This is a genomic window from Methylobacterium sp. yr668 (assembly GCF_900116245.1).
Lineage (GTDB): Bacteria > Pseudomonadota > Alphaproteobacteria > Rhizobiales > Beijerinckiaceae > Methylobacterium.
The window spans coordinates 1-57,671 of sequence record NZ_FOZY01000021.1; the positions used below are offsets into that span (position 1 = coordinate 1).

49 protein-coding genes, 2 tRNA genes and 1 pseudogene (1 of these 52 running past the window's edge) are annotated in these 57,671 nt (G+C 70.9%); 25 read left to right on the plus strand and 27 right to left on the minus strand.

Features of this window, described 5'->3' with window-relative positions:
- The 14 genes from BM419_RS22110 to BM419_RS22175 all read left to right on the plus strand — a co-directional run.
- Window positions 1-805, plus strand: an 805-nt coding sequence (locus BM419_RS22110; protein WP_091927033.1) for an elongation factor Tu, incomplete at its 5' end; no start/stop codon positions are given.
- Window positions 806-982: 177 nt separating this feature from the next.
- Window positions 983-1,059 (plus strand) — tRNA-Trp (locus BM419_RS22115).
- A 182-nt stretch (window positions 1,060-1,241) separates the two neighbouring features.
- Window positions 1,242-1,538, plus strand: coding sequence for a preprotein translocase subunit SecE (gene secE, locus BM419_RS22120; RefSeq protein WP_020096222.1), 297 nt, complete (start codon window positions 1,242-1,244; stop codon window positions 1,536-1,538).
- 76 nt (window positions 1,539-1,614) lie between these two features.
- Window positions 1,615-2,148, plus strand: a complete 534-nt coding sequence (gene nusG, locus BM419_RS22125) for a transcription termination/antitermination protein NusG (RefSeq protein ID WP_012320778.1) — start codon at window positions 1,615-1,617, stop codon at window positions 2,146-2,148.
- Window positions 2,149-2,374: 226 nt separating this feature from the next.
- Window positions 2,375-2,824: a 50S ribosomal protein L11 gene (gene rplK, locus BM419_RS22130; protein ID WP_010686899.1), complete on the plus strand. Its 450-nt coding sequence runs from the start codon at window positions 2,375-2,377 to the stop codon at window positions 2,822-2,824.
- Window positions 2,825-2,835: 11 nt separating this feature from the next.
- On the plus strand, window positions 2,836-3,534 hold the full coding sequence (rplA, locus tag BM419_RS22135; protein WP_020096224.1) for a 50S ribosomal protein L1: 699 nt from the start codon (window positions 2,836-2,838) through the stop codon (window positions 3,532-3,534).
- A 264-nt stretch (window positions 3,535-3,798) separates the two neighbouring features.
- Window positions 3,799-5,442, plus strand: a complete 1,644-nt coding sequence (locus BM419_RS22140; protein WP_091927686.1) for a B12-binding domain-containing radical SAM protein — start codon at window positions 3,799-3,801, stop codon at window positions 5,440-5,442.
- A gap of 539 nt (window positions 5,443-5,981) precedes the next feature.
- On the plus strand, window positions 5,982-6,500 hold the full coding sequence (gene rplJ / locus BM419_RS22145; protein ID WP_026605422.1) for a 50S ribosomal protein L10: 519 nt from the start codon (window positions 5,982-5,984) through the stop codon (window positions 6,498-6,500).
- A gap of 49 nt (window positions 6,501-6,549) precedes the next feature.
- Window positions 6,550-6,927, plus strand: a complete 378-nt coding sequence (gene rplL, locus BM419_RS22150) for a 50S ribosomal protein L7/L12 (protein WP_020096227.1) — start codon at window positions 6,550-6,552, stop codon at window positions 6,925-6,927.
- Window positions 6,928-7,172: 245 nt separating this feature from the next.
- Window positions 7,173-11,297, plus strand: a complete 4,125-nt coding sequence (gene rpoB / locus BM419_RS22155) for a DNA-directed RNA polymerase subunit beta (protein ID WP_091927687.1) — start codon at window positions 7,173-7,175, stop codon at window positions 11,295-11,297.
- A gap of 176 nt (window positions 11,298-11,473) precedes the next feature.
- Window positions 11,474-15,685 (plus strand): DNA-directed RNA polymerase subunit beta', encoded by a 4,212-nt coding sequence (gene rpoC, locus BM419_RS22160; RefSeq protein WP_026605423.1) that lies wholly within the window; start codon window positions 11,474-11,476, stop codon window positions 15,683-15,685.
- Window positions 15,686-16,110: 425 nt separating this feature from the next.
- Window positions 16,111-17,208, plus strand: coding sequence for a cell wall hydrolase (locus BM419_RS22165; RefSeq protein WP_056526330.1), 1,098 nt, complete (start codon window positions 16,111-16,113; stop codon window positions 17,206-17,208).
- A gap of 212 nt (window positions 17,209-17,420) precedes the next feature.
- Window positions 17,421-18,005: a hypothetical protein gene (locus BM419_RS22170; RefSeq protein ID WP_091927688.1), complete on the plus strand. Its 585-nt coding sequence runs from the start codon at window positions 17,421-17,423 to the stop codon at window positions 18,003-18,005.
- Window positions 18,006-18,078: 73 nt separating this feature from the next.
- The gene (locus BM419_RS22175; protein ID WP_091927689.1) at window positions 18,079-19,065 is read left to right on the plus strand and encodes an acrylyl-CoA reductase (NADPH); all 987 of its coding nucleotides are present in this window, start codon (window positions 18,079-18,081) and stop codon (window positions 19,063-19,065) included.
- Window positions 19,066-19,077: 12 nt separating this feature from the next.
- Here the strand turns inward: BM419_RS22175 and BM419_RS22180 are convergent, their stop codons facing one another.
- Window positions 19,078-19,887, minus strand: coding sequence for a class I SAM-dependent methyltransferase (locus BM419_RS22180; RefSeq protein ID WP_091927690.1), 810 nt, complete (start codon window positions 19,885-19,887; stop codon window positions 19,078-19,080).
- Between the two features lie 129 nt (window positions 19,888-20,016).
- On the opposite strand from BM419_RS22180, the gene greA reads away from it, so the two are divergent.
- Window positions 20,017-20,490 carry a transcription elongation factor GreA gene (gene greA, locus BM419_RS22185; protein ID WP_091927691.1) on the plus strand — a complete coding sequence of 158 codons (474 nt, stop codon included), beginning with the start codon at window positions 20,017-20,019 and terminating at the stop codon, window positions 20,488-20,490.
- A 6-nt stretch (window positions 20,491-20,496) separates the two neighbouring features.
- Here greA and BM419_RS22190 read toward each other — a convergent pair whose 3' ends face one another.
- A complete protein-coding gene (locus BM419_RS22190) occupies window positions 20,497-21,369 on the minus strand; it encodes a LysR family transcriptional regulator (protein ID WP_091927692.1) in 873 nt (290 codons plus the stop codon).
- A gap of 135 nt (window positions 21,370-21,504) precedes the next feature.
- Between BM419_RS22190 and wrbA the strand changes: the two genes are divergently transcribed.
- A complete protein-coding gene (gene wrbA / locus BM419_RS22195) occupies window positions 21,505-22,107 on the plus strand; it encodes an NAD(P)H:quinone oxidoreductase (RefSeq protein ID WP_091683025.1) in 603 nt (200 codons plus the stop codon).
- A gap of 133 nt (window positions 22,108-22,240) precedes the next feature.
- Here the strand turns inward: wrbA and BM419_RS22200 are convergent, their stop codons facing one another.
- Entirely contained in the window at window positions 22,241-23,239 is a 999-nt protein-coding gene (locus BM419_RS22200) for an L-threonylcarbamoyladenylate synthase (RefSeq protein WP_091927724.1), read from the minus strand.
- Between the two features lie 137 nt (window positions 23,240-23,376).
- Between BM419_RS22200 and BM419_RS22205 the strand changes: the two genes are divergently transcribed.
- From BM419_RS22205 to BM419_RS22225, 5 genes are all read left to right on the plus strand, one after another.
- The gene (locus tag BM419_RS22205; protein ID WP_091927693.1) at window positions 23,377-25,116 is read left to right on the plus strand and encodes an acyl-CoA dehydrogenase family protein; all 1,740 of its coding nucleotides are present in this window, start codon (window positions 23,377-23,379) and stop codon (window positions 25,114-25,116) included.
- Window positions 25,117-25,126: 10 nt separating this feature from the next.
- Window positions 25,127-25,894, plus strand: coding sequence for an enoyl-CoA hydratase-related protein (locus tag BM419_RS22210; protein WP_091927694.1), 768 nt, complete (start codon window positions 25,127-25,129; stop codon window positions 25,892-25,894).
- Window positions 25,891-26,733: an SDR family NAD(P)-dependent oxidoreductase gene (locus BM419_RS22215; protein ID WP_091927695.1), complete on the plus strand. Its 843-nt coding sequence runs from the start codon at window positions 25,891-25,893 to the stop codon at window positions 26,731-26,733. Before BM419_RS22210 ends, BM419_RS22215 begins: the two co-directional genes overlap by 4 nt.
- A gap of 244 nt (window positions 26,734-26,977) precedes the next feature.
- A complete protein-coding gene (locus BM419_RS22220) occupies window positions 26,978-28,663 on the plus strand; it encodes a B12-binding domain-containing radical SAM protein (protein ID WP_091927696.1) in 1,686 nt (561 codons plus the stop codon).
- Between the two features lie 128 nt (window positions 28,664-28,791).
- Window positions 28,792-29,112, plus strand: a complete 321-nt coding sequence (locus BM419_RS22225) for a DMT family transporter (protein ID WP_091683019.1) — start codon at window positions 28,792-28,794, stop codon at window positions 29,110-29,112.
- 15 nt (window positions 29,113-29,127) lie between these two features.
- Here the strand turns inward: BM419_RS22225 and BM419_RS22230 are convergent, their stop codons facing one another.
- From BM419_RS22230 to BM419_RS22305, 16 genes are all read right to left on the minus strand, one after another.
- Entirely contained in the window at window positions 29,128-30,813 is a 1,686-nt protein-coding gene (locus BM419_RS22230) for a methyl-accepting chemotaxis protein (RefSeq protein ID WP_091927697.1), read from the minus strand.
- A gap of 97 nt (window positions 30,814-30,910) precedes the next feature.
- On the minus strand, window positions 30,911-31,915 hold the full coding sequence (locus BM419_RS22235) for a magnesium transporter CorA family protein (RefSeq protein WP_012320756.1): 1,005 nt from the start codon (window positions 31,913-31,915) through the stop codon (window positions 30,911-30,913).
- A gap of 138 nt (window positions 31,916-32,053) precedes the next feature.
- Window positions 32,054-33,301, minus strand: a complete 1,248-nt coding sequence (locus BM419_RS22240; protein WP_107684795.1) for a methyl-accepting chemotaxis protein — start codon at window positions 33,299-33,301, stop codon at window positions 32,054-32,056.
- 87 nt (window positions 33,302-33,388) lie between these two features.
- Window positions 33,389-33,757 carry a response regulator gene (locus BM419_RS22245; RefSeq protein ID WP_085986780.1) on the minus strand — a complete coding sequence of 123 codons (369 nt, stop codon included), beginning with the start codon at window positions 33,755-33,757 and terminating at the stop codon, window positions 33,389-33,391.
- Window positions 33,758-33,808: 51 nt separating this feature from the next.
- A complete protein-coding gene (locus tag BM419_RS22250; RefSeq protein ID WP_091927699.1) occupies window positions 33,809-34,594 on the minus strand; it encodes a ParA family protein in 786 nt (261 codons plus the stop codon).
- The gene (locus BM419_RS22255; protein WP_042672513.1) at window positions 34,591-34,860 is read right to left on the minus strand and encodes a hypothetical protein; all 270 of its coding nucleotides are present in this window, start codon (window positions 34,858-34,860) and stop codon (window positions 34,591-34,593) included. The genes BM419_RS22250 and BM419_RS22255 overlap by 4 nt, the downstream gene beginning before the upstream one ends.
- A complete protein-coding gene (locus BM419_RS22260) occupies window positions 34,860-37,442 on the minus strand; it encodes a chemotaxis protein CheA (RefSeq protein WP_210188181.1) in 2,583 nt (860 codons plus the stop codon). The genes BM419_RS22255 and BM419_RS22260 overlap by 1 nt, the downstream gene beginning before the upstream one ends.
- Window positions 37,439-37,810, minus strand: a complete 372-nt coding sequence (locus tag BM419_RS22265) for a response regulator transcription factor (protein WP_020095615.1) — start codon at window positions 37,808-37,810, stop codon at window positions 37,439-37,441. Before BM419_RS22265 ends, BM419_RS22260 begins: the two co-directional genes overlap by 4 nt.
- Before the next feature lies 1 nt (window position 37,811).
- The gene (locus BM419_RS22270; RefSeq protein WP_091927700.1) at window positions 37,812-38,675 is read right to left on the minus strand and encodes a CheR family methyltransferase; all 864 of its coding nucleotides are present in this window, start codon (window positions 38,673-38,675) and stop codon (window positions 37,812-37,814) included.
- A gap of 12 nt (window positions 38,676-38,687) precedes the next feature.
- Window positions 38,688-39,287 (minus strand): HEAT repeat domain-containing protein, encoded by a 600-nt coding sequence (locus BM419_RS22275; RefSeq protein ID WP_091927701.1) that lies wholly within the window; start codon window positions 39,285-39,287, stop codon window positions 38,688-38,690.
- A 19-nt stretch (window positions 39,288-39,306) separates the two neighbouring features.
- Window positions 39,307-40,362, minus strand: a complete 1,056-nt coding sequence (cheB, locus tag BM419_RS22280; RefSeq protein ID WP_091927702.1) for a chemotaxis-specific protein-glutamate methyltransferase CheB — start codon at window positions 40,360-40,362, stop codon at window positions 39,307-39,309.
- A gap of 50 nt (window positions 40,363-40,412) precedes the next feature.
- Entirely contained in the window at window positions 40,413-41,996 is a 1,584-nt protein-coding gene (locus tag BM419_RS22285) for a chemotaxis protein CheW (RefSeq protein ID WP_091927703.1), read from the minus strand.
- Between the two features lie 54 nt (window positions 41,997-42,050).
- Window positions 42,051-43,979, minus strand: a complete 1,929-nt coding sequence (locus tag BM419_RS22290; protein ID WP_091927704.1) for a methyl-accepting chemotaxis protein — start codon at window positions 43,977-43,979, stop codon at window positions 42,051-42,053.
- A 492-nt stretch (window positions 43,980-44,471) separates the two neighbouring features.
- Entirely contained in the window at window positions 44,472-44,744 is a 273-nt protein-coding gene (locus BM419_RS22295; protein WP_091683006.1) for a hypothetical protein, read from the minus strand.
- A gap of 53 nt (window positions 44,745-44,797) precedes the next feature.
- Complete coding sequence (locus BM419_RS22300; protein ID WP_091927705.1) at window positions 44,798-46,063, minus strand: class I SAM-dependent RNA methyltransferase; 1,266 nt, start codon at window positions 46,061-46,063, stop codon at window positions 44,798-44,800.
- Window positions 46,060-46,851, minus strand: a complete 792-nt coding sequence (locus tag BM419_RS22305; RefSeq protein WP_175556350.1) for a TlyA family RNA methyltransferase — start codon at window positions 46,849-46,851, stop codon at window positions 46,060-46,062. The genes BM419_RS22300 and BM419_RS22305 overlap by 4 nt, the downstream gene beginning before the upstream one ends.
- A gap of 109 nt (window positions 46,852-46,960) precedes the next feature.
- Here BM419_RS22305 and BM419_RS22310 point away from each other — a divergent pair, with 109 nt between their 5' ends.
- Entirely contained in the window at window positions 46,961-47,500 is a 540-nt protein-coding gene (locus BM419_RS22310) for a superoxide dismutase family protein (RefSeq protein WP_056526253.1), read from the plus strand.
- Here BM419_RS22310 and BM419_RS22315 read toward each other — a convergent pair.
- The 4 genes from BM419_RS22315 to BM419_RS22325 form a co-directional block, all read right to left on the minus strand.
- On the minus strand, window positions 47,493-47,945 hold the full coding sequence (locus BM419_RS22315; RefSeq protein ID WP_020095626.1) for an acyl-CoA thioesterase: 453 nt from the start codon (window positions 47,943-47,945) through the stop codon (window positions 47,493-47,495). The genes BM419_RS22310 and BM419_RS22315 overlap by 8 nt on opposite strands.
- Before the next feature lie 26 nt (window positions 47,946-47,971).
- Window positions 47,972-48,109, minus strand: coding sequence for a hypothetical protein (locus BM419_RS32530; RefSeq protein WP_165923092.1), 138 nt, complete (start codon window positions 48,107-48,109; stop codon window positions 47,972-47,974).
- A 149-nt stretch (window positions 48,110-48,258) separates the two neighbouring features.
- Window positions 48,259-48,528: a hypothetical protein gene (locus tag BM419_RS22320; protein WP_020095628.1), complete on the minus strand. Its 270-nt coding sequence runs from the start codon at window positions 48,526-48,528 to the stop codon at window positions 48,259-48,261.
- Between the two features lie 162 nt (window positions 48,529-48,690).
- A complete protein-coding gene (locus tag BM419_RS22325) occupies window positions 48,691-48,876 on the minus strand; it encodes a YegP family protein (RefSeq protein ID WP_026605317.1) in 186 nt (61 codons plus the stop codon).
- Window positions 48,877-49,104: 228 nt separating this feature from the next.
- Here BM419_RS22325 and BM419_RS22330 point away from each other — a divergent pair, with 228 nt between their 5' ends.
- Window positions 49,105-51,243: a molybdopterin-containing oxidoreductase family protein gene (locus BM419_RS22330; protein ID WP_091927706.1), complete on the plus strand. Its 2,139-nt coding sequence runs from the start codon at window positions 49,105-49,107 to the stop codon at window positions 51,241-51,243.
- 170 nt (window positions 51,244-51,413) lie between these two features.
- On the opposite strand, the gene BM419_RS22335 is transcribed toward BM419_RS22330, so the two are convergent.
- Window positions 51,414-52,964 (minus strand): DEAD/DEAH box helicase, encoded by a 1,551-nt coding sequence (locus tag BM419_RS22335; protein WP_020095631.1) that lies wholly within the window; start codon window positions 52,962-52,964, stop codon window positions 51,414-51,416.
- Between the two features lie 590 nt (window positions 52,965-53,554).
- Between BM419_RS22335 and BM419_RS22340 the strand changes: the two are divergent.
- Window positions 53,555-54,533: pseudogene (locus BM419_RS22340) on the plus strand (helix-turn-helix domain-containing protein).
- 230 nt (window positions 54,534-54,763) lie between these two features.
- On the opposite strand, the gene BM419_RS22345 reads toward BM419_RS22340, so the two are convergent.
- Both BM419_RS22345 and BM419_RS22350 read right to left on the minus strand, forming a co-directional pair.
- Window positions 54,764-54,848: transfer RNA gene (locus BM419_RS22345), tRNA-Leu, on the minus strand.
- 118 nt (window positions 54,849-54,966) lie between these two features.
- Complete coding sequence (locus BM419_RS22350; protein ID WP_091927727.1) at window positions 54,967-55,272, minus strand: FliM/FliN family flagellar motor switch protein; 306 nt, start codon at window positions 55,270-55,272, stop codon at window positions 54,967-54,969.
- 89 nt (window positions 55,273-55,361) lie between these two features.
- Here BM419_RS22350 and lipB point away from each other — a divergent pair, with 89 nt between their 5' ends.
- Window positions 55,362-56,093, plus strand: a complete 732-nt coding sequence (lipB, locus tag BM419_RS22355; protein ID WP_091927707.1) for a lipoyl(octanoyl) transferase LipB — start codon at window positions 55,362-55,364, stop codon at window positions 56,091-56,093.
- Window positions 56,094-56,241: 148 nt separating this feature from the next.
- Here lipB and BM419_RS22360 read toward each other — a convergent pair whose 3' ends face one another.
- Window positions 56,242-57,671 carry the 3' portion of a carbohydrate porin gene (locus BM419_RS22360; protein ID WP_091927708.1) on the minus strand. 694 nt of this gene lie beyond the right edge of the window, so only the last 1,430 of its 2,124 coding nucleotides appear in the window; its start codon lies off the right edge, out of view; the stop codon is at window positions 56,242-56,244.

The window sequence follows — 57,671 nt, forward strand, 5'->3', positions numbered from 1 at the left end:
GGCGCTGGTGGTGTTCCTCAACAAGGTCGACATGGTCGACGACGAGGAGCTCCTGGAGCTGGTCGAGCTGGAGGTGCGCGAGCTGCTGTCGAAGTACGACTTCCCGGGCGACGACATCCCGATCACCAAGGGCTCGGCGCTGATGGCGCTCGAGGACAAGGAGCCGAAGATCGGCAAGGAGGCGGTGCTGGCGCTGATGGCGACCGTGGACAGCTACATCCCGCAGCCGGAGCGTCCGATCGACATGCCGTTCCTGATGCCGATCGAGGACGTGTTCTCGATCTCGGGCCGCGGCACGGTGGTGACGGGTCGCGTCGAGCGCGGCATCGTGAAGGTGGGCGAGGAAGTCGAGATCGTCGGCATCCGGGCGACCACCAAGACGACGGTGACGGGCGTGGAGATGTTCCGCAAGCTGCTCGACCAGGGGCAGGCGGGCGACAACGTCGGCGTGCTGCTGCGCGGCACGAAGCGCGAGGACGTGGAGCGCGGCCAGGTCGTGTGCAAGCCGGGTTCGGTGAAGCCGCACTCGAAGTTCAAGGCCGAGGCGTACATCCTGACCAAGGAGGAGGGCGGCCGCCACACGCCGTTCTTCACCAACTACCGGCCGCAGTTCTACTTCCGGACCACGGACGTGACCGGGATCTGCACGCTGCCGGAGGGCACCGAGATGGTGATGCCGGGCGACAACGTGACCATGGACGTGGCGCTGATCGTGCCGGTGGCCATGGAGGAGAAGCTGCGCTTCGCCATCCGCGAGGGCGGCCGCACCGTCGGCGCCGGCGTCGTCGCCGCCATCAACGACTGACGATCGATCCGGGGCGGCGCCGCGCGCCGCCCCGCCTCTCCGACGCCGGCCCCCGTCTCGACGGGGGCCGGCGTCGTCGTTTCGGGCGGGCGGGGTCCTGTCGGCGCCGCTTCCCGCCCGCTTCCCGCAAGCGACCCCTTGCAAGCCGCGCCGCGATGGGGCATTGGGCGGTGCGCTAGGAGTGTAGCTCAACTGGTCAGAGCGCCGGTCTCCAAAACCGGAGGTTGCGGGTTCGAGTCCCTCCACTCCTGCCAGACATTCAGCCCGATCCCGCGCGGCGGCCCGGTCGACAAGCCGGGGGAGTTGCGCTAGAGCGGGCGCAATCCGAGATCTGAAGCGACCGTCGGTGCGGGCCCATCCGGGTCCTCGGCGCCGACATTCGCATTCCCGGATGCGGTCTCTGCCTCGGGGCCGAACACGCACAGACACTGGCGCCATGGCATCGAACGAAGCGACCAAGAAGGTGGACCTGGTGCGCGGCGCGGCCCGCGGTCCCGCGAATCCGCCGCCCGCCCGGCCCGCGACCCCCGCCCGCGCGCCGCAGAAGCGCGCCACGCCGGGTGAGTTCTTCGCCCAGGTGCGCGACGAGGCCCGCAAGGTCACGTGGCCGACCCGCCGGGAGACCACGATCACGACCATCATGGTGTTCGTGATGGTCGTCGCCGCGAGCCTGTTCTTCACGGTCGTGGATCAGGCCCTGCGCTTCTTGGTCGGCCTGATCCTGGGCGTCTGAGAAATCCTGGGCGTCTGGGGGCGGCTCGCCGCCGATCGGGGGTGACCCCGGGGACTTGTCGGAGTTGAACGGAACCGTGTCGAAGCGCTGGTACATCGTCCACGCCTACTCGAACTTCGAGAACAAGGTTGCCCAGTCCATCAAGGACCAGGCGGCCCAGCGCGGGCTGACCGAGCTGTTCGACGAGGTGATGGTCCCTACCGAGAAGGTCGTGGAGGTCCGCCGCGGCCGGAAGGTCGACGCCGAGCGCAAGTTCTTCCCCGGCTACGTGCTGGTGAAGTGCGACCTCACCGACGAGGTCTACCACCTGATCAAGAACACCCCGAAGGTCACGGGTTTCCTCGGGGCCGACAAGTCGAAGCCGGTGCCGATCCCGGACGCCGAGGCCGAGCGGATCAAGGGCCAGGTCGCCGAGGGCGTCGACCGGCCGAAGCCCTCGATCTCCTTCGAGATCGGCGAGACCGTCCGGGTCGCCGACGGCCCGTTCGCCAGCTTTAACGGCACCGTCGAGGAGATCGACGACGCCCGCTCCCGCCTCAAGGTGGCCGTGTCGATCTTCGGCCGCGCCACGCCGGTCGAGCTCGAGTACGCCCAGGTCGAGAAGGCCTGAGCCCCCGATCGCGGCGGCCCTCCGGCCGCCCATCCGTTCCGGTCGCCGCATCCCCACCGGGTGCGGGGACCGCGAAGCCGCCGCGTTCCGCTGAGAGCGCGGCACCATCCGCGGGAGAACCGCCCGGCTTCGCCTCCGGGATCCACGGCTCGCACCGCGACCTGCAACCGTCCGACCCGCCGCGCTTCAGGCCGCACGGGGGCGGATTTTCATTGGGAGCAGTCCCATGGCGAAGAAGATCACGGGCTACGTGAAGCTTCAGGTCCCGGCCGGCGCCGCCAACCCGTCGCCGCCGATCGGCCCCGCGCTCGGTCAGCGCGGCCTCAACATCATGGAATTCTGCAAGGCCTTCAACGCGAAGACCGCGCAGATGGAGAAGGGCACCCCGATCCCGGTGATCATAACCGCGTATCAGGACCGCTCCTTCACCTTCGAGATGAAGCAGCCCCCGGTCACCTTCTTCCTGAAGAAGGCCGTCGGCCTGAAGCTCGGCAAGAAGCCGGCCTCCGGCTCCAAGACCCCGGGCAAGGGCCCGACCGTCGGCAAGATCACCGAGGCGCAGCTTCGCGAGATCGCCGAGAAGAAGATGCCCGACCTCAACTGCGACACGGTCGAGTCGGCCGTCGCGATGATCCGTGGCTCCGCGCGGGCCATGGGCCTCGAAGTCGTCGCGTAAGGGAGGGCAGCATGGCTAAGGAAGGCAAGCGCATCCGCGCCGCCCGCGAGGGCATCGAGGCGACCAAGCTCTACGCGCTCGACGAGGCGATCAAGCTGGTCAAGGAGCGGGCGACCGCGAAGTTCGACGAGACCGTTGAGGTCTCGATGAACCTCGGCGTCGATCCCCGCCACGCCGACCAGATGGTCCGCGGCGTCTGCAATCTCCCGAACGGCTCCGGCCGGACGGTGCGCGTGGCGGTCTTCGCCCGCGGCGCCAAGGCGGACGACGCCAAGGCCGCCGGTGCCGACATCGTCGGCGCCGAGGATCTCCTCGAGATCGTGCAGAGCGGCAAGATCGAGTTCGATCGCTGCATCGCGACCCCCGACATGATGCCGCTGGTCGGCCGTCTCGGTAAGGTGCTGGGCCCGCGCGGCCTGATGCCGAACCCGAAGGTCGGCACCGTCACCATGGACGTGAAGGGCGCCGTCGCCGGCGCCAAGGGTGGCTCGGTCGAGTTCCGCGTCGAGAAGGCCGGCATCGTCCATGCCGGCGTCGGCAAGGTCTCGTTCGACGCCGACAAGCTCGTCGAGAACATCAAGGCCTTCGCGGACGCCGTCGCCAAGGCGAAGCCCGCGGGCGCCAAGGGCACCTACGTCCAGCGCATCGCCGTCACCTCGACGATGGGCCCGGGCGTGAAGGTCGAGCCGAACACGGTCCTGACCGCCTGAGGCGGGACGAATCGTCGACGCTGCGGAGCGCCCGGCCGGGAACGGCCGGGCGCTCTGCGTTCGCGGGAGCGGGATCGGTGCTCGTCCCTGTCTCGGACCTGTCTCCGACGCAGGCCTGTCCAAGGCGCGAGGCAGGCGCGGAATACGGTCGGTGACGCGACAGGAAGACAAGCCGCGATGGGCCGGCCCGAACCTGCGTCCCTCACGCCATTCTTAACCGCCGAGGGGGGCGCCAACGGCCGCGGCTGTGCTAGATAGGCCGGCATGCGATGCACCCTGACGGTCACCTCCAAGCGACGCATCCTGTGCGTCTTTCCCGCCTACACGCCGTCCTTCGGGACATTCTCCCACGCCTACCCGCTGATGGGCGGGGTGAAGGCGTTCATGCCGCCGCAGGGGCTGCTGCTGATCGCGGCCTACATGCCGGAGGCTTGGGAATGCCGGTTCATCGATGAGAATATCCGCCGCGCGGGCCCGGCCGACTTCGCCTGGGCCGACGCGGTCTTCGTCTCCGGGATGCACATCCAGGAGCCGCAGATCCACGATATCCGCGACCGCGCCCGCGCGGCCGGGAAGGTGACGGTGCTGGGCGGCCCCTCGGTCTCGGGCGCGCCTGAGAAGTACGGCGACTTCGACTACCTCCATATCGGCGAGATCGGCGACGCCACCGACCAGCTCGTCGCCCGCCTCGACGCGGACCTCACGCCGCCGCCCGCCCAGGTGGTGCTGGAGACCAAGGATCGCCTCCCGCTCGCGGACTTCCCGGCTCCGGCCTACGAGGCGGCGCCGCTCAAGCGCTACCTGATCGGCTCCCTGCAATTCTCCTCGGGCTGCCCCTACCGCTGCGAGTTCTGCGACATCCCGCAGCTCTACGGCCGCCAGCCGCGCCTGAAGAGCCCGGAGCAGATGTGCGCCGAGCTCGACGCCATCGTCAGCCAGCCGGGCCACCCGGCGGTGGTCTACTTCGTCGACGACAACTTTATCGGCAATCGCAAGGCGACCCGCGAGATGCTGCCGCACCTCGTGGAATGGCAGAAGCGGAACAACTACCCGCTCCAGTTCGCCTGCGAGGCGACGCTGAACATGGCCAAGCAGCCCGAGATCCTGGAGCTGATGCGGCAGGCCAACTTCATGACGGTGTTCGTCGGGATCGAGACCCCGGAGGCGGACGCCCTCAAGGGCATCGACAAGACCCACAACGCCGCCGTGCCGATGTACGAGGCGATCGAGACCCTCAATTCCTACGGGCTCGAGGTGACCTCCGGCATCATCCTGGGCCTCGATTCGGACACCGACAAATCCGAGCAGAACCTGATCGACTTCATCGACCGCTCGGCGATCCCGGTCCTGACCATCAACCTGCTCCAGGCCCTGCCCAAGACCCCGCTCTGGGACCGGCTGGAGCGCGAGGGCCGGCTCCTCCACGACGCCAGCCTCGAGTCGAACGTCCTGTTCAAGCGCCCCCACGATTCGGTGGTGAGCAGCTGGCGCCGGGCGATCGCGCACGCCTACGAGCCGGAGAAGATCTTCGAGCGCTTCAAGCACCAGTGCGCGGTGACCTACCCGAACCGCATCACCACGCCGACGGCCGGAAAGCTCACGTTCACCAACCTGCGCCGCGGCCTCATCCTGGGCTTCAACATCATCACCCGCGTCGGGATCTTCTCCGACTACCGCAGGCCGTTCTGGAGCGCGGCCGGCTACGCGCTGAAGCGCGGGCAGATCGAGGCGGTGTTCAACATGGGTTTCGTGGCCCACCACCTGATCCGCTTCACCCGCGAGGCCCTGCGCGGCGAGCACAACGCCTCGTTCTACGCCGCGAAGGCCGCGGAGGCGAAGGCCGCCCGCGACCGCAGCTGGTGGGAGGCCGCGCGGCGCAAGCTGGTGCCGGAGCGCGAGGCGGCCTAGCCGGGGATCCCGGGACGGGCCCCGAGCGATGCAGCAGCGGCAGGGTACCCGCGCAAGTCCTTGCCTGCGGCGGAAAAGTCGCGCTCCGGCCCTTGGCAGGCGGCTTGCTAGGCTCTATACACCGCGCCTCACGCATTTCATCCTCACGGAAGGAGAGCGGCCGATCGGCCGGTTTCCGCTCGAAATGTCGCCCGGGCAACCGGGTGGCACTGGCCGGAAGGATCCCAGGGGCGACGAGCCCCGCGGAGCCTTGTCCGGCCATGTCCTGTCCGAGACTGCAGGTGCCGGTTCGCCGGCTTAATCCGCCAGCCTGCACAGACGGGGAAGACCGAATTCGAAACGCCTCGCCCCGGCCCCGGCCGCGGAGGGGTGTCGGTTTGAACCAACTCGCCCGAGGCGGCCCGAAGGGGCACGCGCGGGGACAGGGCCGCGAAGCGTCGTTCGGACGTTCCCGGTCTTCCTGAAGGCCGAGACCACGTCCGGGCGGCATGTGCAACCGGCGGACCCGAGACCGGGTTCCGCCAACCGGAGAGAGCCCAGTGGACCGGACAGCTAAAGCTGATCTCGTCTCGACGCTCAACGGCGTGTTCAATCAGAGCGCCGTCGTCGTCGTGGCCCACTACAAGGGCCTCACGGTCGCCGACATGCAGAAGCTGCGCGCGCAGATGAAGCAGGCCGGCGCCACCGTGAAGGTCGCCAAGAACAGCCTCGCCGGCATCGCACTCGATGGCACGGACGTCGCCTCCATCAAGCCGCTCCTGAAGGGCCCGACCCTGCTCGCCTATTCCGGCGATCCGGTCGCTGCCGCGAAGGTCGCGGTCGATTTCGCCAAGGTTAACGACAAGCTCGTGATCCTCGGCGGCGCGATGGGGAAGACCGCCCTGAACCCGGACGGCGTGAAGGCGCTCGCCTCGCTCCCGTCCCTCGACGAACTGCGCGCCAAGATCGTGGGCCTCGTGCAGGCGCCCGCGACCAAGATCGCTCAGGTCGTCAACGCGCCGGCGGCGAAGCTCGCCCGCGTGTTCGGGGCCTATGCCAACAAGGACGAGGCCGCCTGAGGCCCTTCAAAATCCATCCGTTCAAACCGATATCTGAGAGGAATTCAAAATGGCTGATCTCGCCAAGCTCGTCGACGACCTGTCCTCGCTGACCGTGCTCGAGGCCGCTGACCTGGCCAAGATGCTCGAGGAGAAGTGGGGCGTCTCGGCCGCCGCTGCCGTCGCCGTGGCCGCCGGCCCGGCCGCCGGTGGCGCCGCCGCCGCCGCTGAGGAGCAGACCGAGTTCACGGTCGTCCTCGCCTCCGCCGGCGACAAGAAGATCGAGGTCATCAAGGAGGTCCGCGCGATCACCGGCCTCGGCCTCAAGGAGGCCAAGGACCTGGTCGAGGGCGCGCCGAAGCCGATCAAGGAAGGCGTCGCCAAGGACGAGGCCGAGAAGCTCAAGGCCCAGCTCGAGAAGGCCGGCGCCAAGGTCGAGCTCAAGTAAGTCGACGATGGGCCGGTCCCGGCCCATCACCCCACGAAGGCTCCGCGCGAGCCTGTCGTGACCGGAGCCCGCGGGTCAGCGCCCGCGGGCTTTAGGCCGCTTCGGCGGATGGTCCTGGAACGGGACCGGCAAGAGATTCGGTTCGGTGGCGCGGCTCGGCGGGGCGCGCGTCACGGCCCGGTGCGGGAGGTCCCTTTCGGGAACGCTTCCCCGGGCGCGAGGCACGCGGGTAGGAGCGAGGTCACATGGCCAACACGCTGGTCGGTCGCAAGCGCATTCGGAAGTTCTTCGGCAAGATCAAGGAAGTTGCCGAGATGCCGAACCTCATCGAGGTTCAGAAGGCGTCCTACGACCAGTTCCTGATGGTCGACGAGCCCGAGGGCGGGCGCGCCGACGAGGGGCTGCAGAGCGTGTTCAAGTCGGTGTTCCCGATCTCCGACTTCGCCTCCACGGCGCTGCTCGAGTTCGTGCGCTACACCTTCGAGGCTCCGAAATACGACGTGGACGAGTGCCGCCAGCGCGGCATCACCTTCGCGGCCCCGCTGAAGGTCACGCTGCGCCTCATCGTGTTCGACGTCGATCCGGACACCCAGGCGAAGTCCGTCAAGGACATCAAGGAGCAGGACGTCTACATGGGCGACATGCCCCTGATGACGGAGAACGGCACCTTCATCGTCAACGGCACCGAGCGCGTCATCGTCTCGCAGATGCACCGCTCGCCGGGCGTGTTCTTCGACCACGACAAGGGCAAGACCCACTCCTCGGGCAAGCTCCTGTTCGCCGCCCGCATCATCCCGTACCGGGGCTCCTGGCTCGACGTCGAGTTCGACGCCAAGGACATCGTGCACGTCCGCATCGACCGGAAGCGCAAGCTGCCGGCGACGTCGCTGCTCTACGCCCTGGGTCTCGACGGCGAGGAGATCCTGTCGACCTTCTACAACAAGGTCGTCTACGACCGGGACGGCGCCGACTGGCGCGTGCCGTTCGACGCCGAGCGCATGAAGGGCATGAAGGCGACCGTCGACCTGATCGACGCCGATTCCGGCGAGGTCGTGCTCGAGGCCGGCAAGAAGCTGAATGCCCGCAACGCCCGCCAGATCACCGAGAAGGGCACCAAGTTCCTCAAGGCGACCGACGAGGATCTCGTCGGCCAGTACGTCGCCGAGGATCTCGTCAACGTGCAGACCGGCGAGATCTGGGCCGAGGCCGGCGAGGAGGTCACCGACAAGCTCCTGAAGAGCCTGGAGGAGGTCGGGATCACCGAGCTGCCGGTGCTCGACATCGACCACGTCAACATCGGCCCCTACATCCGCAACACGCTGGCGGTGGACAAGAACTCCAACCGCGAGGGTGCGCTGTTCGACATCTACCGGGTCATGCGCCCGGGCGAGCCGCCGACCCTCGAGACCGCCGAGGCGATGTTCCACTCGCTGTTCTTCGATTCCGAGCGCTACGACCTCTCGGCGGTCGGCCGCGTGAAGATGAACATGCGCCTCGACCTCGACGCCGCCGACACCGTGCGCACGCTCCGCAAGGAGGACATGCTGGCGGTGGTCAAGGCGCTCGTGGAGCTGCGCGACGGCAAGGGTGAGGTCGACGACATCGACCACCTCGGCAACCGCCGCGTCCGCTCGGTGGGCGAGCTCATGGAGAACCAGTACCGCCTGGGACTCCTGCGCATGGAGCGCGCCATCCGCGAGCGCATGAGTCAGGTCGACATCGACACGGTCATGCCGCAGGACCTGATCAACGCGAAGCCCGCGGCCGCGGCCGTGCGCGAGTTCTTCGGCTCGTCGCAGCTGTCGCAGTTCATGGACCAGACCAACCCGCTCTCCGAGGTGACGCACAAGCGCCGCCTCTCGGCGCTGGGCCCGGGCGGTCTGACCCGCGAGCGCGCCGGGTTCGAGGTGCGCGACGTGCACCCGACCCATTACGGCCGCATCTGCCCGATCGAGACGCCGGAAGGCCCGAACATCGGCCTGATCAACTCGCTCGCCACCTTCGCGCGGGTGAACAAGTACGGCTTCATCGAGACCCCGTTCCGCCGCGTGCGCGACGGCGTGGTCACCGACGAGGTCGCCTACCTCTCGGCCATGGAGGAGGCGAAGTACTACGTCGCCCAGGCGAACGCCCAGATGGACGAGAACCGCAAGCTCACGGAGGACCTCGTGGTCTGCCGCCGGGCCGGCGAGGTGATCGTCGTCGGTCCTGAGCGCGTCGACCTCATGGACGTGTCGCCGAAGCAGCTCGTCTCGGTGGCCGCGGCGCTGATCCCGTTCCTCGAGAACGACGACGCCAACCGCGCGCTCATGGGCTCGAACATGCAGCGCCAGGCCGTGCCGCTGGTCCGCGCCGACGCCCCGTTCGTGGGCACCGGCATGGAGGCGGTGGTCGCCCGGGATTCCGGCGCCGCCATCGCGGCCCGCCGGGCCGGCATCGTCGACCAGGTGGACGCCACCCGCATCGTCATCCGCGCCACCGAGGAGGCCGACGCCAACAAGCCGGGCGTCGACATCTACCGGCTGCAGAAGTTCCAGCGCTCCAACCAGTCGACCTGCATCACGCAGAAGCCGCTGGTCCGCGTCGGCGAGTTCGTCAAGAAGGGCGAGATCATCGCCGACGGTCCCTCGACCGAGTTCGGCGAGTTGGCCCTCGGCCGGAACGTGCTCGTCGCGTTCATGCCGTGGAACGGCTACAACTTCGAGGACTCGATCCTGCTCTCCGAGCGGATCGTGAAGGATGACGTGTTCACCTCGATCCACATCGAGGAGTTCGAGGTGATGGCCCGCGACACCAAGCTCGGGCCGGAGGAGATCACCCGCGACATCCCGAACGTCTCCGAGGAAGCGCTCAAGAACCTCGACGAGGCCGGCATCGTCTACATCGGTGCCGAGGTGAACGCCGGCGACATCCTCGTCGGCAAGATCACCCCGAAGGGCGAGAGCCCGATGACGCCGGAGGAGAAGCTGCTCCGCGCCATCTTCGGCGAGAAGGCCTCGGACGTGCGCGACACCTCCCTGCGGGTGCCGCCGGGCGTCACCGGGACCATCGTGGAAGTCCGCGTGTTCAACCGCCACGGCGTCGACAAGGACGAGCGCGCCCAGGCGATCGAGCGCGAGGAGATCGAGCGCCTCGCCAAGGACCGCGACGACGAGCAGGCGATCCTCGACCGCAACACCTACGCCCGCCTCGCGGACGTGCTGATCGGCCAGGCGCCGGTGGCCGGCCCGAAGGGCTTCCGGAAGGACACCACGCTCACCCGCGAGCTGATCAACGACTACCCGCGCTCGCAATGGTGGCAGTTCGCCGTCATCGAGGACCGTCTCATGACCGAGATGGAGGCGATGCAGAAGCAGTACGACGAGTCGAAGAAGCGCCTCGAGCAGCGCTTCCTCGACAAGGTCGAGAAGCTGCAGCGCGGCGACGAGCTGCCCCCCGGCGTCATGAAGATGGTCAAGGTCTTCGTGGCGGTGAAGCGCAAGATCCAGCCGGGCGACAAGATGGCCGGCCGTCACGGCAACAAGGGTGTCGTGTCGCGGATCGTGCCGATCGAGGACATGCCGTTCCTGGAGGACGGGACGCATGCCGACATCGTGCTCAACCCGCTGGGCGTGCCCTCGCGCATGAACGTCGGCCAGATCCTGGAGACGCACCTCGGCTGGGCGGCTGCGGGCCTGGGTCGCAAGGTGTCGAAGGCGGTGGATGCCTATCTGAAGTCGCAGGACATCGCGCCGCTGCGGGAGGAGATGAAGGCGATCTACTCCCCGGGCGAGCTCGACGGCCTGACGGACGAGGAGCTGGCCGAGGCCGGCAACAACGTCCGCCGCGGCGTGCCGATGGCCACGCCGGTCTTCAATGGCGCCAAGGAGGCCGATATCGAGCAGATGCTGGAGATGGCCGGTCTCGACCGCTCGGCGCAGTCGACGCTCTACGACGGGCGCACCGGCGAGCCCTTCGACCGCAAGGTGACGATGGGCTACATCTACATGCTGAAGCTCCACCACCTCGTGGACGACAAGATCCACGCGCGCTCGATCGGCCCGTACTCGCTCGTCACCCAGCAGCCGCTGGGCGGCAAGGCGCAGTTCGGCGGCCAGCGCTTCGGCGAGATGGAGGTCTGGGCGCTGGAGGCCTACGGCGCGGCCTACACGCTGCAGGAGATGCTGACGGTGAAGTCGGACGACGTAGCCGGCCGCACCAAGGTCTACGAGGCGATCGTCCGCGGCGACGACACCTTCGAGGCCGGCATCCCCGAGTCGTTCAACGTGCTCGTCAAGGAGATGCGCTCGCTCGGCCTCAACGTCGAGCTCACCTCCTCCAAGAAGGCGGCCAACGACCAGCTGGAGCCGCCGGCGGACGCGGCCGAGTAAGAGAGAGACCACACCTCCCGTGGCGGCGGTTGCCCGCCGCCACGGTCGAGCGGGAAGGGGAGGGGCCTTCCGGGGTTCGACGACGGTGAGCAGCGCCCGCGCGGGGCGCGGCGCCGGATCTTTTTCAGGACGCGGTGGCCCGGCGCGGGGCTGCCGGCGTCAACAAGGAGCGGATCATGAACCAAGAGGTCATGAACCTTTTCAACCAGCAGGCCCAGCCGGTCAGCTTCGATCAGATCAAGATCTCGATCTCGTCCCCGGAGAAGATCCTCTCCTGGTCGTACGGTGAGATCAAGAAGCCCGAGACCATCAACTACCGGACCTTCAAGCCCGAGCGCGACGGCCTGTTCTGCGCGCGCATCTTCGGGCCGATCAAGGACTACGAGTGCTTGTGCGGCAAGTACAAGCGCATGAAGTACAAGGGCGTCATCTGCGAGAAGTGCGGCGTCGAGGTCACCCTCGCGCGTGTCCGGCGCGACCGCATGGGCCACATCGAGCTGGCCGCCCCCGTCGCGCATATCTGGTTCCTGAAGTCGCTGCCGTCGCGCATCGGCCTGCTGCTCGACATGGCGCTCAAGGACCTCGAGCGGATCCTGTACTTCGAGTCGTACTGCGTCATCGAGCCGGGCCTCACCCCCCTGAAGGAGCGCCAGCTCCTGTCGGAGGAGGAGTACCTGCGCGCGCAGGAGGAGTACGGCGAGGACTCGTTCACCGCCATGATCGGCGCCGAGGCCATCCGGCGCATCCTGCAGGAGCTGGACCTCGACAAGATCGCCAACGATCTGCGCGAGGAGATCGCCGTCACCACCTCGGAGCTGAAGCCCAAGAAGCTCCTGAAGCGGCTCAAGATCATCGAGGCCTTCCAGATGTCCGGCAACAAGCCGGAATGGATGATCCTCACGGTCGTGCCGGTGATCCCGCCGGACCTGCGCCCATTGGTCCCGCTGGACGGCGGCCGCTTCGCGACCTCCGACCTGAACGACCTGTACCGCCGCGTCATCAACCGCAACAACCGCCTGAAGCGGCTGATCGAGCTGCGCGCGCCCGACATCATCATCCGCAACGAGAAGCGGATGCTGCAGGAGGCTGTCGACGCCCTGTTCGACAACGGCCGCCGCGGCCGCGTCATCACGGGCGCCAACAAGCGCCCGCTGAAGTCGCTCGCCGACATGCTGAAGGGCAAGCAGGGCCGGTTCCGCCAGAACCTGCTCGGCAAGCGCGTCGACTACTCGGGCCGCTCGGTGATCGTGGTCGGTCCGGAGCTGAAGCTGCACCAGTGCGGCCTGCCCAAGAAGATGGCGCTGGAGCTGTTCAAGCCGTTCATCTACGCGCGCCTCGACGCCAAGGGCTTCTCGGCCACCGTCAAGCAGGCCAAGAAGCTCGTCGAGAAGGAGAAGCCGGAGGTCTGGGACATCCTCGATGAGGTGATCCGCGAGCACCCGGTGATGCTGAACCGCGCGCCGACGCTGCATCGCCTCGGCATCCAGGCCTTCGAGCCGAAGCTGATCGAGGGCAAGGCGATCCAGCTGCACCCGCTAGTCTGCGCCGCGTTCAACGCCGACTTCGACGGCGACCAGATGGCCGTGCACGTCCCGCTGTCGCTCGAGGCGCAGCTGGAAGCGCGCGTCCTGATGATGTCGACCAACAACATCCTTCACCCGGCCAACGGTCAGCCGATCATCGTGCCGTCGCAGGACATCGTTCTCGGCCTCTACTACCTGTCGATCGTGGCCGAGGGCGCGCCGGGCGAGTTCAAGCCGGGCAACACCAAGAACCCGATGCAGGGCGTCTACGGCGACATGGGCGAGCTGGAGCACGCTCTCGCCGCCAAGGCCGTGTCGCTGCACTCGAAGATCAAGTGGCGCTGGACCGGCATCGGCCCGGACGGTGAGCCGCTGACCAAGACCTACGAGACCACGCCCGGCCGCGTGATCCTCTCCGGCGCCCTGCCGAAGCACGCCAAGGTGCCCTTCGACGTCGTCAACAAGCTGATGACCAAGAAGGAGATCTCGGCGATGATCGACACCGTCTACCGCCACTGCGGTCAGAAGGAGTCGGTGATCTTCTGCGACCGGATCATGGCGCTCGGCTTCAACCACGCGTTCAAGGCCGGCATCTCGTTCGGCAAGGACGACATGGTCGTGCCGGAGAACAAGTGGTCGATCGTCGACACGACCCGCGCGCTGGTGAAGGATTACGAGCAGCAGTACAACGACGGCCTGATCACCCAGGGTGAGAAGTACAACAAGGTCGTGGATGCCTGGGCGAAGTGCTCGGACAAGCTGGCCGCCGAGATGATGGGCCGGATCTCGGCCGTCCAGAAGGACGAGCACGGGGCCGACAAGCAGGTCAACTCGATCTACATGATGAGCCACTCGGGTGCCCGCGGCTCGCCTGCCCAGATGAAGCAGCTCGCGGCGATGCGCGGCCTCATGGCCAAGCCGTCGGGCGAGATCATCGAGACCCCGATCATCTCGAACTTCAAGGAAGGCCTGGACGTTCTGGAGTACTTCAACTCCACGCACGGTGCCCGTAAGGGCCTGGCCGACACCGCCCTGAAGACCGCGAATTCCGGCTACCTGACCCGCCGCCTCGTCGACGTGGCCCAGGACGCCGTCATCCGCGAGGTCGATTGCGGCACGACCAACGGCATCAAGATGCGCGCCATCGTGGATGCCGGCCAGGTCGTGGCGACGCTCGCCACCCGCATCCTGGGCCGCGCCACGGCCGAGGATCTGGTGGCCGCGGACGGCACGGTGATCGTCAAGACCGGCGAGACCATCGAGGAGCGGCACCTTCCGGCGATCAACGCCGCCGGCATCCAGGAGGTGAAGATCCGCTCGGTGCTCGTCTGCGCGACCAAGAGCGGCGTCTGCGCCACCTGCTACGGGCGCGATCTCGCCCGCGGCACGCCCGTCAACATGGGCGAGGCCGTCGGCGTCATCGCGGCGCAGTCGATCGGCGAGCCGGGCACGCAGCTCACGATGCGCACCTTCCACATCGGCGGTGCGGCCCAGATCGCCGACTCGTCGTTCATCGAGTCGAGCTTCGAGGGCACGATCAAGATCCGCAACCGTGCGATCGCCAAGAACTCCGATGGCGATCTGATCGCCACCGGCCGCAACGTGGCGGTGGTGGTCGTCGGGTCGGACGGGGTCGAGCGGGCGGTCCACCGCCTGCAGTACGGCGCCAAGCTCCGAGTCGACGAGGGTGACAAGATCAAGCGTGGGCAGCGCATCGCCGAGTGGGATCCCTACACCCGTCCGATCCTCACCGAGGTCGACGGCATCGTGGCCTACGAGGACCTGGTCGACGGTCAGTCCATGACCGAGACCACCGACGAGTCGACCGGCATCGCCAAGCGCGTCGTCGTCGACTGGCGCGGCTCGGCCCGGACCTCCGACCTCAAGCCCGCGATGGTCGTGGTCGATCGGGACGGCAAGGCGCTCAAGCTGCCCCGCGGCTCGGACGCCCGCTACTTCCTTCCGGTCGACGCCATCATCGGCTTCGATCCCGGCGCGAAGGTGAATGCCGGCGACATTCTCGCCCGCGTCTCGACCGACTCGGCCAAGACCCGCGACATCACCGGCGGTCTGCCGCGGGTGGCGGAGCTGTTCGAGGCCCGGCGCCCGAAGGACGCGGCGATCATCGCCGAGAAGTCGGGCACCATCGCGTTCGGCCGCGACTACAAGAACAAGCGTCGGCTCACGCTGACGCCGCATGACGGCTCGGAGGCGGTCGAGTACCTGATCCCGAAGGGCAAGCACATCCACCTGCAGGACGGGGACGTGGTCGAGCTCGGCGATTACATCGTCGACGGAAACCCGGCCCCGCACGACATCCTGGCGATCAAGGGCGTGGAGGAACTCGCGGCCTACCTCGTCAACGAGATCCAGGAGGTCTACCGGCTGCAGGGCGTGTCGATCAACGACAAGCACATCGAGGTGATCGTCCGTCAGATGCTGCAGAAGGTCGAAGTGACCGACGGCGGCGACTCGGACATCCTCTCGGGTGACCAGATCGACCGGACGGAGCTGACCGACTTCAACGAGAAGCTGCTGGCCGAGGGCAAGAAGCCGATCCAGGGCGTTCCGGTCCTGCTGGGCATCACCAAGGCGTCGCTGCAGACCAAGTCGTTCATCTCGGCGGCCTCGTTCCAGGAGACCACCCGCGTCCTCACCGAGGCGGCGGTCAACGGCAAGGTCGACACCCTGGAAGGCCTGAAGGAGAACGTCATCGTCGGGTCGCTGATCCCGGCGGGCACGGGCTCGATGGTGGCGGATATCCGCTCCATCGCCCGCCGCCGCGACGCGATGATCCTGCAGCAGAAGCAGGCCGAGAGCGGCGCCATGCCGGTCGAGGAGCTTCCGCCCGCCGCCGCCGAGTGAGGCCGTCGGCAGGACTGAGTTGGGAGAGGGCGGCCTTCGGGCCGCCCTTTCTCGTTCCGGCCTGCCTTTGTCCGGCCGTGTCCCCTCACCAACTCGAACGCCGTCTTTGCGAGCGCAGCGAAGCAACCCAGTGTCGCGCCACGCTGGAAGGCGTCCCCCTGCCCTGGGTCACTTCGCTGCGCTCGTGATGACGGGCCGGGCAGTGTCGACTGCAACCCCGAAACCGTATCGAGACACGCGCGACCGTCCGGCCTTAACGGCAGCTCAACCATACCGCGCGATAAACTCGGCGCGGCCGCAGAAACACCCTGGAAACGGGCAGGATCGGGCCGGTTCGGGTGCGTGAGTGCGGGTCTGGCGTCGTGGGCACGAGACGAGGACGGGAATCGAGCCTGCGCTGGCTCTCGGCGGCCCTGACGCCCTGGATGGTCGGGCTGGGCCTGCTGGTGTCGTTCACCGCCGATGCCGGCACGGAGAACGCCATCGGGGCGAGCCGGCTCGGGGTGATCGATGCCGACACGGTCCCGCCGCTGCCGCCCGGCACCCTGCTGATCGGATCGGCCCTCCGCCGCCTCGGCGACGAGCCGCCCCAGGCGACCTTCAAGACCGGCGCGCACGTTTTCCCCGTCGTGCAGCGGGCCGGCAAGGGCGACCCCGCCCGGCCGCCGGCCGAGAGCTTCGCGCGCCGGGCCGCGAACCTGCGCGAGGCGGGCGGCGCCCTGGTGTTCGGCGACGTTACCGGGAGCGTCACCGGCGTGCTGACGCAGGGCTCCGCGATCTGGGACCCGGAATCCGAGCCGGAGGCCGCCTTCGTCCCCGTGCCGGATCTCGGCCTCACCACCGGCAGCGGCACCGCCGCCTCCACGGGCGCGGGAACGGCCGACCTCACCGAGGATGGCGGCCCCGAGCGCTTCGACGGCTCGACCCCGCCGGTGCCGCGGGCCATCGCGCTGTCCTCCACGACGCCGGCGCCCGCCGACGCCATCCCCGTCGAGATCGCCGCGGCGAGCCTCGCGCTCCCCGATTTCGCGATCCGCACCGAGCGGCCCGACAGCGCCCAGCCGGTGCCCGAGGACGCGCGCCGGCGCTACGCCGACCTGATCGACCCGAACGCCCTCGACAAGGAGCAGCGCTGCCTCTCCGAGGCGGTCTATTTCGAGGCCCGGAGCGAGCCCGAGGCCGGCCAGGCCGCCGTCGCCCAGGTGGTGCTCAACCGGGTGAAGAGCGGCCTCTACCCGGCGAGCGTCTGCGGCGTCGTCTACCAGAACCGGCACCACTACATGGGGTGCCAGTTCTCCTTCGCCTGCGAGGGCAAGTCGCTGCGCATCACCGATGCCGGCGCCTGGGAGTCCGCCACCCGCATCGCCCGCTCGGTGATCGAGGGCCGGACCTACCTCGCGGAGGTCGGCGCCGCGACCCACTACCACGCCGACTACGTGCGTCCGGGCTGGGCCCGCCGCCTGCGCAAGATGGACGTGATCGGCCGGCACATCTTCTACCAGCTCCGGGCCGGCCAGACCTGACCCGGGCCGGACCGGACTTCATAAGAGGAACTGTCCAAGATCCGAACAATCCTACCTAGGTAGGCGACGCCTAAGCAGTCGAAACCAAGGGTTAATTTTACCTTCGTTCCCGATAATGCTTGCGCGCCGGGCAACGAGTCTGGCCTCTGGTACGTCGAGACGAGCGCCGCGTCCGCGCCGCGTCTCGTAGTAATGCGTACCAGAGGACTTCCATGACCGCGCCGGTCGCTCGCACCGCTCTCCTCGCCGCCGCCCTCGGCGGCGCGCTCCTCGCCGCACCCGCCCAGGCCGGCGGCTGCTACGGCTCCGAATGCTATCGCCGCGTCGTCACGCCGCCGGTCTACGACACCGTGCAGGAGAACGTGCTAGTACGCCCGCCCCGCACGGTCTATCGCACCACGCCGCCGGTCTACGACACGGTGTCGGAGCGCGTGATGGTCTCGCCCGGCGGCCGCTACTGGCAGACCAGCCGCGGCCCCGGCGGCGAGCTGATCGGCTGCTGGGTGACCACGCCGCCGCGCTTCGCCGTCCGCACCCGGACCGTGCTGATCCGCCCGGCGCAGACGATCCCCGAGACGATCCCGCCGGAATACGCCAGCGTCAGCCGCCGCGTCCTCGTCGCGCCCGCCCGGGCCGGCTGGGCGCCGATCGGCGGCGGTTACGGCTACCGGCCCGCGGCCTACGGCGGTCCGCTCGTCGGCTCGATCCCGGACGCCCTCGGCATCACCGGGGCGAGCTCCTCGGATATCGGCGTCGGTCTCGGCTTCTACACGGGCAGCCGCTACGACGGATACTGAGCCGGTAACGACCGCCGTCGCCTTGATTCCGGGCGTCCCGGCCACACCTCACCGCGCAGCACGGGAGGTGACGATGGGGACGTTCAAGGCCTGGGTGGTCGAGAAGAACGAGGCCGGCCAGAGCCTCGCCTTCACGGACTTCGACGACGCCGACCTGATGGACGGCGACGTCACCGTGCGGGTGACGCACTCGACCCTGAACTACAAGGACGGCCTCGCGCTCACCGGCAAGTCGCCGGTGGTGCGCCGCTTCCCGATGATCCCCGGCATCGACTTCTCGGGGATCGTCGAGGCCTCGGACCATCCGGAGTACAGGCCGGGCGACGCGGTCGTGCTCACCGGCTGGGGCGTCGGCGAGACGCATCTCGGCGCCTACGCGCAGCGCGCCCGGGTCCGTGGCGACTGGCTGGTTCCGCTGCCCCAGGGCCTCACGGCCGAGCAGGCCATGGCGGTGGGCACCGCCGGCTACACGGCGATGCTGTGCTGTATGGCGCTGGACGCTCACGGCGTGAAGCCCGAGCACGGCCCGGTCATCGTCACCGGCGCCTCGGGCGGCGTCGGCTCCGTCGCGGTGGCGCTCCTCGCCCGGGCGGGCTGGCACGTGATCGCCTCCACGGGCCGGGACGGCGAGGCCGATTACCTGAAGGGGCTCGGCGCCGCCGAGATCCTCGACCGGGCCGAACTGTCGAAGCCCGGCAAGCCGCTGGGCAAGGAGCGCTGGGCCGCCGGCGTTGACGCCGTGGGCTCCACGACCCTCGCCAACGTCCTCGCCATGACCCGGGCGGACGGCGCCGTCGCGGCCTGCGGGCTGGCGCAGGGCATGGACCTGCCGACCTCGGTGGCGCCGTTCATCCTCCGCGGCGTCTCGCTGCTCGGCATCAACAGCGTCACCACCCCGCAGAAGAAGCGGCGCGAGGCCTGGGCCCGCCTCGCCCGGGAGCTCGATCTGGCCAAGCTCGCCGCCATGACCAGCAAGGTCTGCCTGGAAGAGGTCGGCCGGCTCGGCGAGGAGATCCTGGCCGGCAAGGTCCGAGGCCGGACCGTCGTGACGGTGGCGTAGGTCCGGCGCCCGTCAGGCGGCTTTCCGGGCCTGGAGCAGGTAGCTCATCGGCAGGAGCCGGTCGGCGGCGAGCACGTCGCAGGCCGTGCTGCTGATGTTGTCCGGAAACTCCCGAAACCGCTCGATCGCGAGGCCCGCACCGATCAGACTCTCGATCAGCATCCCGACGGGATGGGCGAACCAGTAATGCGGTCCGACCCGCGGGGCCGGCCCGTCGCCGTACACGATGGCGTCCTCGCCCACGAACGGCGCCGTGCGGAAATAGGAGTGCCGGACCAGGAGCGGCTGCTCCGCCCGCGGCTCGAACATGTTCACGACGGGGTGCTCCTCGTGGATGAGGATCCGGCCGCCCGGGTGCAGGAGGCGCGCCGCCACGGCGAGGAAGCGCGGCAGGTCGGGCATCCAGCCCAGCACGCCGATGGTGATCACCGCGAGGTCGTGGGCACCGTCGTGCTCCGCGTCGATCGCATGCACGTCGCCCGCGACGAAGCGGCAGTCGCGCCCGGCGATGCCGGCGAGGTCCCTGGCCTGGGCGAGTAACGCCTCCGACTGGTCGAACCCGGTCGCCGACCGGGCGCCGAGATTCATCAGCGACACCGTCTCCCGCCCGTTGTTGCAGCAGAGCTGCGCGACGGAGGTCCCGGCGAGGCCGATCGCCCGCAGGGCCGCCTCCATCGGCGGGTCGAAGCAGGAGAAGCCGGGATCCCGCGCGAAGTTCTGCGTCAGCCGGTCCCAAGACGGGTCGCTCCGGTGCAGCGGCGCGGAGGCATCCCAGGCCTGGCGGTTGGCGGCGACGGCCTCGGCGGCGGACAGGGACGACATCGACGGCTCCGGATGAATCGCCGGAGAGTCTAGCGAGCGGTGCCCGTGTCGCGCCACGGCGATAACGCCGGGCCGGCCGAACCGCCGTCGCGCGGGAACCTTTGCCGTACCTCGCGTGTTGGCGTCTTCATGAGCGTCGCATTCGTCAAAGAGCCCGAGGGTGGGGAAGCGTTCGAGAATCTGCCGGACCGGCCGATCTCGCCGCACACGAACTTCGTCACGCCGGAGGGGCTCGCGCAGATCGAGGCCGAGGTGGCGCGTCTCGAGAAGGAGGTCGCCTCGCTGGACCCCGCCGACAAGGCGGAGGATTCCCGCATCGGGCGCGACCTGCGCTACTGGACGGCCCGGAAGAACACCGCGCAGCTCGTGGAGCCCAGGGGCGGCGACACCGTGCAGTTCGGCTCGACCGTCACGGTGGTCCGCGAGGACGAGTCCGGCAAGGAGACCCGGCAGACCTTCCGGATCGTCGGCGAGGACGAGGCCGACCCGCACAAGGGCTCGATCTCGTACGTGGCACCGCTCGCCCGCGCCATCACGGGCAAGACGATCGGCGACGTGGTCGAGGTGAACGGCCACGAGGTCGAGGTCGTCGAGATCCGCTGAGGCGGGTCATCGGCCCTCGAAGCGCGCCCGTAGGGGCAGCAGCGCCTCGGCGACGTGCTCCATGAAGGCCCGGACCCGCGCCGCGTGGCGCAGGTCCGGATGCGTCAGGATCCACAGGTCCGCCCCGAGTTCCAGGTGCGGTCCGGACAGGCGGCGCAGCGCCGGGTTGACGTCGGCCGTGAAGCAGGGGAGAGGGCCGATGCCGAGACCGGCCTCGACCGCCGCCTCCAGGCCCAGCACTGCGTTGATCCGCAGGCGGACGCGGTCGGACGGCACCCGCGCCTCCACGAACCGCGTGAGCGAGCCCCCCGCCACCAGCGGGCTCGGACTGATCCATGTCTCGCGGGCCAGGTCGCCGTAAGCGCGGTCGGCGCGGCCGTAGACCGCCCAGGCTGTGAGGGCGAGGCGGCGCCCGACCAGGGTCTCGCTCGGCTCCCGGCTGATCCGGATCGCCACGTCGGCGTCCCGGCGCGACAGGTTGAGGGTCGCCTCGGCGAGGATGAGCTCGATCCGGATCTCAGGATAACGCTCCGCGAAGCTCGCCAGCATCGGCATCAGCAGCTCGGCGGCGAAGCCCGCCGGCGCGGTCACCCGCAGCTCGCCGGAGGGTGTCTCGCCCTGTCCCGCCACCGCGCGGGAGAACCGTGCCACGTCCAGCTCGATGCGCCCGGCCGCCTCGATCATCGCCTGCCCGGCGGCGGTCGGCACGTAGCCCGTGCGCAGCCGCTCGAACAGGCGCGCGCCGAGCCGCGCCTCCAGGGCGGCGAGGCGCCGGAACGCCGTCGAGTGATTGATGCCCAGTTCGGCCGCCGCCGCAGTCAGGCCGCCCCGATCGGCCACCGCCTTCACGAACCGGAATTCGTCCCAATCGAGCGCCACGCCCCGAACCTTGCATCTGTGCAAGATCAGTCTTGCATGGCGGCGCATTCTTGCAAGGCGGCAAATGCGCGATGCAGGGGCCATCCGCCGGCCGACGATTCGGTCGGCCGTCCGACACGCAGGAGAGACCATCCCATGGCGAAGGTTCTGGTGCTGTACTACTCGACCTACGGTCACGTGGAGCAGATGGCCTACGCCGTCGCCGAGGGAGCCCGCGAGACGGGGGCCGAGGTCGTCGTCAAGCGCGTGCCCGAGCTGGTCCCGGAGGAGGTCGCCCGGCAGAGCCACTTCAAGCTCGATCAGGCGGCGCCGGTCGCGACCGTCGCCGAGCTCGCCGACTACGACGCGATCATCTTCGGCACGCCGACCCGCTACGGCAACATGGCCTCGCAGATGAAGCAGTTCATCGATCAGACCGGGGGGCTCTGGATGAAGGGCGCCCTGGTCGGCAAGGTGGGCTCGGTCTTCACCTCCACGGCCTCCCAGCACGGCGGCCAGGAGACGACGCTGACGAGCTTCCACACGGTGCTGTTCCACCACGGCATGGTGGTGGTCGGCCTGCCCTACAGCTTCCAGGGGCAGGCGGGCGTCGAGGCGGTGAAGGGCAACACGCCCTACGGCGCCAGCACGATCGCGGACGGCGACGGCTCCCGCCAGCCGAGCGCCGTCGAGCTGGAGGGCGCGCGGTTCCAGGGCCGCCACGTGGCGGGCATTGCCGCCAAGCTGGCCCGAGACTGAGAAGCCAAGAAAAAAGGCTCGGATTGCTCCGAGCCTGAAAGGAAAAAGGCCATTGGGGGCTGAGAAGGCCTTCGTGATCAGTAAACGGATCAGGCCGAACTCTGTTCCGCGGCCGGCGAAAAATTCTCCGCCGTCAGCGGGGCGCGGCCGCCCGGGCGAGGCGATCTCGGATCGCCTCGCCGAGCCCGTCCTCGGGGATCGGCGCGACCGCGATGGTCTCCGCCCCCGAGGCGTCGAGGTCGCGCAGGGCGCCGAACAGCCGGGAAGCGGCCTCGGCGAGATCGCCCGCCGGGCTCAGGTTGACGCTGGCCCGCGCGAGTTCGTGATCCGCCGGGAGATGCGAGCCGAACAGCAGGACCGCCTCGCCGGGTGCGATCCGCACCGCGTCGAGCCGGACCCGCGCCCGCGGTGCGTAGTGCGAGGCGAGCATGCCCGGGCCCGCCGGCCGGTCGGCATCCGCCGCCGCGGGCGCTGCCGGATCGAGGCCGAGCACCTCCCGGAGCGCCGCCCGGGTGACGCCGCCGGGCCGCAGCAGCCGCGGCGTGCCGCCGAGGCAGGCCACCACCGTCGACTCGACGCCCACCGGCGTGTCGCCGCCGTCGAGCACCGCGGCGATGCGGCCGGCGAGATCGTCGAGGACGTGGGCGGCCCGGGTCGGGCTCACCCGCCCGGAGCGGTTGGCCGAGGGCGCCGCGACCGGCCGCCCGGCCTCGGCGAGGAGCGCGCGCGCGAGCGGGTGCGCCGGAACCCGCAGGGCGAGGCTCGGCAGGCCGGCGCGGGCGAGGTCGCAGACCCGCGTGCCCGCATGCGCCGGGACGACCAGGGTCAGGGGGCCGGGCCAGAAGGCCTCCGCGAGGCGGCGCGCCGGCGCGTCGAAGACCCCCTCCGCCAGGGCCGCCGCCGCGTCGGGCAGGTGCGAGATCAGCGGGTTGAAGCGCGGCCGCGCCTTGGCGGCGAAGATGCCCGTCACCGCGGCGGGGTCGGTGGCGTCCGCCCCGAGCCCGTAGACGGTCTCGGTGGGGAAGGCGACGAGGCGGCCCGCCCGCAGGAGCGCGGCGGCCTCCGCGAGGCCGGCCGCGTCGGCGGGGAGCCGCCGGGTCGCGGCCGGGACCGTTGACCCGGGATCGTTCATGCGGGAAGCCGTCTCCGAGGTCATGGCGGTGCGAGCCCCGCGCGCCTATCCTCGCCCCGCCCTAGCGCCGGTGCGCGGGCGCGGTCAAACCCGCCCCGGATCGAACGCGCGGGCGGGCCGCCACACGGGAGGATCGTATGAGTTACCGCGCCCCGGTCCCCGAGATGCTCTTCACGCTGCGGCACGTGGCCGGGCTCGACGCGGTCGATCCCGACGACGCCGAGGCGATCCTGACCGAGGCCGGACGGATCGCCGCCGGCGTGATCGCGCCGCTCAACCGGGTCGGCGACCGGCACGGCACCCCCTTCGCGGACGGGCAGGTCACCACGCCGCCCGGCTGGCGCGAGGCCTACCGCACCTTCACGGAGGGCGGCTGGAACGGGCTCTCGGCCGAGGCCGACCACGGTGGCCAGGGCCTGCCGAAGCTGATCGAGGCCGCCTGCACCGAGATGTGGAACGGCGCCAACCTCGCCTTCGGCCTCTGCCCGCTCCTGACCCAGGGCGGCATCGAGGCGCTCGCGGCCCACGGCTCGGGCGACCTGAAGGCGCGCTACCTCGAGAAGCTGGTCTCGGGCGCGTGGCCCGCCACCATGAACCTGACCGAGCCGCAGGCGGGCTCCGACCTTGCCCTGCTGCGCACCCGGGCCGTGCCGGCGGGCGACGGCACCTACCGGATCACCGGCAACAAGATCTACATCACCTACGGCGAGCACGACCTCGCCGACAACATCGTCCACCTCGTCCTGGCCCGGCTGCCCGACGCGCCCGCCGGCACGCGGGGCATCTCCCTGTTCCTGGTGCCGAAGGTGCTGCCGGACGGCACCCGCAACGACCTGCGCTGCTCCGGGATCGAGCACAAGCTCGGCATCCACGCCTCGCCGACCTGCTCGATGGCGTTCGGCGACGGCGGCGGCGCCACCGGCTGGCTGATCGGCCAGGAGAACAAGGGGCTGGCCTGCATGTTCACGATGATGAACGCGGCGCGGCTCAATGTCGGCCTGCAGGGCGTCGGAATCGCCGAGGCCGCGACCCAGCGGGCGCTCGCCTACGCGCAGGAGCGCCGCCAGGGCAAGGCGGTGGGCGCCGCCGAGGCGACCAGCCCGATCGCCGCCCATCCGGACGTGCAGCGCATGCTGCTCACCATGAAGGCCTCGACGGCCGCCGCCCGCGCCATCTGCTACCTCACCGCCGCGGCCCTCGACGCGTCGAAGGGACCGGAGGGGCAGGCGGCCCTGGACCGCGCCTCGCTGCTGACCCCGGTCGCGAAGGCGTTCGCGACGGACCTCGCCAACGAGGTGACCTCGCTCGGCGTGCAGGTCCACGGCGGCATGGGCTTCGTGGAGGAGACCGGCGCGGCGCAGCTCATGCGCGACGCCCGCATCCTCGGCATCTACGAGGGGACCAACGGCATCCAGGCCATCGACCTCACCGCCCGCAAGCTGCCGCTGAACGGCGGGGCCACCGCGCGGTCGCAGATCGCCTGGATGCGCCGCGCCGCGGAGGGACTGCTCAAGGCCGGCGACCCCGCCTTCGGCCACATGGCGGCGCGGCTGCGCGACGGGATCGGCAGCCTCGACCGGGCGACGAGCCACCAGCTCGCCGCGCTGAGCTCGAACCGCCCCGAGGCGGCGCTCGCCGGCGCGACGCCGTACCTGCGCCTGTTCGGCCTGACGCTGGGCGCCGCCTGCCTCGCCCGGGGCGCGCTCGCCGCGAGCGCTGCCCGGAAGGCTGGCGAGACGGACCCGGCGCACGCGGCCCGCATCGCCCTCGCCCGGTTCTACGCCGAGAACCTCCTGGTGGCCGCCTCCGGCCTGGAGCAGGCGGTGGTCGAGGGCGGCGCCTTCACGGACGACGCCGCCCTGGCGCTGGCGGTTTGAGGAGCGGATCATGGCCGAACCCGTCACGATCGACGACCTCGCGGGCGGCGTCCGCCTGATCACCCTGAACCGCCCCGAGAAGAAGAACGCCCTCACGGGCGCCATGTACGACGCGATGCGCGCGGGCCTGACGGAGGCCGACGCGTCGGACGCGGTCGGCGCCGTGGTCTTCGCCGGGCAGCCCGGCATGTTCAGCGCCGGCAACGACCTCGCCGATTTCATGGGGCATGCCGGCGATGGATTCAGTTCCTCGCCGGCGCTGGCCTTCATCCGCCAGCTCACCCGGACCCGCACCCCGATGGTGGCGGCGGTCGACGGGATCGCGGTCGGCATCGGCGCGACCCTCTGCCTGCACTGCGACCTCGTCTACGCGAGCCCGGCGGCGCGCCTGCGCATGCCCTTCGTCGAGCTCGGCCTCGTGCCGGAGGCGGCGTCGAGCTACCTGCTGCCCCTGCGGGTCGGCCGGCTCCGGGCGACCGAGCTGCTGCTCCTGTCGCGGCCGCTCGAGGCCGACGAGGCGCAGGCCCTGGGGCTCGTCAACGCGGTGCTGCCCGCCGACATGCTGGTCGAGCAGGCGATCGCGCAGGCGGCGCGCCTCGCCGCCCTCCCGCGCGGGGCGCTCACCGCGTCCCGGGCGCTGATCCGGGGCGATCAGGCCCAGGTCGAGGCGGCCCTGGAGGCGGAGGCGAAGGCCTTCGACGCGCAGCTGCGCTCGCCCGAATCCCAGGAGCGGCTCGCCGCCTTCCTGTCGCGGTCGAAGCCCGCCGCCTCGGCGTGACCCCGCCCGACCTCTCGCAGAAGATCTGCCTCGTCGCGGGCGCGTCGCGGGGCGTCGGCCGGGGCCTGGCCCGGGCGCTGGGCGAGGCGGGGGCCACGGTGATCGTCACGGCCCGCTCCAGCGAGACCGGCCCGCGCACCGAGATGCGCGCCGAGGCGATCGAGGACACGGCCCGCGCGGTCGACGCGGCCGGCGGGCGCGGGCACCACTACCTGTGCGACCACCGCTCCGAGCGGGCCACCGACGCGCTGGTTCACTGGGCGCTGCGCCGGTTCGGGCGGATCGACGTCGCGGCCTGCAGCGTGTGGAGCGGCAACGAGGGCTACGACGGCGAGCGCTACCCGGACGGGGCCGGCTGGGGCACGCCGTTCTGGCGCCGCTCGGCGGAGCCGTACATCGGCCTCCTCGAGGCCGGGCCGCTGCCGGCCCTGCTGCTCGCCCGGGCGGTCGCCCCCGCCATGGTGGCGGCGCGGGCCGGGCTGCTGGCGCTCGTCTCCTTCGGGACCGAGGATTACCTCGGCGACGTGTTCTACGATTCCGCCAAGGCCGCGACCAACCGGCTGACCCTGGCCTTCGCCCGGGAGCTCGCGCCCCACGGCGTCACCGCCCTCGGCCTGTCGCCGGGCTTCGTCGCCACCGAGCGGGCGCGCGACCTCGGCCAGGAGCAGTACGCCACCGAGAGCCCCCTCTACGCCGGCCGGGCGCTGGCGGCGCTCGCCGCCGACCCCGACATTGCCGCCCGGGCGGGCGCCGTGCTGCATGCCGGCGACCTCGCGCGCGTCTACGGCTTCACCGACGCCGACGGGACGCGGCCGGAGCGGTTCCACGTCGGGCCGTGACGGTTTTGGCGGGGCCTGTCGCCCGAATGGCGCAGCCGCGCGGCAAACGGGCCGGATCCGCCCCGGGACCCGTCGGTGGGGTTGATTCGCGGGGCCCGGACGCGCGTCCTGTCGGGATCGGCGGCTCCGATTGCTGCGGGAGCGAAAAACGGCCTTAATTCGCCCGCAGGTCAGGGGAGCGATCCTGTACCCGCCCCGATCTCCGGTCGGGCCGGGACCGTGCGTGTGAACGAGGGAAACTGGCATGTCGGAAGCGAACACGGCCCCGCGCGTGCTGATGGTGTTCCCGAAGTTCTACGAAAACTCGATGTGGAACTTCAAAGAGGCGATGGAGCTGCAGGGCGCCCGCGCGCCGGCGCCGCCCCTCGGCCTGATCACGCTCGCCGCGATGCTGCCGCCGGCCTGGCAGGTGACGCTCGTCAACCGCAACTGCGAGGAACTGACGGACGCGCAGATCCAGGCGGCCGACCTCGTGATGACTGGCGGCATGCTGCCCCAGGAGCCGGACTGCCTCGTGGTCATCGACCGCTGCGTGGCGCTCGGAACCCCGGTCTGCGTCGGCGGCCCGGCTCCGACCTCGACGCCGGAGGTCTACGACAAGGCCGACTTCCTGGTGCTGGGCGAGGCCGAGGGCATCCTCGACAAGTTCGTGGCCGCCTGGGAGGCCGGCGAGCGCCGCGGCCGGCTCACGGCCGAGAAGTTCAAGGCCGACGTCACCAAGAGCCCGATCCCGCGCTTCGACCTGCTGACCTTCAGCCACTACCTCTACATCGGCGTCCAGTTCTCGCGCGGCTGCCCGTTCACCTGCGAGTTCTGCGACATCATCGAGCTCTACGGCCGCGCCCCGCGGACCAAGACCACGCCGCAGATGCTGGCGGAGCTCGACCGGCTCTACGGCCTCGGCTACCGCGGCCATGTTGACTTCGTCGACGACAACCTGATCGGCAACAAGAAGGCGATCAAGCTGTTCCTGCCGCACCTGATCCAGTGGCAGGAGGCGCACGGCTACCCGTTCAAGTTCTCCACCGAGGCCTCGCTGAACCTCGCGGACGACGACGAGCTGCTCGGGATGATGCGGGACGCGAATTTCTTCGCCCTGTTCACCGGGATCGAGACGCCCGACGAGGCGACGCTGATCCAGACCCAGAAGAAGCAGAACACCAAGCGGTCCATCGCCGACAGCGTGCACAAGCTCTACGAGCACGGCATGTTCGTCACGGCCGGCTTCATCGTCGGCTTCGACACCGAGAAGGACAGCATCAGCAAGGCGATGTCGCTGTGCATCGGCCAGACCGGCATCCCGATCGCCATGGTCGGTCTGCTCTTCGCGCTGCCGAACACGCAGCTCTCGCGCCGCCTGCGCAAGGAGGGCCGCCTCTACGAGAACTACGCGGCGACCACCGCCGACCAGGGCGACCAGTGCACGCAGGGCATCAACTTCGTGACCCTGCGGCCGCAGCGCGACGTGCTGGCCGACTACCGCGACGTCCTCCAGGAGATCTACGACCCGCCGAACTTCTTCGACCGGGTCCGGGTGGTCGCCCGGCGGGTGAAGCGGCCGAGATTCGCCGCCCAGAAGCTCAACTGGGGCCACATCGCCCACGATCTCTACTCGCTGCTGCGGGTGTGCTGGCGGATGACCGTGCGGCGTCCGGAACTCGCCAAGCACTTCTGGAGCGTGTTCCTGGAGACCGCCCGCCGCAACCCGGCCGCCCTGGAGGCCGTGGTCACCAACATGGTGATCTACCTCCACGTCTACCCGTTCTCGCGCTACGTCATCCGCGAGATCAACGGCCGGATCGCCGACCTCGATGCCGGCCGCTGGGTGCAGCCGCCGGTCCTGGCGCCCGAGGCGGAGACCTGCAAGGCGCCGCCGGTCGGCAAGGTGGTGGCCAAGGCCGAGGTCAAGCACCTCGCCGCGGTGGCCTGAGGGATCCGCGGCCGCTGCGCTTGCGGGCTCGGCCGATCATCGCTAGCTGACCCGCCGCGAGGCCACGTCCTCCCCCCGCCACGCGGGGCACAAGTCCGGGACGGCCCGGCCCTTTCGGGAGGGCCGCCGTGGCCTGGATCTATCTCGTCACCGCGGGCGTGCTGGAGGTCGTCTGGGCCTTCGCGATGAAGCAGTCGGAGGGCTTCACGCGCCTCTGGCCGACCGCCATCATGGCCGTGTCGATGGCCGGCAGCGTCGGCTTCCTAGCGCTGGCCATGCGCACGCTGCCCCTGGGCACCGCCTACACGATCTGGACCGGAATCGGCGCGGTCGGAGCCTTCCTGGTCGGCATCGCCGTGCTGGGGGAGCAGGCGAGCGCCAGCCGGATCCTCGCGGCCGGCCTGATCGGCTCCGGGCTCGTCCTGATGAAGCTGTCGAGCCCCGGCTGAGCCTGAGGCCGAGCCTCAGGCCGCGCGCACGGTGTACAGGAAGGCGTCGATCTCCCGGCGCAGCTCGGCGGCCTCCTCCGAGAGACTCGACGCCGAGGCCAGCATCCGCGTGGCGGCCGTGCCCGTGTCGTCGGCCGCCCGCGCCACCGCGTCGATCGTCCCGGTGACCGCGCCGGTCCCGGACGCCGCCTCGGCCACGTTCCGGGCGATCTCCCGGGTTGCCGCGCCCTGCTGCTCGACGGCGGCCGCGATCGAGGTCGCCACCCCGTCGATCTCGCGGATGCGCGCCGTGATCCCGTCGATCGCGTCCACGGTCTGCCCGGTCGCGCCCTGGATACGGCCGACCTGACCGGCGATCTCCTCGGTGGCCCGGGCGGTCTGGGCAGCGAGCTGCTTCACCTCGCTGGCGACCACCGCGAAACCGCGCCCCGCATCGCCGGCGCGGGCCGCCTCGATCGTGGCGTTCAGCGCCAGCAGGTTCGTCTGGCCGGCGATGTCGGTGATGAGGCGCACGACGTCGCCGATCCGGCCCGCGGCGGTGCTCAGTTCCTGCACGAGGCCGGCCGTGTCGCCGGCCTGGACCACCGCGCTCCGGGCGAGTTCGGCGGACCCGTCGACTTGGCGGCCGATCTCCTGCACCGAGGCGCCGAGTTCCTCCGCGGCCGCCGCGACCGTGCCGACATGCTGGGCGGCCTCCTGGGCGGCGCACGCCACCGTGGCTGAGCGCTCCGCGGTGTGCGTGGCCGTGCCGCTCATCGCCTCGGCGTCGGCCCGCAGGCCGAGGGCGGCGTCCGCCACCCGGGCCAGCACGCCGCCGACCGCGGCCTCGAAGGACTCGGCCATGGCGTGGACCGCGCGCCGGCGCTGCGCCTCGGCGCCGTCCCGCGCCAGGGCGGTCTCCCGCTCCAGGGCACGGGTGTGGATCAGGTTGTCCTTGAAGACCTGCACGGCCGCCGCCATCGCGCCGATCTCGTCGCGGCGCCCCGTATGCGGGACCGGCACGGTCTCGTCGCCCTCGGCGAGGCGGCCCATCGCGCCGGTCATGCGCTCGATGGGGCGCGCGATCCCGAACAGGGCGAACAGCATCGCGGCCGCCGCGACCGCGAGGCCGACCACCGTGGCGATCAGCGCGATCAGCTTGGCCCGCGTCGCCGCCTGCACGGTCTGGGTGACGTTGGCCTCGGTCTGGCCCCGCGCTGCCGCGATCGACTCGGTCAGGCTGGCCACCGCGGCGTCGTTCTGCGCGCCCGTCGCGGGATCCAGCACGAGCGCGAGGGCGCCCGGCTGATCGCCCGCGATCATCAGCTCGACCACCTGCAGCTGGACGTTCTGGTAGGCGTTCCACGCATTGGTGAAGCGCTCGTAGATCGCCCGGGCCTGCGGGCTCGTCAGGCGGTCCTGATAGGCTTGCCGGAGGCCGGACAGCTCGCCGAGGGCGTCGGTCAGGGCCGTCTGGTTCTTGTCCAGGGCCGCGGCGTCGGGCGAGGCCACCGCGAGGCGGTAGAGGCGCAGGCGCGCGTCCCGCACGGCCGTCCCGATGGCCTCGGCCTGGTTCTGCACGGGCAGGGCCTGCTGCGAGATGGCCGCGGCGTTCCGCTCGATCTCCGACAGGCTCACGACGCTGGCGATCCCCTGGCCCACGGCGGCGAGGGCGAGCAGGCCGATGGCACCGGCGAGGATCGTCTTGAGGGAGAAGCGCATGGGAGGTTCCGTCTACGCGGCCGCGCCGCGCCTTCAGGCCCAACCATGCTCCCGTGGAGGTCTTAAGATTCTGTCGGCTCTATATCGGCGTTTGTTGTCAGAGCCACTTCTTCCACCGGAAGAAGAAGTAGGGAAATACCGCCGCCACGACCATCATGATCAGCGCCATCGGGTATCCGAAGGCGAAATCTAGTTCCGGTATGGACTTAAAATTCATGCCGTAGATCGACGCGATCAGGGTCGGCGGCATGAAGACGACCGCCATGACCGAGAACAGCTTGATGATGTTGTTCTGCTCGAGGTTGACGAGCCCCAAGGTCGCGTCGAGCAGGAACTGGATCTTCGTCGACAGGAAGGTGGCGTGCTCCTCGAGGGACTGAAGATCCCGCAGGGTCGAGCGCACGTCCTCGCGCAGGTCGCGCGGGGCCTTGTTGGTCCGGTAGGTCGCCGACAGCGAGAGCAGGATCCGCTCCATTGAGACGAGGCTCTCGCGCTGCTTGGAGATGAGATCGCCGTGCCGGCCCAGCGCCCGCAGCGTGTCCTGCAGCGCGGTGTTGCGGGCCGAGGGGTCCTCCTGCACTTCGAAGATCTTGCCCGACAGGCGGTCGATGCGCTCGCCCTGGAGCTGCAGCACGTCGGCGGCCCGGTCGATCACCGCCTCGATCAGCCCGGCCAGGATCGATTCGCCCGAGGGTGTCGAGGCGCCGCCGTTGCCCATCGAGCGCCCGGCGCGCTGCGTGTACATGCGGAAGGCCTGCGGCTCCTCGTGGCGCACCGTCACCAGCCGGTTGCCGCGCAGGATGAAGGTGATGCCGGCCAGCCCCGGCTCCTCGGCGTCGCTGACCTTCGAGAGCACCCGGCCGGTCATGTAACGGGCGCCGTCCTCGACGTAGAGCAGCTCCGAGGGCTCGATGTCCTTCATCTCCTCGCGGGTCGGCACCTCGATGCCCGCGAACGACTCGACCTTCAGTTCCTCCTCGCGGCTCGGGCGGATCAGATCGAGCCAGACCGTGTCCTCGGGGATCGTGTCCTGGAGATCGATGACGCGGCGCTCAAGCAGCGTGGCTCCGGCGCCGACGGCGGGCTGGTGGATGAAGATCACGTACGGGTCTCGGATGCGGATCGGTCACGGGACAGCGCGGGGCCGCAGCCCGCATCCGGCACCGCGACGGTCGATGCAAGCTGTGCCGCGGATGTGGCGCTGTTTTCTGACGCTTCCGTGACATCGCGGCCCGCCCCGTCAGAACAGCTCGATGTCGGGCGCTACCGGGTCGAGGGCTTGGTCGACGACTTGGTCGAGGGCCTGGGCGTCGACGCGGCGCTGGATCTGGGTGACGTAGCGCGCCCGCGCGGTCTCGAGGATCGCCGCCGGCGCGCTCGCCCGCCCCGGCCCGGTGCCGATCAGTCGCCGGCGCAGGCCGTCGAGGCAGAGCTGCAGCGCCGCGTTGGCGGCATCGACCGCCTCGATCTGCTGGCGGACGACGTCCTGGAACTGAACTTGGCCGAAGACCGACAGCACCTCGTCGCCCACCGCCGCATTCTGCGCCTTGACCTCGGCGAGGTCCGTCCGCGCCATCCCGAGGAGGACCCGGGTGGTCGTCTCGGCGATCCCGCCGAGTTCGGCCATCAGCGCGCGGAGGCGCTCCTGCTCGGTGCGGGTCGCGTCGTCCCCGCGATCGGCGATCAGCACCCGGCTGATCGTCTGCTGCGCGTCCGCCACCTGCACGCGCGCCTCGGCCATCGCGGTCTGGGAGGTCTGCGCGAGATCCTGGAGCTCCCGGGCGATGACCCGGAAGCCGGCTCCGTGGGCCCCGGCGCGGGCCGCCTCGATGTTGGCGTTGAGCGCCAGCATCCGGGTCGCCGCCCCGACCTTCTCGAGGCTGAGGATCAGGGCATCGAGCCCGCGCATCTGCCCGACGGCCACTTCGACGGTGCCGCGTTCCTCGCGGGTCTCGTTCAGGCGCCGGTCGAGATAGGCGCCGAGGGCCGCCGCCAGGGATTGCAGCGCGGCGTCGCTCTGCTCGGCGAAGCCGACGATGCGGTCGTGCGCGCCGCCGATGCAGGCGGCGCTGCGCGCCTGGGCGGCGTCGAGCCTCTGCAGCGAGGCGAGGATCGCGGCGGCGGCCGCCTCGGTCTGCGCGACGATGCTGCGCAGCTGCTCGCCCGTCACGGCGAAATAGGGGTCGAGGTCGCCGAGATCCCGGGCCACGGCCTCGGCGCAGGCCGCTCCGTGCGCCGGGGCGGCCGCCGGTTCGGCCCGAAGCGTGACCGCCATCGGCGGGGCATCCGGCTCGACCGCGCGGCAGGACGGTTGCAGCCCGCGGGTCACGAGGCCCCCGCAGAGCGCGGCGGCGGCCGCGAAGAGGAGCTGCGCCGGCTGCGCGATCCCCAGGATCAGCGGCACGGCCCCGACCGCGCCGCCGGCCGCGGCACTGAGCAGGAGCGTCCGCAGCTCGGTCTTCGCGGAGGGACGGGCAGCAATCTGCATCGCGGGAACGGTCATTCGGTCGGAAGCGGTGGCGCGGGGCCGGGCGAGGCCCGCGGAGCGGGCTTCAGCGGAGAGGGGTCGCCCGGATCAGGCGGCGCGGCGCTGAATCGCGGGGGCGACCTGTGTGAGGACCTGCAGCAGCTTGTCGGCCTGGACCGGCTTCACCAGCCAGCCGGTCGCCCCCGCCTGGCGCGCGCCGTCGCGCTTCTCCTGCTGCGATTCCGTCGTGAGAACGAGCATCGGCGTGAAGCGGGTCGGCGCGAGCTTCCGCAACTCCTGGATCAACTGGACGCCGTCCATGCCGGGCATGTGGAAGTCCGTGATCACGAGGGCCGGCTTCAGGCCTGCCTTGACCTTCGCGAGTGCCGTTTCGGCATCGGCAGCCTGTTCGGTTTCATATCCCGAACTGCGAAGTATTCCTGACATGCTCGAAAGAATGGTCGGTGAGTCGTCCACCAGTAATATCGTATTCATTTCTCGCTCTGAACTCCATGTCTGTGCGAACGGCTAAGTTTTAATCGTTCCAATCTGCCCGGCAATGCATTTTTCCATGACGTGGTCGCATAACAGCTCGAAGTCCTGCACCGCCCGCGCACGGGGCTTCACGTACCGAACCGGCTGTCCGCACTCGAAGGCCTCCGCCAGAGCGATGTCCGTGCGGATCCCAGCCAGGAGGCGCTCCCGGCCGAACCGGCTCGCGAGCTGCTCGAGGGCCTCCCGCTGCATCGTGATCCGGAGATCCACCTGCACCGGCACGATCGAGAGGCCGCGCAGACCGGGATTGAGGCTCGTCGCCACCCGGAAGAACGCGCGCGCGAACTGCCCGACGCCGTCCACCGCGAGGTGGCTGAGCTGTGTCGGAACCAAGACGTGGTGCGCGCTCGCCAGGGCGCTGATCAGCAGGGCGTCGGCCGTCGGTGCGGTGTCGATCAGGATCACCGCGTAATCCGTCGCCAGGGACTTCAGCGCCGCCGCGAGGCCGAGGGGCGCGACAGCGCCGTCGGGGCCCGAGAAGCCGCGATCGGCCGGCAGCACGTCCACGTTCGGCACGGCGGTGCGCCGCACGGCGCGCCCGAGATCCGTCACCCCGGTGCCGCGGAACAGGTCGTGCACCGTCGGCTCGCCGGGCCTCGCCCGCACGCCGAAGCCGAGGCCGGCATGGCCCTGGCTGTCGAGGTCGACGAGCAGCACCCGCCGGCCGCCCTCCGCGAGGCTTGCGGCGAGATTCACGGCCGTCGTGGTCTTGGCGGTGCCGCCCTTGCGGTTCGCCACGGCGAGGATGCGCTCGGTCATCCGCGCTCGGCCTCCGCGGCGCCTTCCGCGGCGGCCTCGGGCAGCGCGGCCAGGCAGGCCGCCGGCACGGCTCCGGCCGGCCGGCCGCGGAGGGCGGGTGCCGCGACCATCAGCACCTGGAGGACCGCCGTGTGGAGCCACGCCGCGCCGGTGAGGTCGACGACGGCCTCCGGGGTGGCGCGCAGGATATCGAGCAGCGGCTCGGCATCCTCGACCGGGCAGTGGCCCGAGAGCCGGATGCGGGCGCCGCTGTGTTCGAGGGCCATCAGAGCAGATCCGACAGGTTGAGGACGAGGAGAACCCTTCCGTCGCCGAGGAGCGCCGTCCCGGAGAAGCCCGCGAGGCCGGCGAGGAGACCGTCGAGGGGCCGCACGATGACCTCCATGCGCTCGCGGAAGCCGTCGACCACGATGCCGACCCGCTCGCGTCCGACACGGGCGACCATGACGGCCTCCTCCTCCGGCGGCGCGTCCGAGGCCGCCGGGAGGCCCAGGCTGTCGGCGAGCCGGATCAGGGGGATCATCGCGTCCCGCAGGACGAAGGTCTCGCGCTGCTTGATCCGGTGGATCTGGTCCCGCGGAACCTTCACGGTCTCGGCCACCGCGTCCATGGCGACCCCGTATTGCTGGCCCCGCGCCACCACGGTGACGATGCGGGTCACCGCCATGGTCAGGGGCAGCTGCACGGTCACGCAGGTGCCCGCGCCCGGCTGGCTCGCGAGCCAGACGTCGCCGCCCGCCCTGCGCACCGCGCTGCGCACGACGTCCATACCGACGCCCCGACCCGAGAGGTCCGAGACCTGATCCCGCGTCGAGAAGCCGGGCGCGAAGACGAGGTTGACGAGATCCTCCGCGGTCATCTGGGCGGCCTGATCCGGGCCGATCAGACCGCTGCGCAGCGCCTTCTCGCGGACCGCCTCCGGGTCGATGCCGCGGCCGTCATCCGCCACCTCGATGATGACGTTGTCGTTCTCCTGCCGCGCCGCGAGCCGCAGGGTGCCGCGCGCCGGCTTCCCGGCGGCGATCCGGATCGCGGGGGTCTCGATGCCGTGATCGAGGGCGTTGCGGACCATGTGGATCAGCGGGTCGGCGAGGCTCTCCAGCACGTTCTTGTCGGCCTCGGTCTCCTCGCCCAGGATCACCAGCTCGACCTCCTTGCCGAGCTTGCGCGTGATGTCGCGGACGAGCCGGGGGAAGCGCTGGAAGACCTGGCTCACCGGCATCATGCGGATCGCCATGACGCCGACCTGCAAGCTCTGGGCGATCCGGTCGATGACCGCGTACTGCTCCTTGATCTCCCGACCGAGCTGGCGCGAGCCGCTGACCTGCTCGACGCGCCCGGCGAGATACGCGAGCCCGTTCTTGGCGACCGTCAGCTCGGCCGCGAAGTTCATCAGGGCGTCGACCTTGCCCTGCTCGACCCGCAGCATGCGCGCCGGACCCTTGGCGTCGGGGCCGGATCCCTCCGGGGCATCGCGCGGCTCGGTCGCCGGCGGCGGGGCCGCGGTGGGCCGCGGCGCGGGCTCTCCGGAGGGTGTCGGCATCGGCGGTGCGGCGGCCGCGCCGCTCGCCACGCCGCGGAGGACGGCGCCGAGGGTCTCGGTGGCGCCCGCGCGCGCTCGGCCCAGGGCTGCTTCCAGGGCGACGGCCCGGCCGGGCGCCAGATGCGGCAGGCAGCGCCGCACCACCGTGCGCACGGACTCGAACCGGCCCTCCGCGACGGCCGGTTCCGTCGACACGGCCAGCATCTCGGCCTGCGCGGCGAGGATCGCCTCTGCCTGCTGGCGCAGGGCGAGGTCCGGGGCGGGCGCGTCTGCGGGCGGCCGATCGGTCGGCGGCGAACCCGAGGCCGGCCGCGGGCCGCCGAGGTCGGCGGCGAGGCGGCGCAGCGTCTCGGTCTCCGCCGTGGCGGCCAGCGCCGCGATCCAGCGCAGGGCGCAGGCCTGCCGGGTCCCGGCGCCGACGATCCCCAGCAGGGCGTCGGCGGCGGCGGCGAGGTCCGCCCGGGCGTCCTCGGCGAGGAGCGTCCCGGCCCGCGCGGCGAAGTCGCCGAACACCTCGGCCTCATCCTCCGTCCCGGTCAGGACGATCAGGTCGTCCGGCCGGATCGCGCCGACCCGGACCTGATCGGCGACGTAGCGCAGATGATCGGCGACCGCCTCGGCGTCGGCGACGCACAGAACCTCGAAGCGGAGCCAGCTCAGCACCGGATCGCAGGTTTCCGGCGACGGGGTTGCGGCGCGCGGCCGTACCCGCAGCGCGACGAGGCCCGGGGCCTGCGCCACCAGATGGGCCGGGTCGTCGCCGCGGAAGAAGCAGGTCTCGTCGGGCTCGTAGTGCCAGGCGGTCAGGGGGGCGCCCGAGGCCGCGGCGCGCCTCCAGGCGGCCTGCCGGTCCGCCTCGGGGAGGTCGGCGAGCCAGTCCGGCGGCCCGTAATCGGCCCGCGCGACGATGGCCTCGATCGCCGCGGGGAGCCACGCCCGCAGGGCCGTCACCCGGCCTGCCATCACGGCGTCGGCGTCGTCCGGCAGGACCGCGCGGCTCTCCAAGACGTTGATCCAGTGGCCGACCAGATCGAGGCTGTCGAGGAGCCCGTCCACGATGGCGGGTTCCAGGACGAGCGTGCCGGCCCGGACCTCGACCAGAAGGTCCTCGGCCGCGTGGACCAGATGGGTCAGCGGCGCGATCTCGAACAGGCCGGACGTGCCCTTGAGGGTGTGCACCGCCCGGAAGACGTCGTCGAGGGATTCGGCGCCCGGCGACTTCTCCAGGGCCAGCATGCCGCTCCCCGCGCGCTCCAGGAGCTCGCGGGCCTCGGGGATGAACTGGGCGAGCAGGGCGTTGGTCACGGTGCGGCTCCGGCCATCACGGTGGCGACCGCGACGAGGGCGTCCGGGCGCACCGGCTTGACGAGGTAGAGGTTGGCGCCCGCCGCGAAGGCCCGCGCGCGGTCGGCGCCGGCGCTCTCCGTGGAGATCATCACGGCCGGCACCGCCTGGAGCTCCGGCATGGTCCGGCCCTGCCGCAGGAAGGCGTAGCCGTCCATCTTGGGCATGTTCACGTCGACGAGGACGAGGTCGAAGCCCTCGGCGACGGCCTTCTCCAGGCCCTCGTAGCCGTTCACGGCCTCCTCGACCGCGAAGCCGGCCTCTTCCAGCACGTCGCGGTAGTACAGGCGCACCGTGGTGGCGTCGTCGATGACGAGGATCCTGGCCATGTCAGGCCTCCGCGCTCAGGGGCTTCTGGTAGACGATCGCCTCCGCGAACTTCCGGAGGTCGAACAGCGCGGAGATCCGGCTCATCGACTCGGAATGGCCGAGGCAGACGAAGCCGCCGGGATCGAGCGCCTCGTAGAGCGTCTGGGCGGCGCCGCGGCGGGACGCGTCGTCGAAGTAGATCAGCAGGTTGCGGCAGAACACGACGTCGAAGCCGCGGAACTGCCGGGTCGAGAGCGGGTCCGAGAGGTTGACCCGCGCGAAGGCGATCGACTCGCGGATGTCCGGGATCACCTCGTGGGCGCCCTGCACCCGCCGGGTGTAGCGCTCCAGGGTCGCCCGGGGGACGTGCTGGACCGCGCGGTCGCCGTAGAGGCCGCGCTTGGCTTGGTCGAGCACGGCGGTGTCGATGTCCGAGGCGACGATCTCGATGTCGTACCGGTCGACCTCCGGCCACGTGTCGAGGAGCTGGAAGGCGATCGAGTAGGGCTCCTCGCCGGTCGAGCAGGGCACCGACCAGATCCGCACCGGCTCGCCCGGCCGCTTGCGCCGGGTGACCTCCGGGAGGATCGACCGGACGAGGCAGCGGAACTGGTACTCCTCGCGGTAGAAGTAGGTCTCGTTGACGGTCATCAGGTTGACGAGCGTCTGGAACTCCTGGCCGCTGGCCTGGAATCGCAGGGTGTTGAAGTAGTCGCGGAAGACCGGCAGCGCGCTCGCGAGCATCCGCTCCTGCAGGCGCTTGTCGACGAAGTAGCGCTTGTTGTCGGCGAACATGATGCCGGTCTTGCGGTAGAAGAAGTCGCGGAAGCGGACGAAGTCGGCATCGGTGACGACGGGCGTCGGCGGCGGGAACGGTGCGGTCATGCCGGCCGCCGGTCAGGTGATGCGGCGGCAGGCGGCCCTGGCCGCGAAGCGCAGGAACGGCGCGTCGGGGAAGCGGGCGGCGGCGGCCTCGATCTCCGGCACCATCTCGGGCGTGCCGATCTCGGCGAGCACGTCGAGGGCGGCGGCGCAGACGTTGACGTGCCCGTCCTCGGCCAGGACCCGGCGGGCGTAGGTCGCGGCCGCCGGGTGGCGCAGGGAGACCAGCACGTTCACCGCGAAGATCCGGCGGTCGCTGTCGGGATCGGCGAGGGCCCGCTCGAGGGCGCCGAGCACCGCCGCGTCCATCTCCTGCAGCGTCTCGATCGCGGCGTTGCGCAGCCAGACGTCCTCCGAGCCCAGCAGGTCGAACAGGCGCTCGGCCGCCGCCGGAGTGCCGATGCGGCCGAGGGCGCCGAGGATCGCCTCGCCGACGCTCCGGTCCGCCTCGCGGGTGAGGCGGTCGGCCAGCAGGCCGGCGGCGCCGGGATCGGCGGCCAGGCGATGGGCCGCGTCGCGGCGCCCGGCGGCCGTCGGGCCCTCCAGGGCGATCCGGGGATCCTCCGGGGCTTCCGCCGGCGCGGGGAGGGCGGGGTGCTTGCGGACCAGGGCCATGTCAGTCTCGGTCTCGATCTCAGGACAGCCAGCCGACGAGCTGGGCCGGGATGGAGCGGGCGGGCAGCGTCAGGGTCGCGCCGCCGAGGCGGATCAGCTCGGCCGGCATGCCGAACACGACGGCGCTCGACTCGGCCTCCGCGATGGTGCGGCCGCCGGCAGCCCGCAGGGCCGCCAGGGCGGCGGCGCCGTCGTCGCCCATGCCGGTGAGTTCGACGCCGATCAGGGCCTCGGGCGGCAGGTGATCCCGGGCGCTGCGGACGAGGCGGTCGACGCTGGGGTGCCAGCGCAGGGCCGGGTCGCTCGGGACGGTGGCGACCGCGAGCCGGCCGAGCCGGCGCTCGATCACCACGTCGGCGTCGCCCCGGCCGATGTAGACGCGGCCCGCCGCGAGGGGGACCGGGGCGGTCACCTCCACCACCTCCAGGGCGCAGAGGCGGTCCAGGCGCTGGGCGAAGGCCCCCGTGAAGGAGCCCGGCATGTGCTGGGCGATCACGACCGGCCAGGGCAGGTCGGCCGGAAGCTCCGGCAGGATCTCCTCCAGCGTCCGCGGTCCCCCGGTCGACACGCCGATCAGGACGCAGCCCTCGACGCGGGCCGCGGCCCGGGGCGCCGGGCGGCGCTTCGCGATCTCGCCGCGCCCGCGCCGGACCCGGTCGAGGAGGCCGCGGGCGCGGCGGGGCTTGGCGCGGGCCGCGACGCGGACCTTGGCGACCATCTCGTCCCGGACCTCGCCGATGTTGAGGGAGACGGTGCCGCCGGGCTTCTCCACGTAATCGACGGCGCCGAGCTGCATCGCCTCCAGGGTCACGGCGGCGCTCTCGCGGGTCAGCGACGAGACCATGACCACCGGGCGCGGGCGCGCCGCCATGATCTCGCCGAGGCAGGTGAGCCCGTCCATCTCGGGCATGTTGATGTCGAGGGTGACCACGTCGGGCTCGAAGCTGTCGATCTGGTCCAGGGCGTCGCGGCCGTTGCGCGCCGTGCGCACCTCGAACTGGCCCGTCTCCTCGAAGATCAGGCGAAGGTGTTTGCGCATCAGGGCGGAGTCGTCGACGATCAGGAGCTTGGGCATGGCGGGTTGCGTGGCAGGAGCGGCCTCAGACCGGGCCCGGAGACGGCGGCTCAGGCCGCCTGCAGATCCGCGACCTCGTGCCGGCTGAGGAGCCGGTCGACGTTCACCATCAGGATGATCCGCTTGGCGGCGGCGAGGTTGGCGACCCGCTCCACGGCGCTGTCTTCGTCCTGCGCGAGGTCCGGCGCCGGCACGATGGCCGAGCGGGGGATCTTCAGGACCTCCGAGACCGAGTCGACGATGAAGCCGGTCCGCACCCCCGCGATCGCGAAGACCATGATGCGCTGGCGGTCGTTGCGCGCGGCCTCCGGGAGCCGGAAGCGGCGGCGCTGGTCGATCACCGGCAGCACCGCCCCCCGCAGGTTGACGATGCCCTCGATGAAGCCGGGCGTCCGCGGCACGTGGGTGAGCTGCTCGGGGACGCGGACGATCTCGTGCACGGCGTCGATCGGCACGCCGTACTCCTCGTCCGCCAGGCGGAAGACGACGAACTGCTCCTCCTCGTCGGCGCGCGTCGGCGCGGTCGCGGTCTGACGTTCCTGCACGGGTCCCTCCTCTGCGGCTCCGAGGCCGGCGAGGCCGGCGGCGATCCCGGTGGTGGCGAACAGGCGGGCGGCCGACAGGATCGAGACCAGCCGCCTGCCGCCGCCGAGCCGGCAGATCGCCTCGACCTCGCGCAGCGCGTCGCCCTGCGCGAGCAGGTCAGGCAGCGGGTCGACCACCGCGCGGGGCACCCGCAGCACCTCCTTCACCGTGTCGGTGACGATGCCGACGGAGCCGGCGGATTCCCGGGAGGCGACCACCACGATCCGGTTCTGCTCTCCCAGGGGCACGCCCGGCAGCCCGAACAGCGCCCGCAGGCTGACCAGGGGCAGCAGCCGGTCGCGCAGGTTGATCACACCGATGACGTGGCGCTCGGCCTTCGGCAGCTCGCTGACGCGGTCGGGGACCTGGACGATCTCCTGCACCTGCTCGATCGGCAGGGCGTATTCCTGGCCCGCGAGCTCGAAGGACACGAGCTGGATCTCGTCGGAGAGCCCGGCCTCGCCCTCCGGCCGCGCCGAGGCCGCGCCGCCGGCCTCGATCGGCCCGACCGCGTTCCGTCCGCCCGACCCGCCCTCTGCGCCGGCGCGCCCGGACCCGCTGCGCTGCAGCAGGCGCCCGAGATCGATGATCAGCACGATGCCGGCCGGCCGCTTGATCACGCCCGCGAGCAGCTCGATCGCCGCGGTGGCGGTGAGGCCGTCGGTCCCCTCGATCTCCCCGGGCTCGGCGGTGATCACGCTCGCCATCCGGTCGACCACGAAGCCGGAGGTCCCGCCAGCGCCGCCGCCGTCGCCGGACCCCTGGCCGACCACGACCACCCGGGCGGCGTCGTCGTGGACCCGGTCGGGCAGCTCGAACAGCCGCCGCAGGCTCGCCACCGGCAGGACCGAGCCGCGCAGGTTGGCCAGTCCCACCAGGGCGGGGGGTGCCAGGGGAACGTCGACCATGTCGGGCAGGCGGATGATCTCCTGCACCTCCGCGAGGGGCACCGCGTAGGTTTCGCGGGCGACGTGGAAGGTCACGAACTGGAGCGCGGAGGCGGTCTCCGACCGGTCGGTCGCGGCCGAGGCTGAGGCGTCGTTGGACATGGCGGGCTCCGGGCTGAGCAGGATTCGGGTGGGGCCGTCCCGGCCGGGCGCGTCTCAGTCCTGGTTCTGGAGTTCGTCGGCCAGCGACGCGACCTCCTCGATGGCGGCGGCGAGTTCCTCCGCGCCGTTCGCCTGCTCGCGGGCGGCCTGCTGCGCCTCGTTCACCGCCTGGCCGCCCTGGCGGGCCGCCGTGGCGATCTGGTCGACGCCGCGCTTCGCCTCCTCGACGTTGCGGATGATCAGGTCGGCGCCCTGGAGGATCTGCCGGTTGCCGTCGAGCACCACGCCCATGTCGTCGGCGGTGGTCTCGAGGTCGCGGGTGATCGCCCGGTTCTTCTCGACCTCGGCGGCGGCCGCCGCGGAGATCGCCTCCAGGTCCCGGCGCACCACCACGATCTGGTCCTGGATCGCCTTCACGAGGTCCTTGATCCGCTCCGCGTTCTCCGAGGAATCCCGGGCGAGGTTGCGGATGTCGGTGGAGACCACCATGAAGCCCTTGCCGAACTCGCCGGCCCGGGCCGCCTCGATCGAGCCGTTCACCGCCAGCATGTTGGTCTGGATCGCCACCGTGGTGATCGCGTCGACGATCTTGTCGATCTTCCGGCTCACCTGCTCCAGGGCGTTGATCTGCTCTCGGCTCCGGTCGGTCTCCGCGAGGGCATTGCCGACGCCCGCGACCAGTCCGTCCACCGCGGCCCGGTTCTCCTGGAGCTGACTCGTGATCAGGCCGCCCTTCTCCAGGGCGTCGCGTGCGCTGTCCTGGGCGAGGAGCGCTCCCTTCTCGATCTGCGCGATCGCGGCCGCCGATTGCTGCGCGGCTGCCGTCTGCTGCTGGGCGCCCCGGTCGATCTGGTCGAGCGCCGTGGTGATCTGCGCGGCGGCCCGGTTGATCTCCTCCACCGCCGAGGACAGCTCCTCGGCCGCCGAGGCGACCTCCTCGGCGCTCTTGCCGACGTCGGTGGCGTTCTTCAGCTCGTCCGCCAGGGTCGCGAGCTCGGTGGCAGCCTGCTCGCTCTCCCCGAGGGCGGTGGTCTGCTGCTCGATGGTCTTGAGCGATTGCTGGCAGGCGGAGGATTGCTCCTCGGCCGCCGCCGCGATCAGCTCGGACCCCTTCTGCGCCTCGACCGCGGCCTTCTCAGACTCGACGGCCACCCGGGCGATGGTCTCGGCGCCGCGCATGATCTCGACCATGGCCTGCCGCACCGCCTCGAGCTGGGCGGTGATCGTCTCGCCCCGCGCGACCTCTTGGCGCGCGCCCTCGGCCGCGCGGTTGATGCCCTCGGCGATGACCTTCACGTCTTCCTGGATCCGGCCGATCAGCGCCTGGATCTCCTGGGCGCTGCGCTCGGAGGTCTCCGCCAAGGTGCGGACCTCGTCGGCGACCACCGCGAAGCCCTTGCCGTGCTGGCCGGCCCGGGCCGCCTCGATGGCGGCGTTCAGGGCCAGGAGATTGGTCTGGTCGGCGATGCGAGCGACGGCGCGGACGATGTCGCCGATATTGGCCGCCTGCCGCTCCAGCTCGACGATCAGCGTGACCGAGGCCGCCTGACGCTCGGCCGCCGTGGCGATCGAGCCGACGCTGAGCCGGATCTGATGGCTCACGCCGGCGATGAGTCCCTGGAGCGCCTCCGATTTCTGGCGCGAGGTCTCGGCCTCGGTGCGGGCGGTGCCGATCACCTCCGACACGGTCGTGACGGCGCGCTGCGACTGCTCGGAGGCCCCGGCCGCCTCCTCGGCGCCGGCGGCGATCTGCTCCATCGCCTTGCGCAGCTCCTCGGCCGCCGACGAGGCCTCGGCGACGCCGCTGGCGAGCTGGGTTGTCGCCGCCGCGATGCGCTCCGCCGCCTTCTGCTGCTTGGCGAAGGTCCGGGCCTTGCGCCGGCTCTCCTCGTTGAGGCGCCCGAGCTGGCTCAGACTGGCCGGCTCGCCCTTCCGGACCTGCGCGTGCGATCCCGACAGGGCGGCTTTCTTCACGAGGGCCATGGCGGCGTTTCCTTCACTTGAAGTCGCGGCTGTACGTCGCCGCCCCCAAGGCTAGGACCCGCGACGCGCAAGTCTTACGAAGCATCAAGTTGCGAATCAATAAACGAGAACACGATTTTTGAGCAATGATCCGCTCTAAGGACCGCCATATCCGTGAACATGAAGATCAATATTTGGAGTATATCTACAAAAAGACTGGCTTGAAGATAGGATATTGGATTATGAAGATGGATATATTTGCAACCAATATGGAAATATGCGCTGGCAACAATCCTGTTCGCCGGTCGCTGCTGTATCGAGCCGGCGGTTTGGCCAAGCCCCTCGGCGGACCCGCGGGGCCCGCAGGCCGGAGCGAGCGCGATCTGAAGTTCCGCGCCGCCCGAGGTCGCGCCGAATGGAGAGCCGTTTGCGGGGCACGGCCCGGTCGAACACCGCAACCCGGACAGGCGATGGCCTGAGCGGGAACCCGGCCCGAGCGACCCCGACCCGATCTCAGTTGCAGCCGTCGCAGATGCTGCCTTCGATCTTGTCGGTCAGAGCGCGCTCGCGCCGCCGCTGCTCCGGGGTCGGCACCTCGCCGGGGCCGAGGGACGTGCCGGGCGGCTTGGTGACGCCGAGGCTGTTGGTGTTCGGCGCCGTGATGGTCGAGACCGGGCCGCCGCCCGTGCCGGTCTGGTCGGGCGCTCGCGTCTGCGCCGCGAGCGGGGTGATGAGGGCGAGGCTCAGCGCACCGAGCGTCGCGGTACCGAGGAATCCGCGGATCATGGAAGGTCTCCCGTCGCCGGGAGAACGGGAAACGTGGCCGCCGGTTGCGTGGCCTAGCGCCGCCGCGCGGTCTCGCGCCGGAACACCCCGACCATCTCGACATGGCCCGAATGGCGGAACTGGTCGACCGGCGTGACGGTCTCCAGCCGGTAACCGCCGGCGACCAGCGTCGCCGCGTCCCGCGCGAAGGTTCCGGCGTCGCAGGCGATGCCGATCACCAGGGGCACACGGGCGGCGGCAAGCTGGCGGGCCTGGGCCTCCGCGCCGGCCCGGGGCGGGTCGAACACCACCGCGTCGAAGGCGTCGAGTTCGGGGGGCAGCAGGGGCCGGCGAAACAGGTCGCGGCGCTCGCTGCTGATCTTGCGCAGGCCCGCGGCGGCGCGCGCGGCCCGCTCGAGGCCCGCGAGGGCCGCGGCATCGGATTCGACGGCGTGGACCGCGGCCGTCCGGGCGATCGCCAGCGTCAGCGGCCCGCAGCCCGCGAACAGGTCGGCGACGCGCCGGATGCGGGGGCCGAGGGCCGCCAGGGTCAGGTCGCAGAGCGTCGCCTGACCGGCCGCGGTCGCCTGCAGGAAGCCGCCGGGGGCCGGGTAGAGGCGCGTCGCCGCGGCGGGGCCGTCCGCCGTGACCGAGACCGGCTCGGCCTCCATCAGGCGCTCGCCGTGCAGGGAGAGCCGAGCGAGGCCGAGTTCGCCGGCGATCCGCACCAGCGCGGCGCCGACGCCGGCGCTGACCGGTCCGTGACCGCGCAGGTCGACGTCCAGGCCCTGGTCGGTGGCCGTCACGGCGACGTCGAGGGGCTTGCGCCCGTGGCCCAGCGGGGCGGCGAGGCGGCGCGCGACCTCCGGGGCCGGGTGGAGCGCCGGCACGGTGATCGGGCAATGGTCGATCGGCACCAGCGCGTGGCTGCGCGCCGCCATCAGGCCGGCCTCGGCCCGGCCGCCGATCTCGCGCACGTGCAGGGTAAGGCGGCGGCGGCCCGCCCCGTGGGCGTCGACAGCCGGCCCGGGCGTCACGTCGAGGCGCGCCTGGGACAGGGCCTGGGCGACGAGGTCGCGCTTCCAGGCGAGCTCCGCGGGCCGCGCCAGGTGCTGGGTGCGGCAGCCGCCGCAGCGCATGTAGTAGGGGCAGAACGGCTCCACCCGGTCGGGAGAGGCCTGCGCGACGCCGAGCAGCGCGGCGCGGCGCGCCTCGCGGCGGATCTCCGCGCGCTCCCCGGGCAGCGTGTAGGGCACCGGGGTGCCGTCCTCGGCGATCCCGTCGCCGCGGGCGCCGAGCCCCCGGATCGTGACCGTCTCGCTATCTGCTGTCTCGCTCACCGCAACCTCGCGCCGATCAGGAACTCGGCGTTGCCGTCGCCGCCCGGCACCGGCGAGTCGATCAAGCCCAGGATCGCGGCGCCGAGCCCCTCCAGGGTCCCGCGGACGGCCGCGCAGACCTCGGCGTGGACCGCCGGATCGCGCACGAGCCCGCCGCGGCCGACCCGGGCGCGGCCGGCCTCGAATTGCGGTTTGATCAGCGCGACGACCGCCGATCCCGGCCTCAACAGGCCCGGGAGGACCGGCAGCACGAGGCGCAGGCCGATGAAGCTCACGTCCACGCTCGCCAGCTCGGGGGGCGGCACGAGGGCGTCCGCGCCGAGGTCGCGGATGTCGGTGCTCTCGCGGTTGGTCACGCGCGGGTCCCCGGCGAGGCGCGGATGGAGCTGCCCCCGGCCCACGTCGAGGGCGTGGACGTGGCGCGCCCCGCGGGCGAGCAGCACGTCGGTGAAGCCACCCGTCGAGGCGCCGACGTCGAGGGCGACGCGGCCGGCCGGATCGACGCCGAACGCGTCCAGGGCGGCGGCGAGCTTGAGGCCGCCGCGGGACGCGTAGGGATGCTCGGCTTCCGCCTCGACCCGCGCGCCCGGGGCGATCGGGTCCGAGGCGCGCGCGAGCGGGCGCCCGTCGACCCGCACGAGCCCGGCACGGATCGCCGCCTGGGCCCGGGCCCGGCTCTCGAAATGGCCGTGCGCCACGAGGTACAGGTCGGCGCGCCGCGGCGCAGGGTTCTCCGCGGGATCGTCCGCGGGGGACGCGCGGTCCGGGCTGGTCCGGTCTCGGGTCATCGGGGCTTCGTGCGGTTCCGGCAGGTCTGCGGCGGAGGTTTCGGGCCGCCGCCCTGTCGAAGGCCGGCGCGCTCCCTAACTAGACCGGGCCGGAAAGGAGAGCCACCGCATGACCCGCACCCTGCCGCTGCTCGTATTGCTCGGGACCGCCGCCGCCGGCGGCGCCCTGGCACAGGAGCCTCCCAAGGAGGCGGCCAAACCGGCAGAGACCTACACGGCGCCGATCAAGAACGCGAAGGGCGACCCGATCGGCACGCTGGCGATCCGCGACGGGGCGAATGCCCTGGTCCTGCGCGTGACAATCCAGCCCGGCGGCCTGCCGCCCGGCTGGCACGGGATGCATTTCCACGCCGTGGGCGACTGCTCGGACCCGAAGTTCATGAACTCCAAGGCGCACGTGAACCACGACCAGAGCAAGCACGGGCTGCTCAACGCGGAGGGCCCCGACGAGGGCGACCTGCCGAACCTCTACGCGGCGCAGGACGGCTCGGCCAATGCCGAGGTCTCCAGCGAGACGCCGCTGAACGGCGAGGGCGGCCTGAAGGACGGGGACGGCGCGGCGCTGATCATCCACGCCAACGAGGACGACCACAACACCCAGCCGATCGGCGGCGCCGGCGACCGCGTCGCCTGCGGTGTGATCAAGTAGTCGTCGCGGACGGGGAGGGCACGGCCGGCGGGATCTGCCGCGGCCGGCCGTCCTCGTCGATGGCCACGAAGGTGAAGGTGGCCTGCGTGACCCGCTCGCGGACCTGGGTGCAGAACCGCCGTGCCCAGGCCTCGACCTCGATCTTCATCGAGGTCCGGCCGACATGCGATACCCGGGTGTAGACGCACAGCACGTCACCGACCCGGACCGGCCGGATGAAAGTCATCGATTCCAGCGCCACGGTGACCACCCGGCCCTGCGCCCGGTCGACGCCCGCGATGCCGCCGGCCTGGTCCATCTGCGACAGCACCCAGCCGCCGAAGATGTCGCCGTTGGCGTTGGTGTCGGCCGGCATGGCGATGGTGCGCACCGTGAGATCGCCCTTGGGCAGATCGACCTCAGCGGGCGGCGCGCCTCCGGCCGGTGAGAGTGCGACGTGCTGCATGCCGTCCATCCGCCCCCCGCACGCCGTCAGGACATCACGCCGGCGAGCTTGAGCCCCGCCGCCAGCAGAACGGCGACCGCGCTCAGGATGCATTCGAGCGGGATGGATTGCCAGAGGTCCGGCGTCGCCGCCGCGGGCTCGGCGCGTTGCGCAATATCGTTCATCGGGCTTCCTCTCGGGCGCGCCGATCTGCCGTCGGCGGTCCCGTTACCGGCACGATAAAGCAAGGCTCGCGGTCCCGCACCCCGAATCGGGGCGTGAAAAAGCCCGGCGGCTCGCTGGAGCCGCCGGGCCGGTCAGGTCGGAGAACCGCTCAGTAGTAGAATCGGCGGCGCCAGTAGGGACGACGGTAGTAGGGCCGCGGGCCGTAGTAGAACCGGCGGCCGTAGTACGGGCGGCGCCAGTAGGGCCGCGGGCCGTAGAACCGGCGACGGTAGTAGTACTGGGCCTTCTCGGCCACCGCCGGCGCGGCTTCGGCGGGCAGAGCCAGCCCCGGGCCGATGGGCGCGGCGGACGCGCCCTCCGGCGCCGCGGCCGCGAAGCCCAGCGCCAGCAGGGCCGCGAGCAGGAATTTCCTCAGCACGGTCTCGACTCCCTTTGTGTCATTCGTCCTGGTCGACGAACCGCGCAGGGCGACGGGCTCCGCTCGGTCCGAACCGCTGCAACGCGTGGGCGAGCGGAAGCGTTGCAGCTTAACCGCTGCGACGTTTCGGACAGGGTTGATCGCAGGTTGAGACGCGCGGGGTCAGGCGATCTTCGTCGTCATGTCCTCGATGCGCGCCTCGGCGCTCTGGCGGACCAACGCGATGCCGTGTTCGCAATCCTCGCGGCGGACATAGCCTTCGCCCGAATCAGCGATCACCTCGCCGTTGCGCGCCCGCAGGCGCCAGCGCCACTCGCCCTTGGCGTCCCGGTAGAGTTCGAACCGCATGTCGCAGGCCCCCGCTTCGTCCATCCCTCAGATGGGGGCGCGCCCGCGCAAGGGAAGGCGGGGCGGTGAGGGCGCCGCGGGGCGGACGGGCCACCGAGCGGCGCGCGTGCGCGATCGGCCGCCGGGATTCGAGTTAGAATTTTTCTTCGTCTCATTGTACGCTTCGCCGATCGGGATCCGGGACGCCTGAACAATAACGGGACGCCCGCGGCCGGTGAGGAAGAGAGTATGAACGAGATCGTCCAGCTCGAGGCCTACTCGGAGGTCTTCTACGGAGGCTGCCCGCACGATTGCCCCGACACGTGCTCGATGCTGTTCGAGGTGAAGGGCGGCGAGCTCCTGAGCGTGCGCGGCAACCCGGACCACCCGATGACCCGCGGCGGTCTCTGCGTGAAGCTGAAGGATTACGAGAAGCGCCACTACCACCCCGATCGGCTGCTCTACCCGATGAAGCGCGTCGGCCCGAAGGGCTCGAAGCAGTTCGAGCGGATCACCTGGGACGAGGCGCTGGACACCATCGTCACCCGCTGGAAGGCGATCATCGACCAGTACGGGCCGCAGGCCATCGCGCCCTACAGCTACCTCGGCAACCAGGGCCTCGTGCACGGGCTGAACGGCGGCGACGCGTTCTTCAACCGCATGGGCGCCACCGTGACCGAGCGCACCTTCTGCGGCGAGGGCTCGTGCACGGCCTGGCTCCTCACCGTCGGCCCGACCGCGGGCCTCGACCCGGACAGCTACATCCACTCCAAGTACATCGTGATCTGGGCCTGCAACTCGGTCAGCACCAACCTGCACCACTGGGCGATCGTGAAGGACGCCCAGAAGCAGGGCGCCAAGGTCGTCGTGATCGACGCCTACGCGTCGCGCACCGCCAAGGCCGCCGACTGGCACATCGCGCCGAAGCCCGGCACCGACGGCGCGCTCGCCATGGCGCTGATCAACTCGATCATCGAACAGGGCCTCGTCGACCAGGACTACGTCGACAACCACACGGTCGGCTTCGCGGAGCTGAAGGAGCGGGCCAGCACGCGCACGCCTGAATGGGCCGCGGCGATCACCGGCGTCTCCGCCGACGACATCCGGAAGCTCGCCCGCGAGATGGCGACCGAGCAGCCGGTGGGCATCCGCATCGGCGTGGCGCTGGAGCGGCACTACGGCGGCGGCCAGACCATCCGGGCGGTGACCTGCATCCCGGCGCTGACCGGCGCGTGGCGCCATGTCGGCGGCGGCATCACCCAGTTCGGCGTCTGGGAGCATCCCTACAAGTTCGACGTCATCTGCCGCCCGGACCTGATCCCGGAGGGCACCCGGGTCGTCTCGAACCTTCAGATCGGCCGGGCGCTCACCGGCGAGATGCAGCTCGACCCGCCGATCATGTCGATGATGTGCTGGAACTCGAACCCCGTGACGCAGGCGCCCGAGACCGACAAGATCGTCGAGGGGCTGATGCGCGAGGACCTGTTCATGGTCTCGGCCGAGCACTTCATCTCGGACACGGCCTCCTACGCCGACATCCTGCTGCCCGCCACGATGGGCGCCGAGATGGAGGACATGATCCTCTCCTGGGGGCACCTCTACCTGACCTACAACACCAAGTGCGCCGAGGCGCCGGGCGAGGCGATCCCCAACAACGAGATCTTCCGGCGGCTGGCCGCCCGGCTCGGCTTCGAGGAGGAGAACTTCAAGTGGAGCGACAGCGAGTGCCTTGAGCACTACGTCGACTGGTCATCGCCAGCCTGCGAGGGCATCGACCTCCAGTACATGCGCGAGCACGGCTTCGCCCGGCTCAAGGTCGGCACGCCCGACGACCGGGCGCCGCACCGGGAGGGGAACTTCCCGACACCGACCGGCAAGTGCATGCTGAAGGTGGAGGGCGCCACGAACTTCGTCGCCCCGCCGTTCCGGCAGATGTACGAGGGCTTCCAGCCGGGCGAGGCGCTCGACCCGCTGCCGGACTACCTCGGCCCGCGCGAGTCGCACACGAACGATCCGGAGCTCGCCAAGCGCTACCCGCTCAACATCGTCTCGCCCAAGAGCCACTACTTCCTGAACTCCTGCTACGCCAACATGGAGGACAAGCAGAAGGGCCAGGGCGAGCAGTTCGTGATGATCAGCCAAGCCGACGCCGACGCGCGCGGCATCCGGGACGGCGACCGGGTCCAGGTCGCCAACGACCGCGGCGCCTTCAAGGGCGTGGCCCGCATCACCGACGACGTGAAGGCCGGGATCGTGGTGGCGACGCTGGGCTACTGGCGCCAGCTCAACGAGGGCACGGTGAACAGCATCTCGTCCGGCGCCTTCACCGATATGGGCCACGCGCCCTCGTTCTCCGACAACCTCGTCGAGGTCTCACGGGCGAACTGAACGGCTCCGCGCGCGGCGATCCGCTCCCGATCGCCGCGCCGGGTTCACACGGAGGGTCGAGCCGTCATCCGGTTGCGGTTTCGCCGCTCGTCCGGCGCGGTCACCGGAAACGAAGCCGCCCGGGACGGATCCGTCCCGGGCGGCTCGATCGTCACTCAGGCCATCTTCGCTCAGGAACGGGGCGCCCGCTCCAGCCAGCCGATGCTGCGACCCTCGCCGCCGCCACCGCCGCTGCGCGGACGGGCATCGGCGCGCTGGGGCCGGGCGTCGCGGCTCGGGCGACCTTGATTCGGGCGCTCGCCCTGCGGGCGGGCGGGCCGGTCCGCGCGGGCGTCGCGGCCCTGCGGGGCGTGGCCGCGATTGTCACCGCGGTTGTCGCCGCGGCCGTCCTGGGGTCGGCCCTGCCGGGGCGCGCCCTGGCCGGGACCGCCGAAGCCGCGGCCGCCCTCGGGCCGGCCCTGCTGGGGACGGCCCTGCTGCTGCCGGGGCCGCTGGCCCTGGCGGCCGCCGCCGGGGCGCTGCTGCGGACGCTCGGGCCGGCGCTCCTCCTCGCGGGCGATCTCGGCGGCCTCCTGGCGGGACGGCGGGGTGAAGCCCTCGGGGAAGCCCGCCACCGGGACCTTCTGCCGGGTCACGCGCTCGATGTCGCGCAGGTAGGCCTTCTCCTCGTCGTTGCAGAACGAGATGGCGAGGCCGTCGGCGCCGGCGCGGGCCGTGCGGCCGATCCGGTGGACGTAGCTCTCCGGCACGTTCGGCAGGTCGAAGTTGACCACGTGGCTCACGCCCTCGACGTCGATGCCGCGGGCCGCGATGTCGGTGGCGACCAGGACCCGGCAGGAGCCGTCCTTGAAGGCGGCCAGCGCCCGCTCGCGCTGGGGCTGGCTCTTGTTGCCGTGAATCGCGGCGGCCGCGATGCCGACCTTGTCGAGGCCGCGCACGACCCGGTCCGCCCCGTGCTTGGTCCGGGTGAAGACGAGCACGCGCTCGATCGCCGGATCGCGCAGGATGTGCCCCAGCAGCGCCTGCTTGGCGCCGGTATGGACGAAGATCACCTCCTGCTCGACCCGCTCGGCCGTGGTGGCGACCGGCGTCACCGCGACCTGGACCGGATCGGTGAGGTACTGGGACGCCAAGCCCGCGATGTTCTTGGGCATGGTGGCCGAGAAGAACAGGCTCTGGCGCTTCTGCGGCAGCATCTTCACGATGCGCTTGAGGGCGTGGATGAAGCCGAGATCGAGCATCTGGTCGGCCTCGTCGAGGACGAGGATCTCGACGCCCTCCAGGGTCAGCGAGCGGCGGTCGACGAGGTCGATCAGCCGGCCGGGGGTGGCGACGAGGACGTCGACGCCCGGCGCCAGCGCCCGCTCCTGGCGGCTGATGGTGACGCCGCCGAACACCACCGTCGTGGTGTAGGACAGGTGCCGGCCGTAATCGGTGAACGACTCGGCGATCTGGTTGGCGAGCTCGCGGGTCGGCGAGAGCACCAGCACCCGACAGCCGCGGCGCGGCGCGCGGCGGTCCGAGAGCGAGAGGCGGTGCAGGATCGGCAGCGCGAAGGCCGCGGTCTTGCCGGTGCCGGTCTGGGCGATGCCGCAGAGGTCGCGGCCCGCCATGGCCGGCGGGATCGCCTGGGCCTGGATCGGGGTCGGCGCGACGTAGCCGGCCTCGCTGAGCGCCCGCAGCACGGGCTGGGCGAGGCCGAAATCGGTGAATTGGGTCAAGGATGTATCCGATGCAGCAGGGCCGGCCGGGCGCCTCGCGTCGCTCGCGAGCTGTGCCGTGTATGAGCCGGTCCGTTGGCAGGGGGCAGCCCGCGTGATGGGGCGGCCCGGGTGCATGCACGTTATGAAGAGGGGGGCCGGATCACGCCGGGTGGCGCCCGATCCGTCACGCAGCCCCCTCAAGCGGGCCGTGGCGGCCGCTGACGCTGCATCGCCGATATGCGTGTGTGCGGCTGCGAAGTCAATGCAGGGCCGGGTTGCGGTCCGCTCAGGCTGAGCGCCGCCGTCGCGCCGGTGAACAGCGGGCGCTCGTCCGACGGTGCTGTGCCCCGTGCACTCGGGATCGCCCGAAGACGCGGCTCGGCTGCCGATACGTGTCGATCCCGTCTTCCCGATGTGGTCGGGGCGGGCGTTTATCGTCGTTGTGACCGAGGATCGCCTCTGATCTATCCGTTGAGATATAATTGTTTCGGAATTGACGGTATTGTTGGATCGTCCGAGCGTGAAATTGTATCTAAAGATACGCAGCGATCGGTATTCAACGATCGCTGCGTGGCCGAACGGCGCGGCCGCGACTTCAGATATTGCCTATGCAGACAGTGTTTTCGACGGAGGGTCTCCACCCCCGGAGCGGCTTCAAGCTTTGGCGAGACCTTCTCGGGGAGCGGCTCGTGCCGATCGAGGTCGAGCGCCTCGACGACGGGCCGTTCCGGGGCAGGCTCGACGTCGCGGAGATCGGCGCGCTGTACCTCTCGCGCCTGACGCAGAGCGCCCTGCGATGCGAGACGACGCCCAGCGCGGCCCGGCGCCACGACAGGGCCGGGATGGTCGTGGTGCTGTTCAAGCTCGCGGGCCTGTCGACGAGCGTTCAGGACGGCCGGGAGGCCGTGCAGCGGCCGGGCGACATGGTCGTGCTCGACCATCGCCCCTCCGTGCTGACGACCCACAGGGACAGCCAGGCCCTGTTCCTGGAGCTGCCGCGGGAGCGCCTGGAAGGCGTGCTCGGCTCGACACGGCTCTACACCGGCCTGTCCGGTCGGGGCGGACCTCGCGTCGGCCACGCTGGCGACCGGCTTCATCCACGACCTGATCCGGGTGCGGCACCAGCTCACGCCCGACGCCGCCGAGCGCATGTCGGCGATCGCGGTCGACCTGATCGTGGCGAGCCTCGCCGAGCGGCTCGCGCAGGATGTGCCTCGCCCCGTCCACGGCAGCGTCGTCGTTCAGCGCGCGAAGGCACATGTCGAGGCCCATCTGGACGATCCGGGACTGGACCCGCCCCAGCTCGCGGCCGCCACGGGGGTCTCGCTGCGCCGGCTCCAGGAGCTGTTCCACGAGCGCGGCCAGCACATCTCCGACTGGATCTGGGAGCGCCGGCTGGCGGCTGCGGCCAAGCGGCTGTCCGACCCAGCCTGCCTGCACCTGTCGATCGGGATGCTCGCCTACGGCTGCGGGTTCACCAGCCAGGCGCACTTCTCCCGCCGGTTCAAGGACCGCCACGGCCTGACCCCGCGCGAGTACAGGGAGGCCGCCCTGCTGCGGGCTTCCGGTGCTCCGTCGGCTCCCTGATCGGGACGGTGACCGGCCTCCGCCGATCCCGCGACGTCCCGGCGCGGAATGATGCGCGCGGTTCTCGCGCAACCCCTGGCCGGGCGCAGGCGCCTGTGCCCGGCGTGCGAACGGCACGCGCGTCGCGACCCGGCGCGTCGGCTCAGATAATGGTGTATCGTGATCGGCGGCGCACCGCCCTGTCATGCGCCACATCTGGGTTGCCGAAGATCCGGGCAACCGAAACAATGTGGTGCGGCCAAGAGGACTCGAACCTCCACCCCTCTCGGGACTAGCACCTCAAGCTAGCGCGTCTACCAATTCCGCCATGGCCGCATCGGACGCGAAGACCGGTCCGTTCGCTCGACCGTCGCGCGCCGCGGGAGAACCCGGGGCCGCTTTCGTGTCGCGCGGCGCAGCGGATAACAGATCGTCCCGCCGCCGACAAGCGCAGTCACGGGGAATCGTAGCCGCCGTCCAGGAAAGGCGCCGCGCCGTCGCCGATGCTGACGCCCGGCTCGACGATCGAGGCCGCCTTGCGGATCAGCTCGGTCACCTCCACGGAGATGCGGTCGCCCGTCACCACGATCTGCCCGCGCGCGATCGGGTGGTCGTTGGCCAGGATCTCGACCATGTCGCTGTCGCTGGCTTCGAGCTCGATCACGGCGCCGCGGCCCATCCGGAGGAGCATGTGCAGCGGCATGCGGGCCCGGCCCAGCACCACCGTCAGATCGACCTTCAGGGTCTCGAAGACCGCCACCGTCCGCCATCCCGTCTCGCAGCCGGAACCTTGCAACCGCCGGCCGCGGATGTTGAAGGCTTCGACCATCGACGCAGGATGGTGAACTCTTGGTAAACGCGCCCCGCCTCACGGTCAGCCCGCCCGCCTTCCCGAAGCGGCCCGGCACCGATCCGGTCGCCGGCCCGGTGGGCTGGCGCGTGAGCGACGCGGCAGTGGATTACGCCGCCGCCCTCGCCTGGATGGAGGCGCGCGCGGAGGCGATCGCCCGCGGCGCGGCGCCCGAATGCGTCTGGCTGCTGGAGCACCCGCCGCTCTACACGGCGGGCACGTCGGCCCGGCCGGAGGATCTCGTCGCGCCGGACCGGTTCCCGGTCCACGCGACGGGGCGGGGCGGGCAGTACACCTATCACGGTCCCGGCCAGCGGGTGGCCTACGTGATGCTCGACCTCGACCGGCGCAGCCGCGACCTGCGCGCCTACGTGGCGAGCCTGGAGGCGTGGCTGATCGAGACGCTGGCCGCCTTCAACGTCCGCGCCGAGCGCCGCGAGGACCGGGTCGGCGTCTGGGTGCGCCGGCCCGAGAAGGGGCCCGGCGTCGAAGACAAGATCGCGGCGATCGGCATCCGGGTCCGCCGCTGGGTCAGCTTCCACGGCATCAGCCTGAACGTGGAGCCCGACCTCGCGCATTTCGACGGGATCGTGCCGTGCGGCGTCCGGGAGCACGGCGTGACAAGCCTCGTCGATCTCGGCCTGCCGGTGAGCATGGCCGAGGTCGACATGCAGCTCCGCGCCGCCTTCGAGGCGATCTTCGGGGCGACCGCGATCGAGGCGGCGGAGTGAGCAGGGCCGCGCCATCGGGCGATGCCGCCGTCGTAGCGAGCGCAGCGACCCAGGGTGCGTGTCGTCCGGAGCCCGGACCGGATCGCTTCGCTCGCGAATACGCATAGCGTCCGAACGCTCCGGTCGGAGGCCGTCTCACCGGCGCCGATCAGAAATCGGCGTGCAGCCGCGAGGCGAAGAAGTGCGCCGGCCCGCGGTCGCGATTGTATCCGGGATTGTCGATGAACTGGTAGTCGAAGGTCAGCGTGACGAACTTCGTGAGGTTCAGGGCGTAGTAGGTCTCCAGCGTGCGCTCGGTACCGTAGTTGAGGCGCCCGTCGCCGATCAGCAGCCCGAGATACCCGGCCGCGAAGGCGGCCCGGTGCGAGGGCGAGAGCCCGTTCATTGCGGCGCCGATGCCGACCGTGTCGTCGGGGCGGTCCCAGGCCTTGCCCTTCAGCGACAGGCCGCCGGAGAAGCTCCGGTCGATGTCGGTGAACGAGATGTTCTCGGTGCGCCCGTCGTTCAGGCTCGCCCGGGCGAACAGCCCGAGTTCGGGCGTCAGCGCCTGCTCCAGGTTGATGTAGCCGCCGGTCTTGCGGCGGGGGCGGCGGGTCGCCGCGACGGCGTCGTTGATGTCGTCGAACAGGCCGAGCTGCGTCAGGGTGACGACGTCGCGGTTGTTGGCCGAGACGCCGACATTCGAGAACAGCCCGATGCGGATCTTGCCGGGCTGATCGAGCCAGGGGAGGACGTGGCGCTCCTCGAACTCGACGTTCAGCCCGGCGCGCCGGAACACCCGCGGGTCGAGCACGTCGCTCGACGGCTCCTTGGGCACCTGCGTGTAGGCGGCGCGGATCGCGAACTCGGGCCGGTTGTACTCGGCGTAGACGCCCTGCGTGAAGCCCGGGAGATTCGCCGGGAAATCCCAGGCCGAGGCACCCCAGAGCGACCAGTTGAAGAAGTCCACGCGCGGGTCGTGCGCGTAGATGTTGCCGTCGAAGAAGTCGCCCAGCGCGAACTTGCCGGCGATCAGCGTGATCCGCTCGGCGTCGTAGCGGGTGGCCACTTGGTTCGGGCCGTCCGGTACCTCGACGGTCTCGCCGCCCAGCCCGAAGGTCTGCTTCACGTAGTAGCGGTTCGAGCGCAGCTTCGGGAACGGGGCGCCGGCCTTCTGCGCCTCGCCGTTGACGAAGCCGGCGACGCCCAGCGTCCGCGACAGGCCGAAGCCCTGGCTGAACTCGGGATTGTAGTAGACCTCGGTGCTATCGGTGAGCTTGAGGCCGAGGAAGATCGTGGCCGTCGTGGTCTGCCGGGCCTGATGGGGGATCAGGCTCTGCGCACCCTCGTAGGGCGAGCGGAAGCCGGGAACGCCCTGCGCGATCAGCGTCGTCTGGCCGTGGAGCGAGAAGCGGCCGGTATCGCCGTTGTCGGGATCGTGCGGGGCGGTCTCGTCCCGGTCCGGGGGGACCTTCAGCCCGTCCGGAAACCACATCAGCCGCGCGAACAGCTCGTTGGACGTGAAGCGCGCCCGGGTCGTGACCGGCCCGCCCGCGTCGCCGGGCACCGTGCCCAGCGGGAAGCGCCGGCTGCCCCCGA

What these genes read in the sequence shown, in the direction of transcription:
- secE (WP_020096222.1), top strand. Translation starts at nt 1,242, where the DNA reads ATGGCATCGAACGAAGCGACCAAGAAGGTGGACCTGGTGCGCGGCGCG.
- rplK (WP_010686899.1), top strand. Translation starts at nt 2,375, where the DNA reads ATGGCGAAGAAGATCACGGGCTACGTGAAGCTTCAGGTCCCGGCCGGC.
- rplA (WP_020096224.1), top strand. Translation starts at nt 2,836, where the DNA reads ATGGCTAAGGAAGGCAAGCGCATCCGCGCCGCCCGCGAGGGCATCGAG.
- BM419_RS22140 (WP_091927686.1), top strand. Translation starts at nt 3,799, where the DNA reads ATGCGATGCACCCTGACGGTCACCTCCAAGCGACGCATCCTGTGCGTC.
- rplL (WP_020096227.1), top strand. Translation starts at nt 6,550, where the DNA reads ATGGCTGATCTCGCCAAGCTCGTCGACGACCTGTCCTCGCTGACCGTG.
- rpoB (WP_091927687.1), top strand. Translation starts at nt 7,173, where the DNA reads ATGGCCAACACGCTGGTCGGTCGCAAGCGCATTCGGAAGTTCTTCGGC.
- rpoC (WP_026605423.1), top strand. Translation starts at nt 11,474, where the DNA reads ATGAACCAAGAGGTCATGAACCTTTTCAACCAGCAGGCCCAGCCGGTC.
- BM419_RS22165 (WP_056526330.1), top strand. Translation starts at nt 16,111, where the DNA reads ATGGTCGGGCTGGGCCTGCTGGTGTCGTTCACCGCCGATGCCGGCACG.
- BM419_RS22170 (WP_091927688.1), top strand. Translation starts at nt 17,421, where the DNA reads ATGACCGCGCCGGTCGCTCGCACCGCTCTCCTCGCCGCCGCCCTCGGC.
- BM419_RS22175 (WP_091927689.1), top strand. Translation starts at nt 18,079, where the DNA reads ATGGGGACGTTCAAGGCCTGGGTGGTCGAGAAGAACGAGGCCGGCCAG.
- BM419_RS22180 (WP_091927690.1), bottom strand. Translation starts at nt 19,887, where the DNA reads ATGTCGTCCCTGTCCGCCGCCGAGGCCGTCGCCGCCAACCGCCAGGCC.
- greA (WP_091927691.1), top strand. Translation starts at nt 20,017, where the DNA reads ATGAGCGTCGCATTCGTCAAAGAGCCCGAGGGTGGGGAAGCGTTCGAG.
- wrbA (WP_091683025.1), top strand. Translation starts at nt 21,505, where the DNA reads ATGGCGAAGGTTCTGGTGCTGTACTACTCGACCTACGGTCACGTGGAG.
- BM419_RS22200 (WP_091927724.1), bottom strand. Translation starts at nt 23,239, where the DNA reads ATGAACGATCCCGGGTCAACGGTCCCGGCCGCGACCCGGCGGCTCCCC.
- BM419_RS22205 (WP_091927693.1), top strand. Translation starts at nt 23,377, where the DNA reads ATGAGTTACCGCGCCCCGGTCCCCGAGATGCTCTTCACGCTGCGGCAC.
- BM419_RS22210 (WP_091927694.1), top strand. Translation starts at nt 25,127, where the DNA reads ATGGCCGAACCCGTCACGATCGACGACCTCGCGGGCGGCGTCCGCCTG.
- BM419_RS22220 (WP_091927696.1), top strand. Translation starts at nt 26,978, where the DNA reads ATGTCGGAAGCGAACACGGCCCCGCGCGTGCTGATGGTGTTCCCGAAG.
- BM419_RS22230 (WP_091927697.1), bottom strand. Translation starts at nt 30,813, where the DNA reads ATGCGCTTCTCCCTCAAGACGATCCTCGCCGGTGCCATCGGCCTGCTC.
- BM419_RS22240 (WP_107684795.1), bottom strand. Translation starts at nt 33,301, where the DNA reads ATGCAGATTGCTGCCCGTCCCTCCGCGAAGACCGAGCTGCGGACGCTC.
- BM419_RS22250 (WP_091927699.1), bottom strand. Translation starts at nt 34,594, where the DNA reads ATGACCGAGCGCATCCTCGCCGTGGCGAACCGCAAGGGCGGCACCGCC.
- BM419_RS22255 (WP_042672513.1), bottom strand. Translation starts at nt 34,860, where the DNA reads ATGGCCCTCGAACACAGCGGCGCCCGCATCCGGCTCTCGGGCCACTGC.
- BM419_RS22265 (WP_020095615.1), bottom strand. Translation starts at nt 37,810, where the DNA reads ATGGCCAGGATCCTCGTCATCGACGACGCCACCACGGTGCGCCTGTAC.
- BM419_RS22270 (WP_091927700.1), bottom strand. Translation starts at nt 38,675, where the DNA reads ATGACCGCACCGTTCCCGCCGCCGACGCCCGTCGTCACCGATGCCGAC.
- BM419_RS22275 (WP_091927701.1), bottom strand. Translation starts at nt 39,287, where the DNA reads ATGGCCCTGGTCCGCAAGCACCCCGCCCTCCCCGCGCCGGCGGAAGCC.
- cheB (WP_091927702.1), bottom strand. Translation starts at nt 40,362, where the DNA reads ATGCCCAAGCTCCTGATCGTCGACGACTCCGCCCTGATGCGCAAACAC.
- BM419_RS22285 (WP_091927703.1), bottom strand. Translation starts at nt 41,996, where the DNA reads ATGTCCAACGACGCCTCAGCCTCGGCCGCGACCGACCGGTCGGAGACC.
- BM419_RS22290 (WP_091927704.1), bottom strand. Translation starts at nt 43,979, where the DNA reads ATGGCCCTCGTGAAGAAAGCCGCCCTGTCGGGATCGCACGCGCAGGTC.
- BM419_RS22295 (WP_091683006.1), bottom strand. Translation starts at nt 44,744, where the DNA reads ATGATCCGCGGATTCCTCGGTACCGCGACGCTCGGTGCGCTGAGCCTC.
- BM419_RS22305 (WP_175556350.1), bottom strand. Translation starts at nt 46,851, where the DNA reads ATGACCCGAGACCGGACCAGCCCGGACCGCGCGTCCCCCGCGGACGAT.
- BM419_RS22310 (WP_056526253.1), top strand. Translation starts at nt 46,961, where the DNA reads ATGACCCGCACCCTGCCGCTGCTCGTATTGCTCGGGACCGCCGCCGCC.
- BM419_RS22315 (WP_020095626.1), bottom strand. Translation starts at nt 47,945, where the DNA reads ATGCAGCACGTCGCACTCTCACCGGCCGGAGGCGCGCCGCCCGCTGAG.
- BM419_RS32530 (WP_165923092.1), bottom strand. Translation starts at nt 48,109, where the DNA reads ATGAACGATATTGCGCAACGCGCCGAGCCCGCGGCGGCGACGCCGGAC.
- BM419_RS22325 (WP_026605317.1), bottom strand. Translation starts at nt 48,876, where the DNA reads ATGCGGTTCGAACTCTACCGGGACGCCAAGGGCGAGTGGCGCTGGCGC.
- BM419_RS22330 (WP_091927706.1), top strand. Translation starts at nt 49,105, where the DNA reads ATGAACGAGATCGTCCAGCTCGAGGCCTACTCGGAGGTCTTCTACGGA.